The 57,671-nt window shown below is 49.5% G+C and carries 54 protein-coding genes and 2 tRNA genes (1 of these 56 only partly in view); 47 read left to right on the top strand and 9 right to left on the bottom strand.

Annotated features, from left to right (window positions below; translation table 11 throughout):
* The 5 genes from BMW43_RS03885 to BMW43_RS03865 all read left to right on the top strand — a co-directional run.
* Positions 1–852 carry the 3' portion of a class II fructose-bisphosphate aldolase gene (locus BMW43_RS03885; protein ID WP_091744094.1) on the top strand. The gene continues 54 nt to the left of window position 1, outside the view, so the window shows 852 of its 906 coding nt (coding positions 55–906); its start codon lies beyond the left edge, outside the window; it ends in the stop codon at positions 850–852.
* Positions 853–881: 29 nt separating this feature from the next.
* Positions 882–1,862 (top strand): sugar-binding transcriptional regulator, encoded by a 981-nt coding sequence (locus BMW43_RS03880; RefSeq protein WP_091744093.1) that lies wholly within the window; start codon positions 882–884, stop codon positions 1,860–1,862.
* A 199-nt stretch (positions 1,863–2,061) separates the two neighbouring features.
* Positions 2,062–2,910 (top strand): PRD domain-containing protein, encoded by an 849-nt coding sequence (locus tag BMW43_RS03875; RefSeq protein ID WP_091744092.1) that lies wholly within the window; start codon positions 2,062–2,064, stop codon positions 2,908–2,910.
* 194 nt (positions 2,911–3,104) lie between these two features.
* Complete coding sequence (ptsG, locus tag BMW43_RS03870) at positions 3,105–5,138, top strand: glucose-specific PTS transporter subunit IIBC (RefSeq protein WP_091744091.1); 2,034 nt, start codon at positions 3,105–3,107, stop codon at positions 5,136–5,138.
* 106 nt (positions 5,139–5,244) lie between these two features.
* Positions 5,245–7,026: a PTS transporter subunit EIIC gene (locus BMW43_RS03865; RefSeq protein ID WP_245732224.1), complete on the top strand. Its 1,782-nt coding sequence runs from the start codon at positions 5,245–5,247 to the stop codon at positions 7,024–7,026.
* Positions 7,027–7,062: 36 nt separating this feature from the next.
* Here BMW43_RS03865 and BMW43_RS03860 read toward each other — a convergent pair whose 3' ends face one another.
* The gene (locus BMW43_RS03860) at positions 7,063–7,995 is read right to left on the bottom strand and encodes a substrate-binding domain-containing protein (RefSeq protein ID WP_091744236.1); all 933 of its coding nucleotides are present in this window, start codon (positions 7,993–7,995) and stop codon (positions 7,063–7,065) included.
* 229 nt (positions 7,996–8,224) lie between these two features.
* Here BMW43_RS03860 and BMW43_RS03855 point away from each other — a divergent pair, with 229 nt between their 5' ends.
* Complete coding sequence (locus tag BMW43_RS03855; protein WP_091744089.1) at positions 8,225–8,428, top strand: TOBE domain-containing protein; 204 nt, start codon at positions 8,225–8,227, stop codon at positions 8,426–8,428.
* 98 nt (positions 8,429–8,526) lie between these two features.
* On the opposite strand, the gene BMW43_RS03850 is transcribed toward BMW43_RS03855, so the two are convergent.
* The 4 genes from BMW43_RS03850 to modA are packed head-to-tail and all read right to left on the bottom strand — an operon-like array spanning position 8,527 to position 11,936.
* Positions 8,527–9,669, bottom strand: coding sequence for a hypothetical protein (locus BMW43_RS03850; RefSeq protein ID WP_091744088.1), 1,143 nt, complete (start codon positions 9,667–9,669; stop codon positions 8,527–8,529).
* 37 nt (positions 9,670–9,706) lie between these two features.
* On the bottom strand, positions 9,707–10,420 hold the full coding sequence (locus tag BMW43_RS03845; protein WP_091744087.1) for an ATP-binding cassette domain-containing protein: 714 nt from the start codon (positions 10,418–10,420) through the stop codon (positions 9,707–9,709).
* A 31-nt stretch (positions 10,421–10,451) separates the two neighbouring features.
* Positions 10,452–11,114 carry a molybdate ABC transporter permease subunit gene (modB, locus tag BMW43_RS03840; protein WP_091744086.1) on the bottom strand — a complete coding sequence of 221 codons (663 nt, stop codon included), beginning with the start codon at positions 11,112–11,114 and terminating at the stop codon, positions 10,452–10,454.
* A 27-nt stretch (positions 11,115–11,141) separates the two neighbouring features.
* On the bottom strand, positions 11,142–11,936 hold the full coding sequence (modA, locus tag BMW43_RS03835; RefSeq protein WP_091744085.1) for a molybdate ABC transporter substrate-binding protein: 795 nt from the start codon (positions 11,934–11,936) through the stop codon (positions 11,142–11,144).
* Between the two features lie 560 nt (positions 11,937–12,496).
* Here modA and BMW43_RS03830 point away from each other — a divergent pair.
* The 21 genes from BMW43_RS03830 to hxlB all read left to right on the top strand — a co-directional run bounded on the left by BMW43_RS03830 (position 12,497) and on the right by hxlB (position 31,516).
* Positions 12,497–13,537 carry an HD-GYP domain-containing protein gene (locus tag BMW43_RS03830; RefSeq protein ID WP_091744084.1) on the top strand — a complete coding sequence of 347 codons (1,041 nt, stop codon included), beginning with the start codon at positions 12,497–12,499 and terminating at the stop codon, positions 13,535–13,537.
* Positions 13,538–13,725: 188 nt separating this feature from the next.
* Positions 13,726–16,689, top strand: a complete 2,964-nt coding sequence (locus BMW43_RS03825; RefSeq protein WP_091744083.1) for a sigma 54-interacting transcriptional regulator — start codon at positions 13,726–13,728, stop codon at positions 16,687–16,689.
* A 211-nt stretch (positions 16,690–16,900) separates the two neighbouring features.
* Positions 16,901–17,929, top strand: a complete 1,029-nt coding sequence (locus BMW43_RS03820; RefSeq protein ID WP_245732214.1) for a zinc-binding dehydrogenase — start codon at positions 16,901–16,903, stop codon at positions 17,927–17,929.
* A 280-nt stretch (positions 17,930–18,209) separates the two neighbouring features.
* Positions 18,210–18,698, top strand: coding sequence for a PTS sugar transporter subunit IIA (locus tag BMW43_RS03815; RefSeq protein WP_091744081.1), 489 nt, complete (start codon positions 18,210–18,212; stop codon positions 18,696–18,698).
* Between the two features lie 56 nt (positions 18,699–18,754).
* Positions 18,755–19,159 (top strand): hypothetical protein, encoded by a 405-nt coding sequence (locus BMW43_RS03810; RefSeq protein WP_091744080.1) that lies wholly within the window; start codon positions 18,755–18,757, stop codon positions 19,157–19,159.
* 29 nt (positions 19,160–19,188) lie between these two features.
* Positions 19,189–19,800 (top strand): KpsF/GutQ family sugar-phosphate isomerase, encoded by a 612-nt coding sequence (locus tag BMW43_RS03805; protein WP_177173454.1) that lies wholly within the window; start codon positions 19,189–19,191, stop codon positions 19,798–19,800.
* A 33-nt stretch (positions 19,801–19,833) separates the two neighbouring features.
* On the top strand, positions 19,834–20,583 hold the full coding sequence (locus tag BMW43_RS03800; RefSeq protein WP_091744078.1) for an SDR family NAD(P)-dependent oxidoreductase: 750 nt from the start codon (positions 19,834–19,836) through the stop codon (positions 20,581–20,583).
* Positions 20,584–20,632: 49 nt separating this feature from the next.
* A complete protein-coding gene (rpe, locus tag BMW43_RS03795; RefSeq protein WP_091744077.1) occupies positions 20,633–21,289 on the top strand; it encodes a ribulose-phosphate 3-epimerase in 657 nt (218 codons plus the stop codon).
* Between the two features lie 75 nt (positions 21,290–21,364).
* Positions 21,365–22,057, top strand: coding sequence for a ribulose-phosphate 3-epimerase (rpe, locus tag BMW43_RS03790; protein ID WP_091744076.1), 693 nt, complete (start codon positions 21,365–21,367; stop codon positions 22,055–22,057).
* Complete coding sequence (locus tag BMW43_RS03785) at positions 22,041–23,075, top strand: zinc-dependent alcohol dehydrogenase (RefSeq protein WP_177173453.1); 1,035 nt, start codon at positions 22,041–22,043, stop codon at positions 23,073–23,075. Before rpe (BMW43_RS03790) ends, BMW43_RS03785 begins: the two co-directional genes overlap by 17 nt.
* A gap of 165 nt (positions 23,076–23,240) precedes the next feature.
* Positions 23,241–23,534: a PTS sugar transporter subunit IIB gene (locus BMW43_RS03780; RefSeq protein ID WP_091744074.1), complete on the top strand. Its 294-nt coding sequence runs from the start codon at positions 23,241–23,243 to the stop codon at positions 23,532–23,534.
* A gap of 30 nt (positions 23,535–23,564) precedes the next feature.
* Entirely contained in the window at positions 23,565–24,842 is a 1,278-nt protein-coding gene (locus BMW43_RS03775) for a PTS galactitol transporter subunit IIC (RefSeq protein WP_091744073.1), read from the top strand.
* A gap of 82 nt (positions 24,843–24,924) precedes the next feature.
* Positions 24,925–25,974: an alcohol dehydrogenase catalytic domain-containing protein gene (locus tag BMW43_RS03770; RefSeq protein ID WP_091744072.1), complete on the top strand. Its 1,050-nt coding sequence runs from the start codon at positions 24,925–24,927 to the stop codon at positions 25,972–25,974.
* Between the two features lie 9 nt (positions 25,975–25,983).
* Positions 25,984–26,748 carry an SDR family NAD(P)-dependent oxidoreductase gene (locus BMW43_RS03765; RefSeq protein ID WP_091744071.1) on the top strand — a complete coding sequence of 255 codons (765 nt, stop codon included), beginning with the start codon at positions 25,984–25,986 and terminating at the stop codon, positions 26,746–26,748.
* A 39-nt stretch (positions 26,749–26,787) separates the two neighbouring features.
* Positions 26,788–27,462, top strand: a complete 675-nt coding sequence (gene deoC / locus BMW43_RS03760; RefSeq protein WP_091744070.1) for a deoxyribose-phosphate aldolase — start codon at positions 26,788–26,790, stop codon at positions 27,460–27,462.
* Positions 27,449–28,270: an SDR family NAD(P)-dependent oxidoreductase gene (locus BMW43_RS03755; protein ID WP_177173452.1), complete on the top strand. Its 822-nt coding sequence runs from the start codon at positions 27,449–27,451 to the stop codon at positions 28,268–28,270. Before deoC ends, BMW43_RS03755 begins: the two co-directional genes overlap by 14 nt.
* 59 nt (positions 28,271–28,329) lie before the next feature.
* Entirely contained in the window at positions 28,330–28,983 is a 654-nt protein-coding gene (locus BMW43_RS03750) for an HAD-IA family hydrolase (RefSeq protein WP_091744068.1), read from the top strand.
* Between the two features lie 55 nt (positions 28,984–29,038).
* A complete protein-coding gene (locus tag BMW43_RS03745) occupies positions 29,039–29,329 on the top strand; it encodes a PTS sugar transporter subunit IIB (RefSeq protein ID WP_091744067.1) in 291 nt (96 codons plus the stop codon).
* Positions 29,330–29,377: 48 nt separating this feature from the next.
* Positions 29,378–30,427 (top strand): galactitol-1-phosphate 5-dehydrogenase, encoded by a 1,050-nt coding sequence (locus BMW43_RS03740; RefSeq protein WP_091744234.1) that lies wholly within the window; start codon positions 29,378–29,380, stop codon positions 30,425–30,427.
* A 46-nt stretch (positions 30,428–30,473) separates the two neighbouring features.
* Complete coding sequence (rpiB, locus tag BMW43_RS03735; RefSeq protein WP_091744066.1) at positions 30,474–30,935, top strand: ribose 5-phosphate isomerase B; 462 nt, start codon at positions 30,474–30,476, stop codon at positions 30,933–30,935.
* Positions 30,936–30,958: 23 nt separating this feature from the next.
* On the top strand, positions 30,959–31,516 hold the full coding sequence (gene hxlB, locus BMW43_RS03730; protein ID WP_091744065.1) for a 6-phospho-3-hexuloisomerase: 558 nt from the start codon (positions 30,959–30,961) through the stop codon (positions 31,514–31,516).
* Positions 31,517–31,607: 91 nt separating this feature from the next.
* Here hxlB and BMW43_RS03725 read toward each other — a convergent pair whose 3' ends face one another.
* Positions 31,608–32,471 (bottom strand): hypothetical protein, encoded by an 864-nt coding sequence (locus tag BMW43_RS03725; RefSeq protein ID WP_143050560.1) that lies wholly within the window; start codon positions 32,469–32,471, stop codon positions 31,608–31,610.
* Positions 32,472–32,678: 207 nt separating this feature from the next.
* The gene (locus BMW43_RS03720; RefSeq protein ID WP_091744063.1) at positions 32,679–33,590 is read right to left on the bottom strand and encodes an RluA family pseudouridine synthase; all 912 of its coding nucleotides are present in this window, start codon (positions 33,588–33,590) and stop codon (positions 32,679–32,681) included.
* A gap of 298 nt (positions 33,591–33,888) precedes the next feature.
* Here BMW43_RS03720 and trhA point away from each other — a divergent pair, with 298 nt between their 5' ends.
* From trhA to BMW43_RS03695, 5 genes are all read left to right on the top strand, one after another.
* Positions 33,889–34,515 carry a PAQR family membrane homeostasis protein TrhA gene (gene trhA, locus BMW43_RS03715; RefSeq protein ID WP_091744062.1) on the top strand — a complete coding sequence of 209 codons (627 nt, stop codon included), beginning with the start codon at positions 33,889–33,891 and terminating at the stop codon, positions 34,513–34,515.
* A gap of 335 nt (positions 34,516–34,850) precedes the next feature.
* Positions 34,851–35,462, top strand: coding sequence for a TetR/AcrR family transcriptional regulator (locus tag BMW43_RS03710; protein ID WP_177173451.1), 612 nt, complete (start codon positions 34,851–34,853; stop codon positions 35,460–35,462).
* A 90-nt stretch (positions 35,463–35,552) separates the two neighbouring features.
* Complete coding sequence (locus tag BMW43_RS03705) at positions 35,553–36,704, top strand: efflux RND transporter periplasmic adaptor subunit (RefSeq protein WP_439331445.1); 1,152 nt, start codon at positions 35,553–35,555, stop codon at positions 36,702–36,704.
* A 13-nt stretch (positions 36,705–36,717) separates the two neighbouring features.
* Positions 36,718–39,870, top strand: coding sequence for an efflux RND transporter permease subunit (locus BMW43_RS03700; protein WP_091744059.1), 3,153 nt, complete (start codon positions 36,718–36,720; stop codon positions 39,868–39,870).
* Between the two features lie 90 nt (positions 39,871–39,960).
* A complete protein-coding gene (locus BMW43_RS03695) occupies positions 39,961–40,686 on the top strand; it encodes an HAD family hydrolase (protein ID WP_245732212.1) in 726 nt (241 codons plus the stop codon).
* Positions 40,687–40,779: 93 nt separating this feature from the next.
* Here BMW43_RS03695 and BMW43_RS03690 read toward each other — a convergent pair whose 3' ends face one another.
* Complete coding sequence (locus BMW43_RS03690; protein WP_091744057.1) at positions 40,780–41,907, bottom strand: ATP-grasp domain-containing protein; 1,128 nt, start codon at positions 41,905–41,907, stop codon at positions 40,780–40,782.
* Positions 41,908–42,351: 444 nt separating this feature from the next.
* Here BMW43_RS03690 and BMW43_RS03685 point away from each other — a divergent pair, with 444 nt between their 5' ends.
* The 6 genes from BMW43_RS03685 (at position 42,352) to BMW43_RS03660 (ending at position 50,666) form a co-directional block, all read left to right on the top strand.
* On the top strand, positions 42,352–43,581 hold the full coding sequence (locus BMW43_RS03685) for a L,D-transpeptidase (protein ID WP_091744056.1): 1,230 nt from the start codon (positions 42,352–42,354) through the stop codon (positions 43,579–43,581).
* 532 nt (positions 43,582–44,113) lie between these two features.
* On the top strand, positions 44,114–46,735 hold the full coding sequence (gene polA, locus BMW43_RS03680; RefSeq protein ID WP_091744055.1) for a DNA polymerase I: 2,622 nt from the start codon (positions 44,114–44,116) through the stop codon (positions 46,733–46,735).
* A gap of 34 nt (positions 46,736–46,769) precedes the next feature.
* Positions 46,770–47,597 carry a DNA-formamidopyrimidine glycosylase gene (mutM, locus tag BMW43_RS03675; RefSeq protein ID WP_091744054.1) on the top strand — a complete coding sequence of 276 codons (828 nt, stop codon included), beginning with the start codon at positions 46,770–46,772 and terminating at the stop codon, positions 47,595–47,597.
* 13 nt (positions 47,598–47,610) lie between these two features.
* Positions 47,611–48,219, top strand: coding sequence for a dephospho-CoA kinase (gene coaE, locus BMW43_RS03670; protein WP_091744053.1), 609 nt, complete (start codon positions 47,611–47,613; stop codon positions 48,217–48,219).
* 109 nt (positions 48,220–48,328) lie between these two features.
* On the top strand, positions 48,329–48,889 hold the full coding sequence (locus BMW43_RS03665) for a lytic transglycosylase domain-containing protein (RefSeq protein WP_439331444.1): 561 nt from the start codon (positions 48,329–48,331) through the stop codon (positions 48,887–48,889).
* A gap of 139 nt (positions 48,890–49,028) precedes the next feature.
* Positions 49,029–50,666 carry a peptide ABC transporter substrate-binding protein gene (locus BMW43_RS03660; protein WP_245732210.1) on the top strand — a complete coding sequence of 546 codons (1,638 nt, stop codon included), beginning with the start codon at positions 49,029–49,031 and terminating at the stop codon, positions 50,664–50,666.
* Between the two features lie 108 nt (positions 50,667–50,774).
* On the opposite strand, the gene BMW43_RS03655 is transcribed toward BMW43_RS03660, so the two are convergent.
* Positions 50,775–51,149 carry a hypothetical protein gene (locus BMW43_RS03655; RefSeq protein ID WP_091744050.1) on the bottom strand — a complete coding sequence of 125 codons (375 nt, stop codon included), beginning with the start codon at positions 51,147–51,149 and terminating at the stop codon, positions 50,775–50,777.
* A 208-nt stretch (positions 51,150–51,357) separates the two neighbouring features.
* Here BMW43_RS03655 and BMW43_RS03650 point away from each other — a divergent pair.
* The 9 genes from BMW43_RS03650 to BMW43_RS03610 all read left to right on the top strand — a co-directional run bounded on the left by BMW43_RS03650 (position 51,358) and on the right by BMW43_RS03610 (position 57,646).
* Positions 51,358–51,443 (top strand) — tRNA-Leu (locus BMW43_RS03650).
* A gap of 104 nt (positions 51,444–51,547) precedes the next feature.
* Positions 51,548–51,633: transfer RNA gene (locus tag BMW43_RS03645), tRNA-Leu, on the top strand.
* Positions 51,634–51,828: 195 nt separating this feature from the next.
* Positions 51,829–53,082, top strand: a complete 1,254-nt coding sequence (locus tag BMW43_RS03640) for an aspartate aminotransferase family protein (RefSeq protein WP_091744049.1) — start codon at positions 51,829–51,831, stop codon at positions 53,080–53,082.
* 11 nt (positions 53,083–53,093) lie between these two features.
* Positions 53,094–53,534 (top strand): type II toxin-antitoxin system RatA family toxin, encoded by a 441-nt coding sequence (locus BMW43_RS03635; protein ID WP_091744048.1) that lies wholly within the window; start codon positions 53,094–53,096, stop codon positions 53,532–53,534.
* A gap of 126 nt (positions 53,535–53,660) precedes the next feature.
* Complete coding sequence (locus BMW43_RS03630; RefSeq protein WP_091744047.1) at positions 53,661–54,527, top strand: zinc metalloprotease HtpX; 867 nt, start codon at positions 53,661–53,663, stop codon at positions 54,525–54,527.
* Between the two features lie 407 nt (positions 54,528–54,934).
* Positions 54,935–56,008 carry a M42 family metallopeptidase gene (locus tag BMW43_RS03625; RefSeq protein ID WP_245732209.1) on the top strand — a complete coding sequence of 358 codons (1,074 nt, stop codon included), beginning with the start codon at positions 54,935–54,937 and terminating at the stop codon, positions 56,006–56,008.
* A gap of 1 nt (position 56,009) precedes the next feature.
* Positions 56,010–56,549: a gamma carbonic anhydrase family protein gene (locus BMW43_RS03620; RefSeq protein ID WP_091744045.1), complete on the top strand. Its 540-nt coding sequence runs from the start codon at positions 56,010–56,012 to the stop codon at positions 56,547–56,549.
* Positions 56,550–56,712: 163 nt separating this feature from the next.
* Complete coding sequence (gene ndk / locus BMW43_RS03615; protein ID WP_091744044.1) at positions 56,713–57,129, top strand: nucleoside-diphosphate kinase; 417 nt, start codon at positions 56,713–56,715, stop codon at positions 57,127–57,129.
* Between the two features lie 13 nt (positions 57,130–57,142).
* Positions 57,143–57,646 carry a cob(I)yrinic acid a,c-diamide adenosyltransferase gene (locus BMW43_RS03610; protein ID WP_091744043.1) on the top strand — a complete coding sequence of 168 codons (504 nt, stop codon included), beginning with the start codon at positions 57,143–57,145 and terminating at the stop codon, positions 57,644–57,646.
* Positions 57,647–57,671: the final 25 nt, after the last annotated feature.

Genomic DNA, 57,671 nt, shown 5'->3' with positions numbered 1-57,671 from the left:
ATTGCCCAGCCTAATGCCTGGGATTCCCACAGCCTGCGGGCGATTATCCGGGCCAGTCAGGAGAGCCGCTGCCCGGTTATTCTTGGCTTGGCGGAAGTGCATTTCGGTTACTTAAGTCCGGAGGAAGTGGCCCACATGGTGTCCTTCTATGCCGGCAAGACCGATGTTCCGGTGGCGCTCCATCTGGATCACGGCGCCAGCTATAACGCTATTGTCCGGGCGATTCGGGCCGGGTTTACCTCGGTGATGATTGATGCCTCGCAACTGGCGTTTGAAGAAAATATCAAGGTTACGGCGGAGATTGTCAAAATGGCCCATGCCGTTGATGTGACGGTGGAAGCCGAACTGGGCCATGTCGGCGTTGGCCTCGAATACGAAAAGATTGATGCTGTGGCCAAGGATCTCTTTACCAAGCCGGGGCAGGCCCGGGAGTTTGTCACAAGAACAGGGGTTGACAGCCTGGCGGTTGCTATCGGTACTGCCCATGGCGAGTATAAGGGAGAACCGCGGCTCGATCTGGAGCGGCTGGTGGAAATTGCCAGTGCTGTCGAAGTACCCCTGGTGTTGCATGGTGGCTCCGGTACCGGTGACGAACGGCTGGAGTCGGCCATCCGCTGTGGCATCAGCAAGGTTAATATTTTCACCGATCTGACCAAGGCGGCTGCGGCTGAAACCCGCCTTGTCCCACCGTCTGTCAGCTATCCTGATGAAGGCATGCTGGGAGAAGAGGCTGTGATTGAGTGCCTGCAGCATTATTTTCGCGTATTCGGCTGTGTAAATCGCGCCGCTGATACCAGCTATGAACAGAAATTTACCATGTGCACTGATTTTGCCGCCGGCGGTTCGGCCTGATACCAGGAAATAGGGAGCTATAGAATTGTATGGATGAATGGGAAAAAGACCGGCTTTCGGTGAAAGTAGCCAGCATGTATTATGCGGACAATCTGACACAGGATGAAATCTCCCGTAAACTCGGCATTCACCGGACAACGATCAGCCGGCTGATTAAGACAGCCAGGCAGGAAGGGTTGATCACGATTACGGTCCGGGATGATCTGAAACCGTATTATGCCCTGGAAAACAAGCTGGAAACGTTGTTTGGTCTAAAAGAGGTGTATATCGTATCATCCCAGCGGGTCCAAGAGGATTCGGAACGGCAGGCGCTGGGTAAAACCTGTGCCGAACTGTTGGCCCGTATTGTCCAGGACGGTGATACCATCGGGATTAGCTGGGGCAGTACCATGAAAGAGGTGGCCAATGCTCTGAAACCGTCGCCCAACCAACGGCCGACGCAGAGCCAGATTGTGGCCCTGTGCGGTGGTCCGGGCAATCTGGAAAGCGACAATCATGTCAACTCGATTGTCGGGAAAGTGAGCCAGGCCTTTAAGGCCAAGCCGTATTACTTTTATGCACCGATTATTACTTCCAAGCGGGAAACCAAGGAGGCCATTCTGCAGGATGACAGTTGTGTAACAGTCACCAATCTGTGGCATAAGGTTCGGATTGCCGTCGTCGGCATTGGGGCTTTTTCCGAGTCCAGTTCGGTGCTGTCCACCGGGTATATTACGCCGCAGGAACAGGAAGCACTGGGGCGGGCCGGTGCCGCCGGCGACATCTGTTCGCGGTTCTATGACCTGGCAGGGCGGCGCATTCAGTTGGATTTGGCCGACCGGACGATCAGCATTGATCTGGATATTCTGAAAGGCCTGGATTACTCGATTGCGGTAGCCGGAGGAGCTCACAAGGTGCCGGCGATTCTGGGAGCGCTACGCGGGCGGTTTATCAATGTGCTGATTACCACGGAGGAGACGGCCCGGCTGCTGCTGGAAGCCGCCAACGAAACGGTGGAAACTGCGGAGTAAGCCGGATGTGGTGAGGCAATTTGAAAAAGAAAAGAATGCTACTTGCCAGACGGAAGCGGATATGCTATATTTATTCCTAGAGTAGATAACTGGCGTGTTACGGTAACGGCATTAGCCAGTAAGGATAAGCGGGGAAGGGAAACCTGACTCAGATTATTCTTACTGGCTATTCCCTTTTATAAGCAGGGAGGAGTCATCATTGTCTACGATACAGGGACCATTTTCGGTACAGCGGGTTTTGAGCAACAATGCGGTAATTGCCAATACTGTAAATGGTCAGGATGTCATTTTACTCGGTAAAGGGATGGGATTTGGCCGCAAGACTGGCGATTTACTGACCAATCCGAAATATGAGAAAATTTATGTGGTCCCGGCAGGAGTAGCGGAGCAGCAGGCACTCAATTTGATTGAACAGGTTGATCCGGCAGTGATCCGGATTACCGAAGAGATTATCGAACTGGCAAAACAGCGTCTTGGCCAGGCTTTGCATCCCCGGGTATATGTAGCTCTGACCGACCATATCAATTTTACCCTCATTCGTTTGGCCCAGGGGATGGAAATAAAAAATCCGTTCATTTCCGAGATTGAAGCACTGTATCCTGACGAATTCCAGGTGGCTCAGCAGGGGGCCGGGCTATTGGCTGAGAAGCTGCAGGTAATCATTCCCCGTGAGGAAATTGGTTTTATTGCCCTCCATCTGCATGCCGCCAGGCACAACCGTTCCGTCAGTGAAAGTTTGAAGTATTCCCAGATTATCAATAAGGTGCTGCAGCATATTGAGAAAAAGACCGGTTCCCTGCAGGAGCAGGGCAGCCTGAATTACACGAGGCTGCTGACTCATTTGCAAAGCTGTATTCACAGGCTGGTTACCTTAACAACCATTGAGAATCCTTTCGTGGAGCAATTGAAGCGGGATTTTGCCGAGTCCTACGAGTTGGCCTGCCAGGTCGGCGAGATGATCGGGCAAGAGTTGAAGCTTAAGGTGCCTGAGGCCGAAATCGGGTATCTGACCATCCATTTGGAGCGGCTCCGCAGTAAATTCGGCTGAAATAAGTGCATAAGGTACAACGTGTTACTGGTAAAGCAGGCATGAGTTGATAGCGAGGACCAAATAGTTGTCCTCACTACGGCTCATGCTTTTTTATTTTCCTTTAAGGAGGTGACTGTGCCGCATGGCAGGGCAAGTCTGTTACTGGCAGGTTATCCAACAATAATAGATAATGATTTGAGAGGAGAACTATTATGTTAAAAAAATCTTTCGGTGTTTTACAACAGGTAGGTAAATCGTTAATGCTGCCTGTAGCGTTGCTGCCAGCGGCAGGGTTGCTGCTGGCCTTCGGCAACGCATTTCAGAATCCGGCGGCCATTAGTCTGCTGCCGATGCTGGACAATCAGGTGATTCATGCGTTGGCCAAGGTTATGGAGCAGGCCGGCGGGGTTATTTTCGGCAATCTTTCCTTACTGTTTGCGGTAGGCGTGGCTGTCGGCCTGTCCGGCGGCGAGGGCGTTGCCGGGCTGGCGGCTATTGTCGGCTTCCTGATTATGAACGTGACCATGGGACTGGTGGCCGGCATTACGCCGGATATGATTGCCGGCAATCCGGCCTATAGCAGTGTACTAGGCATACCGACCCTGCAAACCGGTGTGTTTGGCGGTATTATTGTCGGTATCTTGGCGGCTCAGGCGTACAAACGGTTTTATACCATTGAATTACCTTCCTATCTTGGTTTTTTTGCCGGTAAGCGGTTTGTGCCCATTGTTACCGCAGCGGCGGCTCTGATCCTGGGTATTGTGATGACCTTTGTGTGGCCGCCAATTCAATTGGGCTTAACGCTGTTCTCTCGCAATATGATTGATTCCAACAAGACATTGGCAGCTTTTATTTTCGGCGTTATTGAGCGGGCTCTGATTCCTTTCGGCCTTCATCATATCTTCTACAATCCGTTCTGGTATCAATTCGGTGAATATGTCAGCAAGAGCGGGCAAATTGTAAACGGTGACCAGAGTATCTTCTTTGCTCAGTTAAAGGATGGCGTTGCTTTTACCGCCGGTACATTTATGACCGGTAAATTCCCTTTCATGATGTTTGGCCTGCCGGCAGCGGCGCTGGCCATTTATCATGAAGCCAAACCGGAAAAGAAAATCGCTGTGGCCGGTATTATGGCTTCGGCCGCGCTGACTTCCTTCCTGACAGGCATTACCGAACCGATTGAATTTTCTTTCCTGTTTGTGGCACCGGCTTTGTTCGGGATTCACACCCTGTTTGCCGGACTGTCCTTTATGCTGATGCATATTTTAAATGTAAAAATCGGTATGACCTTCTCCGGTGGTGTTATTGACTATTTGCTGTTTGGCGTCATCCCCAACCGCACTGACTGGTGGCTGGTTATCCCGGTAGGTCTGGTGTTCTCGGCTATTTATTATTTCGGTTTCCGTTTTGCCATCCGCACCTGGGATTTAAAAACTCCGGGGCGTGAAGATGACAGCGAGGCAGAAGCAGGCAATGAACAGGGAGCGTCGGGCAGCCTGGCGGCCGATGTGCTGGCTGCGTTGGGAGGCAAAGGTAATCTGACTCACCTGGATGCCTGCATTACCCGGCTGCGGGTCAGTGTAAAGGATATTGGTGCGGTAAAGAAAGACCGCTTAAAAGGACTTGGCGCTGCCGGTGTCATGGTCGTGGGCGACAATCTGCAGATTATCTTTGGACCTAAATCGGACATACTAAAAACACAGATTCAGGGTATCCTTTCCGGCAAGGAGGTAGCTGGCCAGGCACCGGCTGTACAGCAGGCAGCCGAAACGGCCGCCAGCACTGCTCCGGGTGTGATTGCTTCCTTCGTAGCTCCTTTGACCGGCAAGGTATTGCCGTTGACAGCAGTTCCCGATCAGGTATTTTCGCAAAAGATCGTAGGCGACGGCTTCGCCATTGAGCCGGTCAGCGGGGAAATTGCTTCGCCGGTTGACGGAACGGTGACCAGCATCCTGGACAGCAAGCATGCCGTGGGTATTACGGCGGACAGCGGGCTGGAATTGATTGTTCACTTTGGCATTGATACGGTGAATTTAAAAGGCGAAGGCTTTACTTCGTTGGTTAGTCAGGGCGACAGGGTGAAAGCCGGACAGCTCATCCTGAAAGCCGATCTGCCTGCTATTCAGGCTAAGGTACCTTCGGTCATTACGCCGGTGGTGTTTACCAACCTAGGTGAGGGTTCCATCGTGGTCGAAGCAGGGAAACAGGTGAAACGCGGCGAACGTATGCATGTAAAAATACAATAAGCCGAATTCATGCCATAAAGAATTTTTCAGCACAAGGGCATCAGAAGCTTTCTGATGCCCTTGTGTTCTGGTATGCCGCAATAGAGGAGAGGTTCCTTTGAAGAATATGTTCCAGTATTTGCAGCAAATTGGACGGTCTTTGATGCTGCCGGTGTCAGTTTTGCCGGCAGCCGGACTACTGTTGCGCTTTGGTGAGAAAGACTTGCTCCATATGCCTGCCGTTCGGGAGGCGGGAATGGCGGTATTTGCCAATCTGCCGCTCTTATTTGCGGTCGGGGTGGCGATTGGTTTTTCCGAAGGGCAGGCTGTTGCCGCTTTGGCGGCGGTTGTCGGCCATCTGATTTTTTTAGCGGTGCTCAAATCGGTCAATCCCGCCGTGGACATGGGCGTTTTTTCCGGTATTGCCATGGGGCTGATTGCTGCCGTTCTGTACCGGCGGTTTCACCGGATCAGGCTGCCGCAGGTACTGGGTTTTTTTGCCGGAAAGCGGTTTGTGCCGATTGTGACGGCGGTGGCGGGGGTGGTGATGGCGCTCTTACTGCAGATTGTCTGGCCCTTTATGCAAGCCGGCATTGATACTGTCGGCCATTGGGCCGTGAACTCCAGTGCCGGTCCGGCCCTGTTTGCCGCCGGCAAGCGGCTGCTCATTCCCATTGGTCTTCATCATGTCTATTATCCGGCGTTTCTCTATGAGTTCGGTCACTTCGTTACCAGCGACGGGACCTTGATCCGCGGTGACTTTAACCGCTATTTTGCCGGCGATCCCACGGCGGGCATTTTTATGGCCAGCGAATTCCCGATTATGATGTTTGGTTTACCGGCCGCCGCTTTGGCTATCTACTGTAATGCCCGGCCTGAGCGGCGCAAGGCGATTGGCGGCTTGATGGCCGGCGGTGCACTGACTTCTTTTTTGACAGGGATTACCGAGCCGATTGAGTTTACCTTTATTTTTGTGGCGCCGCCCTTATTTGTTTTTCATGTGCTCATGGCCGGTGTATCGGGGCTGTTGACCAGTTGGCTGGACATTCATCTGGGTTTTACTTTTTCAGCTTCTTTTATTGATTATCTGCTGTCCTATAAATATGGTCATCACCAGTTATGGCTGTGGCCGGTGGGGTTAAGTATTGGCCTTTTGTATTTTGCCGTATTTCATTTTTCCATCAATTACTTTCAGCTAAAGACGCCGGGGCGGGAAGAGGAGCCACTGCCTGAGCAGGAACTGGACGTACAGCAAACGGCGCGCCGGCTTTTACGGACCTTAGGCGGCAGAAATAATATTGCTGCGCTGGATGCCTGCATTTCCCGGTTGCGGGTAACGGTGCGGCGGCTCGAGGCCGTAAAGAAAGAGGAACTGGCTGGTTTGGGTGCTGTCGGGATTATGGATGTGGGGAATAATTTTCAATTTATTTTTGGTACCCAGTCGGACGGTATCCGGGAGGAGATGGCTGCCTTATGGGGCAGCATGGAAGAAGAACCGGTGGCGGAGCCTGCTTGCCCTGTTCTGCCGCCACAGGCAGGCAGCCGGGTTCATGCCCCTGTCAGTGGGCGGATTCTTTCCGGCAGTAGTGAGCGCATTGTAGCGATTTGTACGCAGGACCGCAGCGTGTTGTCTCCGGTAGACGGTAAAATAATACACAGCGAAGAGCCGGCTGCGTTGCTGTTGGATACCGGTGCTTTACAGCTAAACATCCGGGTGGAAGCTGGTCTCGCTGCTCCTGTCGTGACTGTGGGGCAGATTGTCAGCCAGGGACAGTCGATTCTTAACTTGGCAGCAGACGAAAGTATAGTAATCACTGGAGTGAACGGCGTTGACGGGAAAACGGTGGCTGTCACGCCGGCTGAAGAAGTAACCGCCGGTGAAGATGTAATCATGCAGGTGGATGGCTAACTGAGTAAAAGCCTGACTGTGCCAGTCAGGCTTTTTTTAGGTTTCGGCTATTATAGTGCCGGTTTGGGATATATCGTAGCCCCCCATACCGGCCAATTCATTATGGAAGCTTTTTGAACGTAAAATGGAAAGCAGTGTTTGGAATTGCGGCTTGACCATGTCTTCCTTGCGGATGACTAAATCATAGCGTTCCTTTTTTAAGGGGATAAAATCGACGGCAAGTACCTGAAGCGCCGCCTTTTCGATGCCCAGTCCGACATCGGCCTCTCCACGGCCTACACAACTGGCTACTGCCAAATGGCTCAACTCTTCATGGTTATAGCCGGCAATGGCGGCATGTTCGATGCCTGCCAGCCTAAGCTGTTCATCCAGCAGTACCCGGGCGCCGGCACCGTGCTCGCGGTTTACAAAACGGATACCTGTCCGGGCCAGGTCCTGCCAGGTATGGATTTGCTTCGGGTTGCCCTTGGTCACATAGAAGCCTTCCATACGGTGTACCAGATTGATAATCAGCGTACGGTGTCCTGGCAGCAGATGGCGGACATAAGGGAGATTGTAGCTGTCAGTATCACTATCCCAAAGATGAGCGGTAACCGCATTGGCCGTGCCACGGTAGAGCGACAGCAAGCCATCGACGCTGCCGATGTATTTCCGGAGAAACTGGATATGGGGCATTTCCCTTTCCAGGTGTTTGGTCAGGATGTCGAGAATAATATCCTGGCCGCAGAGAATTAGGCCGTCGTGAGCGGCAAAGGGGGCGTCGGGCGGATAGGGTTTTGCCGGTGCAGCGGCAGGCAGGCCTTTAGATTTATTAATATAAATCTCCAGATCCGGTGCCTCCACTCTAACCTTCCGGCCAATCCGGTAGGCGGTCAAATCGCCGCGTTTAATCATTTCGTACACGGTGAACCGTGATATTTTTAATATTTTTGCCACTTCTTCGGGGGTGTAAACCGTCGTTTCCGTCATGCTATCAACTCCATTCGATTGAAATAAACCGGCTTGCGGGTTTAGCCCGGTAGCTACTATAATATTACTATATTGGGAATTCTTTTTATCAGGAAACAGCTCCAACCGGCAGTGCATAGGCGGTGCTTAGCCGGGAGATACTTTCTCATAGGACCGCCAGGATACTCTACTAGTTTAGAGCATAGTGCTTTTCATATACTGTAAAAAAAGAGAAAAGGAGACGGGGTTTATGCAAATCAGCGGCAGAAACAAACTGCAGGCCACGGTGAAGGAAGTGGTGAGGGGAGAGGTGATGGCCAAGGTAGTTATGGATTATAAAGGAAATGAAATTGTGGCTGCCATTACGATGGATTCGATTAATGAGTTGGGCTTAAAGCCAGGCGATTCGGTGGCAGCTCTGGTAAAAGCCACCGATGTTATGGTTATAAAATGACAATTAGTTTTTATGGAGAAACGTACCGGAGCTTGGTTCCGGTACGTTTCTTTTATTTTACAATATGGAGGGTATTGTAAAAAGCAGGGTATTGAAATTTAGAAGGCTACGTCTACTTGCAGACGGTAGACATTGTCTTCAACTTGGGATTGTTTGGCAGCCGTACTGCCGTGACTTTGCGGATTATACTTCTCGTAGAAGAGACTGGCGGAAGTGTTTTTGGTTAGTTGCCGTTTGGCGGTAACGCCCCAGTAAGTATAGTCTCCGTACGCGATGCTTTTATAAGCGCTGGACAGGCCGTTATAGGAAGTTGTTCCTATGTAAGAGGAATAATCTAAAGCATATTGCTGGATATTGCGGTATTCCACGCTATATTGCATATCGCCCGGCTTTTTGGTGGCCGGTGTGCGGGCTATCAGTTTCCAGGCCTTATCATGGTCGTCGGCCAGACCCCAAATATACTCGGTACCGGTATACAGGTAGTTCTTAAACAATTTGGTATTGGCCGTTAAGGAATACCCGGTTTTAGTTCCGTTTTTTAATCCGGGATATTTAGTTAGATCGGTGCCGAATACGGAGGAATCGGTTGTGTACCACATGGCCCCCACATTTACTTTATCGATCGGAGTCGTAGCGGCGACGCCTTTCACGTTATAATTGGCGCCGTTGTCATTCCGGTCGTTGAGGTTGCCGTAAAAGGAAGTGAAATTCACCTTGCCCGATTTGTTTTGCAGTTTAACGCCCTGCAAGCCGGGATAGTTACGGGCCCGTCCGCCATCGGGGCGGTTGTCGGCAGCCGAGTAGCCCGCATCACCGATGTTGTGCCCGTCATCCATGCTGACCGCCAATCCTTCAAAGATAGTGAATTTCTGGCGCCCCATGGTAGCCGACCAGTCGGGTTGTTTGTAGGTCAGGCTGGCAATGTCAATTTGCACGTCGTCCGGTACAGTGGTGTACCCGGTTGTAGATTTTGGCCCTGTACTGAATAATGATTCACCTACCGTGATGCGGGTGTCAAAACGCCATTCGGGGCTGAATTTATAGCCGGCGTTTAAGCGTATACGGTACTTGCTGGCGTCAAAGTCATCCTTGTTAAAGTTGGCCTGCTTGTCGAAACGGAGCCGTACATCACCGCTGAAGGTCCAGGAGTCGCTGGCGGTATTGGCGGTAGCTGCAAAACCGGCGGCGGGGATGCCTGCCAAAGCAGATACAATTAGTCCTATTAATACATTTTTTCTCATAATGTCTCCTCCTCAATTACAGTGTAATCATTATTTATTAATAAAAGAATTGTAGGTTTGCAGCAGTGGAACCGGACGATGATCCATTGGCGTTGCGATGCCAGGATGGGGGCGGTTCGGGAACTTCATGTCCCTTTTGCAGGAACAAGACTTCGTTGCCCATGGCCAGGGCCTCTTCAGGCGAATGGGTAACCAAAATAAAGGGGATTTGCCAGATTTCCTGCAGCTTTTTCAGCTCGTCCTGCAATTCGTAACGGGTCTCGGCGTCCAGGGCGGATAAGGGTTCGTCCAACAAGAGAATTTCCGGCTCGGACATCAGAGCCCGGGCCAGGGCAACCCGCTGTTTTTCGCCGCCGGACAACTGATGAATGGTCCGGCCGGGCAGATGTTCGATTTTGAGCAAAGAAAGCAATTTCTGATAGAGGACATGGCTTTTGGGGGTAGGCTTTTTAACTCCGTACCAGATGTTGTTGCTGACATCCAGGTGGGGAAAGAGTGCCAGGTCCTGAAACATATAGGCCACGTTGCGGTGTCTGGGGGGTAAGAAGGTATGGGGCGCAGAACTGAAAAAGGTTTTATTGCGGAATACGATCTTCCCTTCGTCCGGCTTAAGCAATCCGGCAATGGAACGGAGAATCGTTGTTTTGCCACAGCCGGAAGGACCGAATAATACAAGAATTTTGTTTTCCATAGAAAACTGGATGCGCAGTGTGAAGTGCGATAATTTCTTAGTAATATCAACAGTAAGCATCAAAGTCATCCTCCCGGCAAAGCATTATTTCTTATTTCCCGAGCTTCCAGTGATTTAAGCCGAAGATTAAAGAGAAGGTGGCGGCACTGATGATTAGCACATACAAACCTGCTATGGTTAAATCATTGGATTCGGCGGCGAAGTAAATCGCCAGCGGGATGGTTTGGGTTTTCCCCGGAATATTTCCGGCAATCATAATGGTAGCGCCAAATTCGCCTAAGGTCCTGGCAAAGGAAAGCACCATGCCTGACAGCAGGCCCGGCCAGGCCAGAGGGACGGTAACCGTCCAGAAAACCCGCCATTCACTGGAGCCCAGTGTCCGGGCCGCATCCTCCAAAGTAGGGTCAATGCTTTCTAAAGCGCCTTTAGTACTCTGATACATCAGGGGAAAAGAAACAACTGTGCCAGCTAAAACGGCGGCAGCCGGCGTAAAAATAATCTGGGTATCAAAGTATCTGGTCAGCAGGATGCCGACGGGGCCCTGTTTGCCGATTAAAACCAACAGGACAAAGCCGGTAACGACAGGCGGCAAGACTAATGGCAGGGTAAACAGTGCTTCAATGGCTGCTTTACCCGGTATTTGCAAATTTTTCATAAGATAAGCGGCAGAAACGCCCGACAGGAATACAAATACCAGGGAAATGAACGCAACTTTGAGAGAAAGTAGTACGGGCTGCCATTCAACTAAGGCCATAGGTCATTCATCCTTCGCAGTGGTTTTCTATTGGCTCATAGTAAAACCGTATTTTTCGAAAACAGCCTTGCTCTCCGGCGTGGTCAGATAGGCAGTGAATGCTTCGGCAGCTTGCAATTGTTTGGTTCCTGCCAGAATGGCGATGGGGTAGATAATCGGCTTGTGGGAACCTTCCGGTGCCGTAGCGGCGACTTTTACTTTATCGCTGACTGCCGCATCGGTTTTATATACAATGCCGGCATCTACATTGCCTGTTTCCACATAGGTCAATACGGTGCGGACATCTTTGGCCAGAACCAGCTTATCCTGAAGTTGATCCCAAATACCCAGCTTTTTTAAGACTTCCTGGGCATATTGGCCGGCCGGAACAGTAGCTGTTTCACCGATGCTGATTTTGTGAACCTCCGGACCAACCAAGTCTTCATATTTGGCGAGAGAAAGTTTGGAATCTTTCGGAATAATCACAACCAGTTTATTTTCCACCAGATTTTTGCGGGTATCTTTATTGATCAGGTTTTTATCGGACAATTCATCCATTTGTTTTGGTGCGGCGGAGATGAAAACATCGGCGGGAGCTCCTTGCTCGATTTGCTTTTGAAGCGAACCGGATGCCCCCAGATTATAGGCCAGCTTGATGTTGGGATTTTTGGCGGCAAAATTTTTCTGAATTTCTTCCAGGGCGTCTTTCATACTGACGGCTGCCGACACGTTAAGCTCAACCGTCTTGGGTGGCTCGGGCGCTTTTTGGGTGTTGCCGCAGCCTGCCAGCAAGGCGGCCGTAAGCAACACGGTGAGACATACTAACCACAAACTTTTCTTCATACTTGTTCCTCCTTGTTTGTTTATTAGCCGGAAGTGGTTTCCGGATGTGTATTTGCAACACCGCAGGACGAGGCCGGGATCTTAATATGGTTTATGTTATGAAATGTTTGGTTATGTTAGTCTGCGGTGTGACAAAGCGGAAGAAATAAAAAAATCAACTGGCGCACAGAGTGCCAGTTGATACTTCTTCGTACCGTTTGTTTTAGTACCTTGTCCGTATCCGGGATATGAGTGTCCCGGATAGGCGTATATATTTTATATTGAGTATTATAATGTGTAATAAAGTAAAAATGCAATAGATTTTCGTGAGTTAATATTCTGTATATTTATTTTTGTTAGTTTATATTCGTTTAAGAATGGTGAGGCGATACCGAAATGTCCCTTGTTTTTTTAGACAGAGTCGATATTTGTATTTTTATGAAGTGGTTTAAAGGATTTTCCAAGAAAATGTAGTAGTTTGTAGGATGAAGAATTAGTGGCGATGGGCTTACAATGTTATGCTTATAAAGCAGGGTTTGGTTGTCTTTGATTCGGTGAAGCACAGGAGGAAGTGATAGGACATGGCCGGAGGACAAATAGTGGATGTGCAGGACCTGGCAGTGGGATCAGTATTGGCGGATGCCGTAATATCGCCAAAAGGCAAGGTGCTGCTGGGCAAGGGAGTCGAGCTAACAGGACGTCATATTCATTTGCTGCAGACCTGGAATATTTCGCATGTTTATATTGCGGGACAGGAAGAGCCTTGCGACGAGAGGGAAGAAGAGAAGGGACCACTTCCGTCCCGGCAGCAAATATTTGAGGAAGAGTATGGCTATGTATCCAATAATGTGCAGCAGGCTTTCGAGTTTATCCGCAAGCAAAAGCTGATCCCTGTTCCCGCTCTGAAAGATTCGGCTTATGATATTCACCGGTTATTGTTGAGTAACCGGTCAGTGATCACATGTTTGGTGGCGGCGCAGGAAAGTCCTATGACTGATTTTATTCTGCAGCATTCGATGAAGGTTGCTTTTTTAGCTAGCTTTATCGCCCGCCAATTGCGCTGGAACGACCAGGAAGTCCGTGATGTGGCGTTGGCCAGCCTGCTTCATCACGCAGGCAATATTATGGTGCAGGACGATGAAGTAGCCCACAATAAGGCCTATATCGCTGAAGCGGCAGCTATGTTGCGAAAGACTAAAGGCCTTTCCGGTGAGACTATTTTAGGAATTGTCCAGCACCGGGAGCATGTGGACGGCACCGGGTTTCCCACTGGGGTTGACGGTAACCGGATTCATCCCTATGCCAAGGTGATTGCCGTAGCCGATGCTTTTCATGCACGGGCTTGCCAAAACAAATTTGGAGCGCCATTTTCCAGTTTGGATTTTTTATCAAAAGAGATGTTTGGCAAATTGGACCCGGTGATTTGCAATGTGTTTATCAGTCGGTTTCAGGATGATTTACTGCAAAATAAAATTATTCTGGCTGATGGCAAGGAAGCGGAGATTGTGTATTTTCGTCCTAATGGTTCCAATATGCCTGTGGTGAGAACGGTGGATAATCAAATTATTGATCTGTCCCAACAGGGATTTTCCGCAATTCACCGGGTGGCGGTGTCCTTTTAGCGGGCGCTTTATGTTCCAGGATATGTGATAGCAGGGTCGGTGCGCAGGTACCGGCCTTTATTTTGTCTACCAGTTGCTGTCGCCATAATTTTATTTTATCCTTCTATTTTATTGGACTGGATAAATAGGTATAATGTAGTAGAAATGCGGAATAAATATGTAAACTTCTTGAACGAGGTGACTGCCATTTGAAAAAGAAGTTACTGGAAATTGTCAATGCTGAAGATAAAAAAAATCCATATACTGACGATCAAATAGCCGGAATATTGAAAATTCGCCGCGACGAAGTGACTTCACTGCGCAATGAGTTGCAGCTTCCTGATTCAAGAAAGCGCCGCGAACCCTATTTGCTGGAGGCCTTTCAGACCATTCTGGCGAAACGGGCGAAAATTTCCGACCGGGAACTGACGGCTGAATTGAATAAGGAAGGATTTATTGTGTCGCGCTTTACTGTAGGGCAGCTCCGGCGGGAACGGCTGCCTGATATGCCGGCGAAGGGAAGTGAAGCAAAACCGTCGGAGGCTGTCGGCGAGAGCGGGGAAAAACTGCCGGAGATTAACCGGCAGGCTGCGGCTACCTTCAGACAGGTGGTCGGCTGGTCGGGCACCCTGAAACCACAAATTCAACAGGCCAAGGCGGCGGTCCTGTATCCTCCCTTTGGCCTGCATACCCTGATTTTGGGGCCGACCGGCTCGGGGAAAAGCTATCTGGCAGAGGCTATGTACCGGTACGCCGTGGAATGCGAACGGATTTCCCGGAAAGCAAAATTCATCGCTTTTAACTGCGCCGATTATGCGGAAAATCCCCAGATGCTGTTATCCCAGTTATTTGGCTATGTCCGGGGGGCCTTTACCGGCGCGGACGGCGCGAAGGAAGGGTTGGTCGAACAGTCTGATGGCGGTGTACTGTTTCTGGATGAGGTCCATCGGCTGCCGCCGGAAGGGCAGGAGTTATTATTTCATTTGATCGATAAAGGCACGTTCCGGCGTATGGGGGAAACCGGAGAGCCCCGCAAGGTACAGGTGCTGGTCATTGCGGCGACTAGTGAAGAGGCCGAATCCTCTTTGCTGTTCACGTTCCGACGACGGATTCCCATGGTGATCGAACTGCCGCCTCTAGCCGAACGGACGGTGCTGGAACGGTATGAAATGGTGCGGGAGTTTTTAAGCAAGGAAGCCGATCGTATCGGAATGAAAATCAAAATTCCCCAACCGGTGCTGCACACATTGCTGCTTTATGACTGCCAGGGTAATGTCGGGCAGTTGCGCAGTGATATTCAGGTGGCTTGCGCCAGGGGCTTTCTTACTTGTCTGAGTGAACGACATAAGATGGTGGAGATTAATCTTTTGGATTTGCCGCTTCACGCGCGGCGCGGTTTGACCCATGTACACAGCCGGAATCAGGAAGTGGAAAACCTGGTACGCGGCGATCTGGTCGTCAAACCCGGCGACAAAGGGGAAAGTCTGCTACAAATGGATGATCTGTATGTGCTTCCCCGGGAAATATATGATTTTATTGAAACCAGCTATCAGGAACTGCAGGCCAAGGGGCTGAACCAAGAAGAAATCAACCGGATGATTGACAGTGAACTGGAAGCTCAGTTTCGTCAGTTTGCTCAGAAAGTCAATCATTATGATCACACCATGATCTCGCAAAACCTGGTCGATCTGGTGGGGCAGCCGATTGTTGATCTTGCGGAGACCATGGTCAAAGTGGCAGAAAATGAGTTGGGCAAGGTGGACAAGCAGCTTCTCTACTATTTGGCCATTCATATCGGGGCTACGCTGGAACGCTTGCAAAAAGGCAAGCCGGTGGTCAATCCACAGCTTGCCAAGGTTAAGAAACAGTATACTGAGGAATATGGCATAGCCCAAAAGATGCTGGCAGCCATAGCTGATAAGACAGAGTTTACTCTACCGGAGGATGAAATCGGGTTTATTGCCATGTATTTACGGGCTATGACCCATCGGGAGGAGAGCCGGCAGGGCCGGGTAGGAGTGCTGGTTATGTCCCATGGCAAAGTGGCTGCCGGAATGGTGGAAGTTGCCAATTGCCTGCTTGGTGTTCACCACGCCAGAGCCTTGGAGATGTCGCTGGATGAAAGGCCGGAAGCCGCCTTGCATAAAGCGGTGGAACTAGTTAAGCAGATTGATGAAGGTAAGGGAGTACTGCTGCTTGCCGACATGGGTTCATTAATTACCTTTGGTGAGCTGATCACCCAAAAAACCAACATTCCTACCTTTACCGTTCCCAGAGTGGATACTGTTATGGTTTTGGAGGCCGTAAGACGGGCCATGCTGCCGGATACGCAGCTTAGTGAAATCGCGGAGACTATCGATACCGACAAGGTCGGTCTGGGGCGGTTCATTGCCCAACCGGCTGATGCGGACAAGCAGCACAATAAGGCAATCCTTACCATCTGCATCACCGGGGAGGGAACAGCGAAAAAATTTAAGCAGCTTATCGAGAAAATGGTGCCTGAGCTATGTGACCAGGTGGAAATCATCACACTGGGAATTACCGGTAAAGAGGATATCCAGGAGCGAATTGAAAAGATACAACAGACCTATACGGTGGTTGCCATTGTAGGCAGCCTGCGGCCGAAGAACTCTGCCATACCTTTTGTCACGGTGGAGGAAATGTTGGACGGCCGTGCTGCGGCACGGCTGCGGGACATTGTGTTAGGCAGTGGTTTGGCTGTGACGGACGTGCGGTCGCCGCTGACGGATTTTGTTGACCCGGAACTGATTGTTGTTCGACCGGCCTATACCACCAAACAGGAGGTATTGGATTGCCTGGCCAATCTTTTGATTGAAAAGGGCTATGTAACTCCCGAATTTCTGCTGGACGTGTACAAAAGGGAGGTCATGGGGTATACCTTACTGGAAAGCAAGGCGGCCATTCCTCATGGTAGTCTGGAGAACGTGATCAAGCCCGGTATGGCTATCGCTATACTGAATGAACCGATATACTGGTCCGATGACGGTATGGCAGATATTGTTGCCATGCTGGCCATCACGGAGCAAGCCACTGAGGAAGTCACCTATGTTATCACCTTGTTGGAAGATGAACCCTTTTTAAGAAGTCTGGTTCGTTTACATACGACGGAGGAAATAAAAAACGCTTTTTTGGAAGTCAGGCTGCTACCTTAATTTTGCTGAAAGGCAACGTATTGCATACTATGTGCGGTGAAACCCGTCATCATAGTATGTTTTTTTTTTGCCGTGAAATTATGTCGCACTAGCGGTGAAATATGGCCAGCGCATAATCTGTCAAATGCCTGGCATGAATCTTGCAATCTAAGAAGGGTGAGCAGCCACTTGACAGTGGCGGTTATTTGAAACGGTAGATAAAGGAGTGTTTATGATGAAAGCAGCCATGTTTTACGGCCCGGAAAACGTAAAGGTGGAAGAAGTACCAGTGCCGGTAGCCGGACCAGGTGAATTGGTTATCAAAAATCAGGTAGCACTTACCTGCGGCACCGATGTCAAAACCTATGTGCGAGGGTATCCTCTGTTTAAACCGCCCTATGGTTTTGGTCATGAAGCGGCAGGAGTGGTGGCACAGGTCGGTGAAGGAGTTGTCGGCTTTCAGGTGGGAGACCGGGTGGTGGCCCACAATTCCGCTCCCTGCAATGTTTGTTTTTACTGTAAGCAGGGACAGCATTCCATGTGTGACCATATCACGTTTAACCAAGGGGCGTTTGCCGAATATGAGAAAATCCCGGTGGCCATCGTTAAGCAAAATGTGTTTCATATTCCTGACACGATGGATTTTGCCGATGCCGCGCTGGTAGAGCCTTTTTCCTGTGCGGTCTATGGTATTGATCAAATTGGTATTGAAGCCGGCGACACCGTCGTTGTCAACGGTGCCGGGCCAATTGGCCTGATGTTTGTCCGTCTGGCCCATTACCGCGGGGCCAGGGTAATTGCCACCGACCTTTCCGACGAACGTCTGGCACTAGCTGAAAATATGGGAGCTGCCGTTACCATCAATCCGGGACAGGCAGGCAATGCGGTGGAAATCGTTCGAAGCCACACGGAAAATCAGCGGGGGGTGGATGTGGCCATTGAAGCCGTCGGGCAGACGGAATTGTGGGAAAAAACCATAAACATGGCCCGCAAAGGTGGCAAAGTGTTACTCTTTGGCGGAACAAAAGCAGGAACCGCTGTTTCCATTGATGCCAACTTGCTGCATTATTCCCAATTGACCATTAAGGGAGTCTTTCACACGACACCCCGACATGTGCAGATTGCCTTCGATTTGATCAAAAACGGAATGATTACGGCCAGGGATTTTGTTGGCAACCGCTATCCGCTTGATGAAATTGAGAAGGCTATTTTGTCACATAAATCAGGGAAAGTAATAAAAAATTGCATTGTATTTGACTGATTTTGTCTGATTTGTGCACAACGATTGCCGCTATGTTGGAATAAAGTGTGGCAGAATTAGTTCCCGGACTGTGAAATATGGTGGGTGAAAACGTGAGCGATATAATGACTAAACCGGGACGGCCCAGAGAAATAAGGCCTCGCGAAATCTGCCACCAGGTTGGCACGCAACTTGCAATAATAGTGAGCAGCAGAAAGGTTTAGCAATAAACCATAACTGGTTATCTTGCCAGCTTGCATCTTGTAGAAAAGTACAACTAGCCGGTTAGGGAGGAAATGAAGTGAACAACGAAATTGCGGAACAAACAGGTTTTATTGGAACCACTCTGGAGGCTAAGACAAAGGAAGAGGCAATCAGCGCTTTAGCGGGACTGTTTCTGGAAAATGGTTTTGTAAAAGACAGCTATCCGGGAGCGGTGCTTGCCAGGGAACAGATCTTTCCCACGGGGCTGCCTACCGAAACATTTGGCGTAGCCATTCCTCATACTGACTCGGTTCATGTTATACGGCCCGGTATTGCCATTGGCGTATTGAAAGAACCTATTGAGTTCGGCATGATGGGCTATCCCGGTGAAGCTGTGCAGGTCAAACTATTGTTCATGCTTGCTATTAAAGATCCCAATATGCAGATACAATTGCTGCAGGATCTGATCGGATTGTTTTCGGTGGCCCCATTGATGAATCAATTGATTGTCTGTACCGAGTCGGAAAGAATTGTCGAATTGGTTCAATCCTATTTACAGGAGCTTAAAAAAGCAGTCAATAGTTGAAAAGTACAGTAGCCGGCAGAAAAATAAACGGAACAATCCGGTCAGGAGGGGTTTAGGTGAGTTTTATTGACGGCTATATGCGGTTTTTTCTAGGGATTCCGGGCCAGATGGCCTTTGAGTTTGCCAAACATTATGAGTATTTCATTTATGCCTTTGGTATGGTTTACGGACTGTTTATTACCGTAGCGGCCTATAATTACCGCGCCATATTGCCGCGGCGGAGCGAGCGGTTTATCAGGGAACGGATTCGTCACATTAAAGCAACCCAGCAGGATATAAACACCGAAGAATTGGCCCACCGCGTTGTGGGTGAATGGAAACAAATGATTGATGCCCTGCCGAAGTATATGTGCATCATGGGTAAACGGGACTATTGGGTGGTCTGGCCTGATGGGGAAAAATACGCTGAAAAGCTTAATGTTAATCATCTGTATGTGAAAGAACTATGCAGCCGCCTGTAATGCTTCACGGCAAAGGAGGAGACGGGAGAATGGAACAGACGGAGTTTGATTTGCTGGAATATGGGCGCAACGGTTTGCGGGAAGAAGCCAACGCTCTGTTGACAGCGGCAGCAAGAATTGATGAAGAGTTTAAAACGGCGGTTGATCTAGTGCATCACTGCCAGGGCAAGGTGATTTTAACCGGCGTAGGCAAATCAGGAATTGTTGCTCATAAAATTGCGGCCACCATGGCTTGTGCCGGTATCCCAGCCTTTTTTCTGCACGCGGCCGAATCGTTTCACGGTGACCTGGGCGCTGTGCAGCAGCAGGATGTAGTGATTTTTATCTCCAACAGTGGCAACAGTGATGAAATCAAAAGAGGATTGGTTCAGGCGTTGAAACGGATCGGTGTGAAACTAATCGCTTTTACCGCCAAGCCGGATTCCATCTTAGGTCAACACAGTGATGCTATATTGGATATTACCGTTGAAAAGGAAATTTGTCCGCTGGGACTTTCAGCAACTACTTCGACAACGCTGACTATGGCTATGGGAGATATTTTAGCCATGGCAGTTATGAAAAAGAAGGGAACTACCTTGGCCGATTTTGGCTTTTTACACCAAGGAGGAGCTCGCGGCAGTGAGCTAAAAGGCGAGGGATAAACCTATTCTCTTCTCTTAAGGAGGCTTTTCTATATGCTTACAAACAAGGTTGCTTTTATTACCGGAGCAGCACAGGGAATCGGGCGGCAAATCGCCGTAGATATGGCTCGCGAAGGAGCGAAGGTAATCATTGGCGATATTTTGCCTAAAGCCGGTGAAACCGTCGAATTCATTAAACAAAAGGGTGGTGAGGCTGCCTTTATCCCTCTGGATATAACCAAGTTTGATGATGTACAGAACGCAGTCAAGCAAATTATGGACTCATACGGTAAGCTTGATATCCTGGTTCCCAATGCCAGCATCGTAGCCCATAATAATCTTTTGGATATCAGTCCGGAGGAATGGAGCCGGGTAATTGCCATTAATTTAACAGGTACTTTTTATACGCTAAAGGCCGTATTGCCCCATATGGTGGCACAGGGAGCCGGTAAAATCATCATCATATCCTCCGGATCGGCTGCCACTGGCAGCGGCGGCGGGGCGCACTATGCGGCCAGCAAGGCCGGACAGAACGCCCTGGTGAGAAATTTGGCCCGTGATTTTGGTCCAAAGGGGATTACAGCCAATGCCATTGCACCCAGGGTCATACAGACAGAAATGCTGGATGCCTTATATCCGCAGGGAAGCCCGGCCCGGGAGAGCGTGATCAACCGCATTCCGGTGCGCCGAGTAGGTTTGCCGGAGGACATATCTGAGTTATGCGTGTTCCTGGCCTCCGATAAGGCCAGCTATATAAATGGTCAGATCATTTTGGTTGACGGAGGCCGGACGTACGCCTCGTAGCCCCACCCTGTTTGAATAATAACCAAATATAGTAGAAGAAGGAGATCATATGAGTGTTATCATACAACCCTCGCTGTTTGCCGCTGATATGGGATATTTGGCAGAGGAGCTAAAAGCTATAGAAGCCAGTGGCATTACCGAACTGCATGTCGATGTGATGGATGGCAGCTTTGTTCCCAACATTGCCTTTGGCCCTGATCAGGTTAGCATGCTCCGTCCGCTGACCAAGTTGAAATTTGATGTGCACATGATGGTGGTCAATCCGGACCGGTATATTCCTCGTTATGCGGAGGCAGGTGCTGAGGTCATCACCGTGCACGCCGAAGCCTGTGTCCATTTGCACAGAACGCTTCAATTAATCAAGAGCCTGGGTAAACAGGCAGGTGTAGCCCTTAATCCGGGGACGCCGCTTGATGTGTTGGATTATGTGTATGATTTGCTGGATCAGGTTTTGATTATGACAGTCAATCCCGGTTGTGGCGGGCAAAAGACCATTCTCGGATTAACCGAAAAAATAAAACGGTTGTCAGAAATAAAACAGGCCAACCAGTATGGGTTTGCGATTCAGATAGACGGCGGCATTAATAAGGACAATATTAACAAGCTTATTGAGGCTGGTGCGGAAAATATCGTAATTGGGGCGGCTGCTTTTCAAAGAGGAAAGACTAAAAGTACGCTGGAAGAATTTGTTGCTCTGGTTAAATAAAGCGGCTAACCAAAAACAGATTGGTTACAAGGCAAGGTAAGGCTGTAAAGGTGCCGAGAGACGGGAGGAATCACCATGATACAAATTGCCGCATCCATGATGTGTGCCGACCAGTTGGAGTTAAGAAAGGAATTGCAAAGGCTGGAAGAGGCAAAAGTCGATTTGCTGCACTGCGATGTAATGGACGGATTGTATGTTCCCAATATGGCCATGAGCCATTCTATGCTGGAGCAGATCAGGCAATTTACGAGTATTCCGCTGGACATCCATTTGATGATTGTTGAGCCGGAAAGATACCTAAACCAGTTTGCCGACCTGCAGCCAGGATATATTTCCATCCATGCCGAAGCGGCCACGCATTTGCACCGGGCCGTTCAGATGATAAAAAAACGGGGAATTAGGGCGGCTGTGGCCCTGAATCCGTCCACTCCGCTTTCCCACATCGAATATGTTTTAGCCGAGCTGGACATGGTGCTGATCATGACGGTTGACCCCGGTTATGCCGGACAAAAATTCATTCCCGCCATGATTGAAAAAATTAGAGAATTGAAAAAAATAAGCCTTAAAAAGAAACCCGACTTACTGATTCAGGTGGACGGGAATATTAACGGCCAGACCATCCCGCCGGCTGTGGCGGCAGGAGCGAACATTCTGGTAGGCGGCACGGCTTCCATCTTCAAGGGACCGGAAGCCGACTACACGAAGCTGGTGCAGGATATGCGGGTTTCGGCTATGTTGGGAGGACATGAATATGAAAGCGTTAGTTAAATTTGAGCAAGGACCTGGCAATTTGGAACTCAGAGAGGTGCCCACGCCGGAACCGGCTGCGGGTCAGGTGCGTATGAAAGTATTGCGGTCGGGTATTTGCCATACCGACCTGGACTATTACCATGTAGGCGGCGCACCGTTAAAACCGCCGGTTATTCTCGGCCACGAAGTAGCCGGTGTGGTGGATGCTGTAGGCGAAGGCGTTACCCAATTTAAACCCGGTGACCGCGTGCTGACACAGACAACCTACCGGGTTTGTGGAACCTGCCGGTTCTGCCGGAGAGGCCAGTTGAACCACTGTATCTCCCGTCAGGGGATAGGATCGGTAGCTAACGGTGGTTTTGCCGAATACTTGGTCAACCGGGAAGAAAGCATTATGAAACTCCCGGATTCGGTCAGCTTTGAAGAAGGCGCTGCGGTAGAACCACTGGCCTGCGGGGTACATGCCCTGATGGAGCGGACCAATGTGTGCGTCGATTCAGTTGTCGTCATCCTGGGGCCCGGCGCTATCGGTTTGTTAGCGGCTCAGGTCGCCAAGGCGCAAGGAGCCTTTGTGATCATGGCAGGTCTTACGCCTGACCAGGCACGGCTGGATCTGGCGCTTACCTTAGGCATTGACCGGACGGTGGACATTGCGAAAGAAGATCTGGAAACGGTGGTCAAAAGCTATACCGAAAACTATGGGGCCGACGTGGTGGTCGAAGCCACTGGAGCCAGGCCGGCTGTAGATATGAGCATGAAAATAACGGCCAAGGATGGGATTCTTATTCCCATGAGTTATTTCCCCCGTCCGATTGAAGTGGATTATTATCAGATCAAGCAGCGCGAACTGAACGTATTCGGTTCATCCAGCCAAATCCCCAGTTCCTGGGGTAAGGCGTTGAAGTTGATTGAAAACGGCAAGGTTAATGCCAAAGCGGTGATTTCTCATGTATTGCCCATGTCCGAATGGCAAGAAGCGTTTGCCATCGTGGAAAATAAGCAGGGCCTGAAAGTTATGCTAGACCCGACCAGGTGAATTTTCTTGGAGCACCTTTATCTTAGGTTACAAAAGAATATCTGCCGGTGTAGGAGACCGGCAGATACACTTCTTGTAATATACAATTTGGTCTTGAGAGGTGATGCGGGAAAGCCGGGTTTCAATTTGTGCAAAAAATAAAAAACGTTAAGGAGGAATGGGATTATGGCAATCAAAAAAATCTTGTGTGCCTGCGGTACCGGAATAGCAACTTCTACAGTTGTTGCCAACAAGGTAAGGCAATTGTGCAAGGAGAACGGAATTGACGCTTCAGTGGATACCTGCAAAGTAACCGAAGCGGCACAAAGAGCGATTAACATGAAAGCAGACTTAATTGTAGGTTCTACTCAGGTACCGGGAGATACACAAGGAATTCCCATTATAATCGGTATGGCTTTCCTCAGCGGCATGAAGCTGCCGGAAACTAAAGCGAAGATACTGGAAGTATTAAAGAAATAACTCCAAGATAATGAAAAGGGAGGAATCTTTGTGGATTTAGTGTTAGGATTTTTTAAATATGTAATTGATATGGGTACCGCCGTTGTTATGCCTCTCATTATTATAGTATTAGGTTTGGGTTTAGGTGTCAAGTTAAGCCAGGCTATTCGGGCCGGGATTACCGTCGGGATTGCTTTTACCGGTTTAAATATTGTTATCGGTTTGATGGTTAATAATATTTCTCCTGTTGCCAAGGCTTTGGTTGAAACCTACGGGTTTCAGCTTACCAGTATTGACATGGGCTGGCCGGTCGGTGCAACGCTGGCCTGGGGCACTATTGTTGTTCCCTTTGTTTTCGTAGCCATATTAGGCACTAACATTGTCATGCTGGCGATGAACTGGACGAAAACAATGGACGTGGATATTTGGAACTACTGGCATGCGTTATTTACTGCTTCCATCATTTACGGAACGACCAACAGTTTCTTTCTTGCTATTCTAAGCTCTATTCTTAATATGGCGCTGGTATTTAAACTGGCCGACTGGACGCAAAAGGACTGCGAGGAAGTACTCGGTCTGGAAGGCGTTTCGCTACCGCATATTCAAGCCACATCATGGGCGATTATCGACTATCCGATCAACTGGCTGCTTGACAAAATTCCTGGTGTTAAAAATATTCGCTGGACTACTGATACCGTACAGGAGAAACTGGGTATCTTGGGTGAACCTATGCTGATTGGTCTAATGATTGGTGTTTTACTGGCCGGTTTCGCCAAAATGCCTTTTAAGACAGTATTAGGTGTCGGTATTGCCGTAGCTGCCGTATTGGTATTGCTGCCTAAGATGATTTCTCTGTTGATGGAAGGCCTGATGGTTATTTCAGAAGCTACTTCCGAATTTATGAATAGAAGATTCCCGGGCCGTGAAGTGTATATCGGTTTGGATGCCGCTGTAGGTATCGGCCATCCTTTCGTAGTGGCTACAGCCTTAATCGCTATTCCGATTACTTTGCTTTTGGCCTTTATATTGCCGGGAAATACCACTTTGCCGATTGCCGACCTCTCCGTTCTGACTTTCTTCAATATTTTCTCCATTGTTCCAAGTAGAGGAAACCTGTTTAGAGGCATTATTTGTGCAACTGTCAATTCAACGATTATCCTGTATCTGGCATCGGCTGGTGCTCCGCTGATGACTAAACTGGGTGTGGCTGCCGGACTTAGCCTGCCGGAAGGTGCCGCTCAGATGACTTGTTTGGCTGTAGGCGCACAATGGTACACCTGGGTCACTTATTGGGGAGCTGTAGCTCTGCACACCATGTTCGGAATCTAACAACAAAATAATATGATAGCAGAGCTAATACGGCGGGATTCCTGCCGTATTAGCTGCTATCAGCATAGTGGAGGCGTGGACCGTGAAGGAAATAATGCGGGCGGCAGTGCTGCATGGACCAGGAAACCTCATGTATGAAGAAGTGGAAAAACCACAATGCGGTGATAAAGAGGTTCTTATTCGGGTGAAAGCTGTAGGCCTATGTGGCTCCGACATCCGATCCATCCGGTTTGGTCATCATAAATTGATGTATCCGCAAATTATTGGCCATGAAATTGCCGGAGAAGTAGTAGAGGTTGGCAGCCGGTTTACCGGATTCTTTAAGGTCGGAGACCGGTTATATATAGGTTCGCTGATTCCCTGTCATGAATGTGAGCCCTGCCGGCGAGGCTGGCAGGGGCTTTGTGAAAATCTGGTTGTTCCAGGGACGGATATTCCCGGGGGCTATGCCGAATATATGCTGCTTACGGAAAAGTTGCTGAAACATGGTACGAATGTAATTATGCCGGAAGATGCTGGTTATGAGGAAATGGTTCTAGTAGAGCCGCTGGCCTCTGTATATGCTTGTCAGAGGAAAGTGGATGTGAAGCTGGGTGATACGGTCGTTGTTATTGGCATGGGACCCGTGGGCTGCCTGCACGTGGAACTGGCAAAATTACGGGGTGCCAGTTGTATCATTGCTGTGGAGCAATCGGCGCAAAGACTGGCGATGGCTGAAGCATTCGGTGCCGATTATCTTATTAATTCCGCCGAGCGAGATCCGGTGGCGGAAGTTCGCAAGATTACTAAACAGCGGGGAGCCGACATCGTTATATCGGCGTGCCCGGCTGTCGAAGCCCAGCAGCAGGCGGTTTCTATGGCCGGAAAAATGGGCGTGGTGGTTTTTTTCGGCGGTGTACCGAAAGGTAAGATGACGCAATTGGATACAAATACCATCCATTATAACTTGTTAACTATATATGGGCACTATGGATATAATGATTCGGACTTGCAGCAAGCTTACTATCTGGTGGTTTCAGGAAAACTCAATGCTAAACGGTATATCACCCATACGATGCCGCTCAAGGATATTGAAAAAGCCATTGAAATGACCCAATCCGGAGAGGCGATTAAAATTGTGTTAGTTCCATAGGAGGATGCTATGATACTTCAAAATAAGGTGGCTCTGGTCACCGGAGGATCGCGAGGCATCGGTAAAGCCATTGTCGAGCGTTTGTTCCGGGAAGGTGCCAAAGTGGTGATTAATTGCGCCACCAGTGTGGCAGAGGCACAGAAAGTCGCGGATTCATTAGACGCAAGTGGTAACAGTACGGCCGTATTTCAGGCTAACGTGGCTGCACGGCAAGAGGTGCGGGACATGTTTGCCCAGATCATAGAGCGGTTTGGCCGGATTGATATTCTCATTAATTGCGCGGGATTGGGGATTTCCCGTGATTCTGCCCTGGCACTCAGTCAGGAGGACTGGGACCGCGGCGTTGATGTCAATTTTAAAGGCAGTGCCTATTGTGCGACGGAGGCCATCCAATGGATGAAAGAGCAAGGTGGCGGTGACATTGTCAATATTGCCACGTCGGCTATTTATGCTCCCCGGGGCGGCACTATTCCTTACAGTGCCGCCAAGGCGGCCGTTGTTAATATGAGCCGGGCGCTGGCCTGGGAATTCGGACCTTGTGGTATTAGAGTTAATGTGGTGGCGCCTGGACCGACAGAAACCGATATGGTAAAAATGTTTTTTACACCGGATAGGCTGGCTAAGACCATTCAGGAAGTCCCGCTGCGCAAAATCTGCCAGCCGGAAGACATTGCCGGTGCGGTATGTTTCCTATTGACGTCCGATGCTGCCATGATAACCGGACAGACACTGGTGGTTGACGGAGGCCGTTCCTTACGGCATTTGGAAAGCTAAACAGAAATTAATAACTTACAAATGGAAGGGGCGATGAGAATGTTAACTAAGCGTGAACTGGCTCAGATGATCGATCATTCACTGTTGAAGCCGGATGCATCCTATGAGGATGTGGCCCGGGCTTGCCAGGAATGCATTGATTTTAATTTTAAGACACTTTCTGTTCATTCCGGTTTGGTGAAACGGGCCGCTGATATTTTGGCGGGTACCGGTGTTGGTATTGATGCCACTGCCGGCTTCCCGCTGGGCGCCATGTCGACGAAAGCCAAAGTATTTGAAACAAGCGATGTGTTTAACAATGGTGCCACAGAAGTTGATATCGTGATCAATCTTGGTGCGTTAAAGGCCAAGGATTACGAACTGGTGCGCTACGATATCCAGGAAGTAGTAAAAGCTGCCGCCGGAAATATCGTGAAAGTGATTTTGGAGAATTATTACCTTACGCCGAAGGAAATTGCCGTTGCCTGTAAGCTATGCGAAGAGGCTGGCGCTCATTTTGTGAAAACCTCTACCGGTTTTGCTCCCAGTGGGGCCGTGTTGGCCGATGTGCGTCTGATGCGGCAGTCGGTCAGTCCGGCCGTAGCTGTAAAGGTGGCCGGTGGTGTGACTACACTGAAAGATATGTTGAATTTCCTGGAGGCCGGTGCCACTCGCTGCGGAACCAGCAAGAGTTTAAAAATTATGGCGGAGTATGAAGCTTATGAGAACAGATAAGCCGCTGTCAGGAAAAGTTGCTTTGGTGACCGGTGGGGCAAGAGGTCTGGGCAAAGCCTTTACTTTGCGTCTGGTAAAGCTGGGAGCAGCTGTCATGGTCAGCGACCGTGATTTGAGCGGCGGTGCCTATGCACAGGCTGAGCCGACCGTTGAGCAGGAACTGGACGCGCTGCAGGCCGGCTATGGTCTGTACCAGGGAGATCTTACCAAGGAAGATGAGGTTAAGGACTTATTTGCTGCGCTGGAGACCAGGTTTGGCCGTCTGGATATTTTGGTGAATAATATCGGCGGTACGGCAGGCCCGGCTACCGCTACCGAATGTACCAAGGATATCTGGGATAAGACGGTGGCGATGAATTTGACAACTACCTTTCTCTGCAGTAAATACGCCGCGATGCCGATGAAAAGGCAGCAGTCCGGCAAAATTATCAATATTGCTTCTGTCGAAGGCCTGGTGCCCTTATTTATTTATCACGCTCATTATCAGGCCGCCAAGGCCGGTGTCATTTCACTTACCCGATCGCTGGCGTTGGAACTGGCTTCTTATGGCATTACTGTTAATGCGGTGGCGCCAGGCTGCATTGGAACAGAGAAGTGGGTTAAGCATTATGAACCGCTCATTCCGGGTATTGTCAGCCAGATTCCCTTGGGACGGCTGGGTTCGCTGGAAGACTGCGCGAAGGTGATTGAGTTTTTGGCAACCGATTTGTCTGACTATATGACAGGCGAAGTTATCAAAATTGATGGAGGCATGACTAACTTAAATCCGTCGGTAGTAGGCAGGCCTACCTATGAGGTACGGCTGTAAACGGCTGTACGGTTAAGGAAAATAACCGGCAGGAAAAGGCCGGCAAAGCGAGAGTATTTATGAAAACTTTTGATCTAATTTTATTTGATCTCGATGGGACATTGCTGGATACCATGAAACTGATTACCACTTCCTATCAGATTACCATCAGGCATTTTACCGGCAAGACAGTGGAGGCGGCGCACATCAGCAAATTGGTGGGAACCTCGATTCATAATATTTTGAGCCATTTCGCAGTGGAGCCTACTGCTGAAACGATCGGATTTTATAAAAAAACTTCGGCAGCCATGCATGATGATATGGTGCTGATCTATCCGGGCGTGTCCGAAACGCTGCAGTTGTTAAAAGAAAAGCAGGTGAGTATCGGTCTGGTTACTTCCAAAATAAAGGATTTGGCGGCCATGGGGCTGGCGTTATTTTCCCTGGAACCTTTCTTTGATGTACTTGTTTGCATGGAGGATACGACCAAGCATAAGCCCGACCCGGAGCCGGTGCTGGAAGCCTGTCGCCGCCTGGCCGTTCGGGACCTGTCAAGGGTGCTCATGGTTGGCGACAGCCCCTTTGACATACGCTGTGCCAAGCGAGCCGGTGTAAAAACGGCAGTGGTGACCTGGTCGGACTTTTCGCCGGAGGAATTGGCAGCCGAAGAGCCTGATTATACGATTGCTTCCATGCAGCAGTTAATTGACCTTTTGGCGACTGGGGCTGATTGAATCGAATACAAGCCGATATTAATATATCAAGCTGAAAGCAAAAGGAGTTGTCGAGATGAAAGTATTGATTATCAGTGGGACGACAGATGCCAAAGCCGAAAAAATAAGCAAAGAACTAGTGGCAGGCTGCAAAAAAAGAGGGATGAATGAAGTCGAGGCTGTCGCGGTCAATCTGTTTACCAGTGATTTGAAGGAAATGGAAGAAAGACATAACCCTGATGTCATTGTACGTTTGACGCCGAAGAGCCTGGCAGCAGGGAAACCGGTCGTTGACGGTATGCCGCTGGTATATGCGTTTATGGGCCCCGACAAGGTCTACAACGAGTTAAAACAATATTACAAATAGCCGGTAAGTTTGCTTTAGATTGGCAATTGAAGAGGGGAGTTTGTGAAAATGAAGGCATTAAATTTATACGGACCTAGAGACTTGCGGTATGAAGAGACTGCCAAACCGGTATTGGAAGATAGTAAGGAAGTCATTATCAAAGTGAAAGTGGTAGGGATCTGCGGTTCCGATATTCACCGCTATGCCAAGTTGGGACCCTATATCGCAGGGATGACCTGGGGGCATGAGTTTTCCGGCGAAATTGTGGCAGTGGGCAGCGAAGTAGACAGCTTGAGGCCCGGTGACCGTGTGACTGCTTGTCCGGCCCTGTATTGCGGCCATTGCGAGTCCTGCCGGAAGGGCGAGTTTGCCCGTTGTGAGAAGCTGACTGTCATTGGCGCCAGACATCCGGGCGCTTTTGCCGAGTATGTAAAAGTGCCGGCGGAAAACTGCGTTAAACTGCCTGACAGTGTGCCTTATGATGCCGCCAGCATGATTGAACCGACCAGTGTGGCTATTCATGGGCTTTACAAAACCGGTATCGAGGCCGGTGACGATGTGGCCGTAATCGGTTGTGGCACTATTGGGCTATTAACCATTCAATGGGCTAAAATCTTTGGCGCTAGACATGTTTACGCCCTGGATATTGATGATGCCAAGCTGGAACTGGCTAAGCAACTGGGGGCTGATTTCGGGGTTAACACAAAGGATATAGAACCTCATGAAAAAATATTTGAAATGACCGGCAACCGCGGAGTAGATATTGCTGTGGAATCGGCCGGCAGCACGATTACCTCTGCGCAGGTATTCTCGCTGCCCCGTAAAGGCGGCAAGGTTGTATTCATGGGAATTCCTTACGGCGATGTGATGGTGAAGCGGTTCTATTTTGAACGGATTGTGCGCAATGAGCTGAGTGTCTATGGCTCCTGGAATGCCATTTCGGCTCCCTTTCCGGGGAAGGAATGGCAGACGACCGTCCATTTCCTGCAGGAAGGAAAAATCAAGGTAGAACCTATGATCACCCATCGGCTCAGCCTGGCGGAAGGTCCGGCAACATTTGAAAAGATTATCAACCGGCAAGGGAATTTCGGCAAGGTTTTATTCTATCCGGAGAAATAGGTTTGGTTTTTACTATAGAATATCCGTAAGCATCGGAGGGATTGTTATGAAAATTGCCATTGGCTCTGACCATGCTGGTTTTGAAATGAAAGAGAAACTAAAACAGTTTCTGGCCGACCGGAAGCTGGAAGTTCTGGACTGTGGACCGCAAGCTGGCGACAGTCCGGTGGAATATGTCCCTATTGCCAAGGCAGTGGCCCAAAAGACTGCAGCAGCAGAGGTGGCTGGCGGCATTTTGATTTGTGGCACAGGTATGGGCATGTCCATTGCCGCCAACAAAGTTCCGGGTATACGGGCCGGTCTATGCAATGAATTGTTTACCGCGAAATATGCCAAGAGCGATGTGAATATCAACGTACTGTGTATGGGCAGCCGGGTAATCAGCCAAAGAATGGCGGAAGAAATCACTGCATTGTGGCTGGATACCCCTTTTACCGGCGGCCGGTTTATTCCACGGTTAAAGCAACTCAGTGATCTGGAGGTCGAAAGGAGTCAGCCTTGTTGCTAATACTTTGACGGGAGCGATAAAGGATGGATGCAAATACCTATTCTGAAATAATTATCCGGGAAATTGGGCAGGTATTGGGACAGGTCAACACAACCGCATTAGAGGAACTGGCAACGGCCGTCAGGGCGGCCAACCGGGTTTTTGTAGCCGGTGCCGGCCGGTCGGGTCTGATGGCCAAAGCCTTTGCCATGCGCTTAATGCATATGGGCTTTACGGTCTATGTGGTGGGGGAAACGGTTACTCCTAGCCTGGCTGCCGGTGATTTACTGCTGTTGGCATCCGGTTCAGGTGAGACAGGCAGTCTGGTGACCATGGCGGACAAATGCAAGAAGCTACAGGCTAAACTGGCTGTGCTGACTGCTTCCCCTGGATCTACGATTGGACGCAGTGCCGATATTGTTGTGCAGGTGCCTGCCGTAACCAAAGAAGCGGCAGATATCCGGAGTATTACCGCTCAACCTATGGGGTCGTTGTTTGAGCAAAGTATTTTGCTGCTGATGGATGCTATTATTGTCCGGTTAATGGAACTGCAAGAAAAAACTTCCACAACCATGTTTTCCCGCCATGCCAATTTAGAATAAAAGGGCAGGCCAATATTATTGAAATCGAAATAAAACAGCAAACAGGCCTTCCTCAGCTATAAACTGGGGAAGGCCTGTTGTTTACGAACTGTCAGTCTAAAAAAATCCGGGTACAACCGGTTTGGTTGATTAGTTGCAGTCTGTCACGGTACCGGTCAAAATCTCCGATGGCATTATAAGAATGAAGCCAGTGGGAAAAGGCTGTGTCCAGCAGCGTTAGCGGCGTGTCATATAGGCGCAGTCCCTCAAAAAAGCCGGGCAGAATGAACTTGCGGAAGGCTTGAATCGTACCGGAAGGCTGGCTTAATTTTTCTAACCGCATGCAAGTGGACGCTGCGGATGGTTGGGACGTTTGTTCGGCAGCATGATAGAGCACTAGTGGTGCTGTGCAATGTCTTGCCTGATAGAAGGGAAGAACTTTTTTGTGGAACCACTGCAAGCCTGCCGGCAGGGATCGATCAGGGCTAAAAAGGCCGAAGGTATAACCGTTAAATAAATCCATAAACAAATGAATGTATTGCAGGGTTTTAAGTTTGCTGATCATGCGTCGGGTGCAGATGCACTCATAAACCAACTTTTCGCCCGGTGCCGTGGCTGACAGATCCCGGTCGCAAAAGGCGGGATTGACTCGCTCGATAAACCGGATTTGCTGTATATCTAGGGTATCCGGATTTTCTATGTACAACTGGATAAGTGCCTGGCATAAAGCGACTTTGGACGCTATGCCCAGCTTTTGCTTGACTTGCAGCAACTGCTGCATGGTCAGCGAGAGACCCTGGCGGGTGAAGAAGTCCAGCAGCCGGAAATCGTTCCAAAAGGGATTGGTCAAACAGGTCTTAAGGATAAAATCCTCACTTGACGGTTGTGGCTGGGGTAGCGGTTCTTTTATGTGCAAACGGTAGGTCAGAGTGGTTTTAGGCAGTGGAGTGGGAAGCGTGGTAAATTTATCTTCCAAGCAAATAAGTTCCAAGGGACTTATGAATGATTTCGCCTTAGACATTAGTATAGGGCTGTGGTTTGGCATGATAGACACCCCCAAAAAAATAAAAACGGCACGAACATGATAGTAGATCATGGACGGCCGCATTGCCTCTTGTTTATTATACAAATAACTGATGTATTTATTATATAACTAGTTTGAGTTGATTTCAATTAGTTTTTGTTAAGTTTTATTGGTTTGTGTTAGGTCGCAGTGGTCAAGCAGTTGCCGAAAATCGGTGGGGAGCGGCGCCTGCACGGTAATTCGCCGGTTGTCGCCCAGTGTACTGAATGTGACTGAAACGGCGTGAAGCGCTTGACGGGGCATAAATGGTGAGGGTTTTCCGTACATGGCGTCGCCTATGACGGGGTGCCCCAGATGCGCTAAGTGCAGGCGGATTTGGTGGGTGCGCCCTGTTTCCAGTTCCAATTCCAATAAAGTGGCGATGGAAAATTGCTGAAGCGTTCGGTAGTGGGTAATAGCCGATTCTCCCTGGTCACTGACAATACGGCGGTTGGGACGGTGCGGATGGACAGCGATGCCGGCCGTTATGATTCCCTGGGGAGGCTGTACCAGGCCCGTGACACAGGCCTGGTACAGCCGGCTGATTTGCCTGGCCTTTAGCTGCTCTTCCAGTTTAAACTGGCTTTGGGCGTCCTTGGCAAAGAGGATGCAGCCCGACGTATCGCGGTCGAGGCGGTGAATGGGGCGAAGCGTATAGAGCAGGCCCTGCTGCTGCCAGTGATAGGCCAGATGGTTGGCCAAGGTACCGCGGGTTGTATGTCCGGCAGGATGAACAAGCTGGTAAGGCGGTTTATTCAGTACCAACAGGTACTCATCTTCATATAAAATGTCGATGCCACCTGCTTCGGGTTGCACACCGTAGGAGGCATCTTCCAGCACGGCAACCTGCAGCAGGTCACCGGTTTTAAGGTTTTTTTGCAAAAAAACGCTTCGTTTATTTAAGAGAATTCCTTTTTTTCTAGTTAGTTTCTGAATTTTTCTGCCAGAGTAACCAAGAATTTCTTTTAAATAGGCTTCGACAGGCAGCCCGGCATGCTGTTCTTCGATTTTGTAACTTGTAAATGTCTTCATATGCCGTATTCTTCCTTATATTTAATGTAGTGGTCCGCCAACTTGGAAAGTAAAATTTAAATTTGTGGGGGATTGTTTCATAAGACAAGGCGGCGCACCTATCGAATATAGGTAAGCCGACGACAGGGAAGCTTTGAGAAATATTATACTTTCAGAGTTAGTGAACACTAGCATCATACCGTACTTTGCACCGGGAAACAAGTAATGTGGAAAAAAATGGCGGGTATCAATGCACCTGATTGTGATATAATGCAAGTATGGCTTATTTTTACACAACGTGCAGCTAGGAGGGATATATATGGAAGAAATCGTCAATGCGATTACACATGGTATTGGCGCTGTACTGGCGTTGGCCGGGTTGGTAGTGCTGGCAGTCGGCGCCTGCACGCAGGGCAGTGTCTGGCACATCGTAAGCTTTAGCATTTACGGCACTTCGTTGGTGCTGCTGTATTTGGCTTCGACACTGTATCATAGTTTTACCAATGAACGGGTCAAACATATCTTCAAAATTTTTGACCATTCGGCCATATACCTCTTGATTGCCGGCACCTATACGCCGTTTGCCTTTGTTCCGTTGCACGGTACACTCGGCTGGATCATTTTCGGTGTTGTGTGGACGCTGGCTATTGTTGGTATTGTGTTCAAGGTTTTTTTCGTTAAACGGTTTAACCGGCTTTCCACTTTGTGCTATATCCTGATGGGCTGGTTTGCTGTTGTTATGATTAAACCGCTGATTATGACCTTGCCGGCAGCCGGACTGTACTGGCTGATTGCCGGCGGCGTGCTGTATACGGTAGGGGCTATTTTCTATCTGGCCCGTAAAATGCCCTATAGTCACGCGGTTTGGCATTTCTTTGTCATTGCTGGCAGCGCGGCGCACTTCAACAGTATTTTTTCTTATGTGCTTCCCCTTTCTGTATCTTGATAAATTGGGGTACATAGTACTATGCATCACTTAACCAGATAGCTAATCTTGCAGTCTTTTTTCACCCTGTTCGTTGTATTGCCTTATATAGTCCGGTATGCGTACTTCCTCTGTTCACAGGGCAAAAAATCCTTACAATCTTACTTATTTATTGATTTAAGTGGCGCAGAATACTAGACAGTTATGACAAGCATTGAGGCCGGTCTTCCGGTTCAATGCTTTTTCTTTTGCCTGATTTTAGTAGACAAAACATTTCCCCGTGTACTATAATTAAGTGTAAGTTTTAAATAGTCATTTAAAACGAATGTTTAACAAGTGAGGTGACAAGATATTACGTGGTGGATTGTATTGATAAACCAACTATAAATAAAATTGTTGAGTCAGCAGTTGCTCTGTTCTCTCTGAAAGGATACGCCCGTGTATCCGTTAAGGAAATCGCCGAAGCAGCGGGTGTGAACATTGCTTTAATTTCTTATTATTTTGGCGGAAAAGAAAAGCTATATTCTTATGTAATGGAGCAGCAGCTTACGCTTTTTGGCAGGCAGTTGGAGGTCATCCGGCAGGAACAGCAAGACCCTTTAGAAAAGATAAGGTGCTTTATTCAAACGGCGATTGAGGTACATAAGAAATTTCCTTATCTTAACCGGTTGCTGTATCGAGAATTGCTTAGCCCGACCAATTGTTTTGATGAAATTGTCAAGGGCGAGGCGGAGCGGTTTCATAATTTTTTGGGCGAGTGTATCCGGGAAGCCATCGCCCAGGGAAGGTTTCGGCCTGACCTTGATATTTACTGTGCTACAGTGACATTATTTAGCATGATACATTTTACCCTTTTTACCCAATGCTTGCCCGACACTGTTTTAACTGCAAAAGATGATCGAGAGGAATATTATCTGCTGCAGTCTTTGGAAATTTATTTACATGGGGTTCAATGTCCCGGAGCATGAGGAATGGAAAATAATATCCGTAATCTAACTATAATATAATAGTCATATATTAACATGTGTAAGAATGGCGAAATAGGAGGGGAAGTATTGATTAGTACAGGTTTAAAGAAAATGAGTTATCTGGGAGTTTTCTTGCTGTGCGGCGCCGTACTGGCAGCCGGTTGCAGCAAACAGACCGCCCAAATACCACAGCAGGCTGTGGAAGTTCAGGCGATACAAGTTGCTCAGCAGGATACGCCGGTCACCTATGAATATGTAGGTCAGGTGCAGGCTAAAAATGAGGTAAAACTTCAATCCAAAGTTTCCGGCAATATTGTGGCTAAGATGGTTAATGGCGGAGCCATGGTGAAGAAGGGGCAGCCGCTCTTTCAAATAGACCGCCGGCAGTATGAATCGTCCCTGCTTTCCGCCAAAGCTCAGTTGGCCCAGTCGGAAGCCACGCTGGCCAATTCCCGTCTGGATGTCAGCCGCTATAAGAGACTGGCCGCTCAGGACGCCATCGCTCAGCAGACGCTGGATACCCAGGTTTCCGTAGAACAGCAAAATATGGCAGCCGTAGAGGCTAACCAGGCGCAAGTGCAGTTGGCGCAGGAAAATCTGGCGGATACGCTCATTGTCTCGCCCATTGACGGCCGTATGGATGTCAATGATTTAAGCGTGGGCAGCTATGTCACGGCCGGCTCGACCGTGATGGCTACTATTTCGTCGATTGATCCGGTCTTTGTACAATTCAGCATGAATGAAAACGAATATCTCCAGTTGGCGAATAACAACGGTGGATTGCCTAACTCCTGGGGAAATAGCCTTAAACTGGTCCTTAGTAACGGCACCGAATATTCGGCGACCGGCCAGGTGGAGCAGGTGGACCGGGGCATTAATCAAAATACCGGAACCATTACCATCAAGGCTTCTTTTGCCAATGCTCAGCAATTGCTGGTGCCGGGGATGTTTGCCCGGGTGATTGCCGCCGGTGAAGTACATAAAGGAGCTTTGCTGGTACCGCAGCGGGCCGTGCAGGAATTGTTAGGCAAAAACTTTATCACCGTTGTAGGGGAAGGCGATAAAGCCGAATCGCGGGCTGTGACGATGGGAGCCAAAGTAGGCAATCTGTGGATAGTCGAAGCAGGTCTGCAGCCGGGAGACCGTGTTGTTGTCGAAGGCACCAATAAAGTTCAGCCAGGCGCGGCGTTAGCGGTCACCATGGTCGGATTGGATCAGTTTATGAATCCGGCGAAACAATAGGGGGTGTTAAAACATGGCTAAGTTTTTTATTGAACGCCCCGTTTTTGCCATCGTGCTGTCTATTTTGATCACGCTAATCGGTAGTATTGCCGCTTTTAACTTGCCGATTGCGCAGTATCCGCAGATTGCGCCGCCTACCGTTCGGGTTGGTGCCACCTACCAGGGAGCCAATGCGGACGTGGTGGAACAAACTGTGGCGCAAACCATTGAGGAACAGGTAAACGGTGTTGAGGACATGGTTTCTATGAACTCAACCAGTACCGATGCGGGGTCATATACCTTAAACGTACAGTTTGAAACAGAAAAGAATGCTGATATTGCTACGGTACAGACTCAAAACCGGGTGTCCCAGGCCGATGCATCCATCCCGGATACCGTACGTCAATCCGGCGTGACAACAAAAAAATCAACTCAGGATATGGCCTTTATTTTCACATTGTGGTCACCGAATAACAGTTATGACTCGAATTTCTTAAAGAGTTACGGTACCATCTATCTGGAAGATGATATTAAACGTATTAAAGGTGTCGGCAATATTATGGAATTTGGTGCCGACTACGCTATGCGGGTATGGGTAAAACCGGATAAGCTGGCTCAGCTTGGATTGACGGTAGGTGACGTGCAAAATGCCATTGAGGCGCAGAATATTCAGGCGCCAGCCGGTAACATCGGCACCATGCCGACATCGCAGGGGCAGGAAAAACAATACACCGCTAAAGTAAAGGGCCGTCTCAGTACGCCGGAGGAATTCGGCGATATTATCATCCGGGCCGAGTCGGACGGATCTTTTGTCCGGATTAAAGATGTCGCCCGGGTGGAACTGGGCAGTCAAAACTATAATTTCAGTTCTAAAATGAACGGGAAAACCGCCGTGGGCTTTGCCATTCAGCTCAGTAATGACGCCAATGCCTTAGAAACAATCAGTAATGTGCGCAAAGTGCTGGAGGATGCTTCCAAGCGATTCCCACCTGATTTACAATACAGTGTTATGATTGATAACACCAAGTTTGTCCGGGAGTCGATGGTCGAGGTGACCAAAACCTTCGCCGAAGCGTTGATGCTGGTGTTGCTGGTCGTGTTCATCTTCCTGCAGAACTGGCGGGCCACGCTGATACCGATGCTGGCTATTCCCGTATCGTTGATTGGTACGTTCGGGGCGTTTGTGGCTCTGGGCTTTTCCATCAATACACTGACCTTGTTCGCTATGGTACTGGCCATAGGGTTAGTTGTTGACGATGCCATCGTGGTTATCGAAGCGGTGGAACATCATATGCGTTATTCCGGTTTAACACCGCGGGACGCTACCAAACGGGCAATGAACGAGGTGTCGGGGCCGGTTGTGGCCATTGCATTCGTACTGGCTTCCGTGTTTATTCCGGTTGCGTTTTTTGGCGGCACTATGGGGATTTTGTATAAGCAGTTTGCTTTGACTATTGCCGTTTCCATGGGCCTTTCGGCCTTGGTGGCGTTGTCGTTGACGCCGGCGCTGTGCGCTATGTTGCTTAAACCCTACGATCCTGATGAACATAAGGGTCTTTTGGGCCGCTTCTTTGACCGCTTTAACGACTGGTTCGAAAGAACGATTGAACGGTATGGCCACGGATTGGGCAAAATCATTCCCAAGGCCAGTGTATGCCTGGCGTCGCTCCTGGTATTGCTCATTCTGACCGGCTTTTTACTAAAAATGGTTCCTTCCGCGTTTGTACCGGAAGAGGACCAAGGGTTCTTCCTTACTACACTGACCCTGCCGGAAGCGGCCAGTGCCAACCGGACCGGTGACGCAATTGGTAAATTGGCGGAGGCCGTAGCGCAGCAGCCCGGTGTTAAGGATACTATGGCCATTGTTGGCTACGACATGTTAAGTGGCGGGATTAAATCCAACGCGGCTACTATGTTTGTAGGACTTGAACCATGGGATGAACGGACCAATCCGCAGACTTCTGTGAATTCGCAGATTGGGCAGGTGTTCCAAAACAGTGCTCATTTACCCGAAGGACAGGTTATTGCTCTTAATCCGCCTTCGTTGCCCGGTCTGGGTATTGCCGGTGGTTTTACCATGATGTTGCTTGACCGTAGTGGTGGTACGATTGAGGATTTTGACCGTATTTCCCAGGAGTTTTTAGCAGCAGCCCGTAAACGGCCGGAAATCGGTAAGGTATACACTACCTTCCAGATGAATACACCTGGTTTTGAATTTGAAGTAGACCGGGAAAAGGTAGAAAAGCTGGGCGTTTCCCTGGACGATGTATTTACAACGCTGCAAACTTATTTTGGTGGCGTCCAGGTCAATGACTTCAATAAATTCGGCCGAACGTTCAAAGTCATGTTGCAGGCCGATGTGGATTATCGTTCTCAGGTGGATGCCACTCGTTTCTTTTTCCTCAAAGGTTCCAATAATACAATGGTGCCATTAAATACGCTGCTTAAGCCAAAACCGATGAATGCGACGACGCTGATCAGTCGCTATAACGGTTCCCGTTCCATTCAGATCAACGGTATGCCGGCTAATGGCTACAGTTCCGGCCAGGCGATCACTGCGCTGGAGGAAGTAGCCGCACAAGCATTGCCAACCGGTTATACTTATGAATGGTCAGGCCAGAGCCGGGAAGAAAAAATTTCCGGCAGCCGGGCGCCGATTGTATTTGGCTTTGCCATACTGTTTGTTTTCCTTTGTTTAGCGGCGCTATACGAAAGCTGGAGTGTGCCGTTTGCCGTACTGTTATCGGTGCCGACAGGTATCTTTGGCGCTTTTCTCTTCCAGTATGCCCGGCATTTGGAGAACAGTGTATATATGCAGATTGGTCTGGTCATGCTGATTGGGCTGGCGGCCAAGAATGCCATTTTGATTGTTGAGTTTGCCAAGGTCCGGGTTGATAACGGTATGAACCCGGTTCAGGCGGCGATCGAGGCGGCTAAAATCAGACTACGGCCTATTTTGATGACTTCCTTGGCCTTCATCATCGGTTGCCTGCCGCTGGCTATTGCCACCGGTGCCGGCGCCGCAGCCAGGAACTCCATGGGGACGGCGGTTGTCGGCGGCATGCTGATGGCAACCTCAATAGGTATCTTTCTGATTCCTGTTTTGTTTGTTGTCGTGGAAAAATTGACAATAAAGATTAAGCAATGGAGAAAAGGTAAGGATACTACCGTATCCGTTTCTAAATAAACAAAAGCAATAGCTGCCTGCTTGCGGGCAGCTATTGCTTTTGTTATGATTAGACAGAGAGCAGGGGGAAAGGATACGAGGAGGATGACAGTGCATTGTATAAAAGAAAAGAAAAATAGCGGAGAAAAGAGAGAATTCAAAGCTGTTATCTTTGACCTGGACGGAACCTTGATTGACAGTGAGCCCAACTATTTTGAAGCGTTTAAAAGGATACTGGAAGAGCATGGCGTGACCGATTATACAGCCAAGATGAACCGGCAGTATTACGGCATGGGGGTAAAAGAAGTTCTCGAAGCGTTTAAGGAGAAATATCATATTCAGGCATCCATTGATGCAATAGTTGCAAAGAGCAATAAGTATTATCTGGATTTTGCCAGACGGAATACGATCGTGTTTCCAGAAATGTTCAAGCTGGTAAAAAAGTTGAAGGCCAGTTGTTATCCATTGGCTCTGGCCTCGGGCTCGTCACTGGAAATTATTGAAGATATACTGGCTGCGGCCCGGCTTGGTGACTATTTTGATCTTATTATTTCTTCCGAGAAGGTTGGTAAATCCAAACCTGAGCCGGATGTGTTCTTGGAGACAGCTAGACGGTTGGCGGTGGAGCCGGCGCATTGTCTGGTGCTGGAAGACTCGCCGTATGGCGTTATGGCTGCCCAGCGGGCCGGCATGTCCTGCATCGCAGTTCCGTCAGGCAATCTTTCGGCCTTGCATGATTGCTTTTTTAAAGCCGATTTGCTGCTCGAAAACGGCATGAGCGACTTTTCTGCTGACAAAGCGTTTGAATGGATACAATCGGATGGTCTTGCCGTTTAATGCAAAACAGGCGATAAAAAACAAGCCACTATATCCGAGAGGGACAGTGGCCTGTTTTTTTATGTGTCGCTGGTGAAACGAAACGATGGCGATTTATTCGGCTTGCAAAAACTCAATAAAAGCAAGCAGCTCTTCCTGGCTTTCCGAACGGGCCAGAAAAACGGAACTGCCGGATTGATGCTCCGTGCCGCACTGAGGAAAAGTGGCGACAAGCAATTGGTCATAGGCGGCGCGGACCTCTTCTTCTTTATGGGCATAGTTTTTGCCAGCACTTCTGGCGATATAGGCGCAGTGGAATTTTCGTGTAATGTCGCTGCCAAACTGATCGCCCTGCACCACATTGCCCCACTCCTGATAGATATTGATGTCATTGGCGAAGTTGAAGATGTCCGGCATAAAGCCATTGGCTGGAAATAGCAGTAACTCTTCGACGAAGAGCTTGTTCTTCTCGTTCCGGCTAAACCGGATATGAAAGAAGCGGCCGGCAACATTGGCGGCGGCAAGCAATTTAGCGGCAGCCTTTTCCAGGTCTTCCGGGATGTCACGCAATGAATAAAAGGCTGACTGGCCGGCCGATACATGGACTGCAGTAAACACAGGAGTACCCGACCCATCCAGCAGGCCGTCAAATGAGTAATAGGTTTTTTCCGTATAAGGGGCCAGAACATAGGTTGCATAGTTCGGCAGCTTGTCCAGCCAGGCGTTTAACTCCTCTTCATTTTGCAGAACACCGCAGGGGTCCTGCGAAATAAACGAATCAGGCTTGGCTATGACCGGGTAACCGGTTTTTTTCGCATATTCGACGGCTTCCTCGCGGGTCAGCAGCGCATCACTAACCAACGTGTTGACGCGGGCCTTCCGGCAGAGTTTTTTCATGCCCGTATAGCTGGCATGAAGGTCCAGTGCATCCAGATTGATCCCCGGCACATGGAAATCGGTGCGTAGCGCCGCTTCGGTAAAGAAAAGACGGGGATTGGTGTTTTCAATCCGGTTGATCTTCCCATATCTGTGGGTGAAATAGCCGGCAGCCCGCAGCACCTCGTCGTAGTTAGCCAGATTGTCTACCTTATAGTATTCAGTCAGTGCTCCGGTAAGGGATTGCGACAATTGATCATAGGCCGTATCCCCGATACCCAGGACGTGAACCCCTAAATTTCGCAGATAAAGACAAAATTGGTATACGTTATGTGAAAAATCCGGCGATAAGATAATAATATTCATAAAAACAATAGCCTCCCTGTAAAAGTTTGGAAATTATTCCATTTTAGAAAAGGGATTCTACATGAATGACCAAAATCCTTTAATTTTGTAAAAAAATTAGGGAACTGCTGATTTAATGAGCCTCCCGCCGGGACGCGCAGGGCGAATAAATTGGTAGTTCTTTCGTCTTACCATACTATTTAAGAGCCCAAGGCGTGTTTTTAAGCTATCCGAAAAGTTCCTAGCGATGCTTTTTGTACCATGTTTGGTTAAAATTTTTTGAAATAAAGACATTATTCCCTGCAAAAGTTTCCTCGTCCGGCGCAAAAGTTACTTTCATGGACCATTCCTGTTAGGTGGAAAGCACGTCTTGGCAAGCGAGGGCGGGGAGATTTTTGTCATAGGCCCGGCGCCTTCTTCATACTAGTTTATTGTTTGGGAAATTTACATGAAGAAGGGATAGGTGTGTTCAGCTTGCAAAAGATGAGGCCGGTCCTGTGGCTGGTAGTCCTATGGTTAGTGATATTCTACGCCGGCAGTGAATGCCGGGGCCAGTCCGGCGAAGCGGCGATTATCATTAACATTCCCAGCCGGACCCTGGAACTGTATGAGGGAGAAAATCTGGCCAGGGAGTACCGGATTGCTGTGGGAAAAGAGTCAACTCCGACACCGCTCGGGGACTTTTCCATTACCGATAAGGAAGTTAATCCGGTTTGGATACCGACCAACGGCGACCCTGCCGTTCCTTCGGGACCGCATAATCCTCTGGGATATCGCTGGCTGGGCTTGTACGGAACCTATGGCATACATGGCACCAATGCGCCTTGGTCGATTGGCGGCAGTATTTCCAACGGCTGCATCAGAATGTACGAAAGTGATGCGGAAGAGCTGTTTGACCGGGTAAAACTGGGTACGCCGGTTGCTATTACCTACGAGCGGTTAAAAATAAGACTTGATGGTGGCGGAGCGTTTATTGGAATTTATCCGGATGTATACCATAGGAATCCGCTAAGTGCAGCAGAGGTATGCGCTAAACTAGGGGATCTGGGAATCAGCGGTTTGGTTGATGAGAATCTGGTGGTCAGGGCGCTGCAAAATAATGAAGAATGGAAGCTGCAGTTAGGGAAAATATACGGTATGCATGTCAATGGTAAAACGCTGCGGGAAAAGGCGATCGAACTGGACGGAGCTGTATATATTCCGGTCTGGCCGGTGGCCAGCGCCGTGAAAACTGATATCCGCTGGGATGGGCAGGCCGGGCTGATTCAGGCGGGACAGCAAACGGTCAAAGGATTGGTCAGAGGAAATGTGCTGTATGCGTTGCCGGAGGACATCCGGCTGCTGTTCGGCGGTCGCCAATGGCTGGCACAGGGAGAATGGTATTATAACACCTTCAGTTTGGTGGTGAACGGTGTGATGATCACCAATGAGCTGGAGGTGGTAGATGGGGTGTTGGCGGTGCCGTTGACCTCTTTGCTTGAGGGACTGGGACTTCAAGCCGGCTATCAACGAGAGGGTGACCGTTTTTTGTATCGGGGCAATGCGTTGCCCGTTACACCGCTTTATGGTCGGCCTTATATTCCAATTGATAAGATCAGTCAGGTTTTGCCGGTGTATGTGTACTGGGATCAGCCGACAGGTACGGTGGAAGTGACAGCTTATCAGCCTGGTACTGCGACAGCTCTGGCTCAATGAAAGGCACTCAGCCAGCTAAGGATATTAAGGATATTATGGAAGAATTCTTGCTGTCGTTTCACTTTGTCTGTTGACGGAGCGGGTACAGTGCTGTATAATTTTGGGTAGTAATGACTCCTGCTGGTATTTTACTGGCAGGAGTTTTTTACCATGAGTACTCTGTCTCTCAAGGCGGGTTTTCAAACTAGCTGAAACGCTCCCTGACGGTGCTTTTTGTGCCATACTTCGTTAACATTTTTTGAAATAGGGATTACTATTCCTGCAAAATGTTGCCTCGTCTGGTGTAAAAATCACTTGCCATGGATCATCCCGTTAGTCTAAAAACACGACCCAGTGTAGTGACGCATTCATATTCAGCTAAAGTAGGCAGGATGAATTTTCAGATGCGAAGCGGAGGAGTAAGGCGTAGTGGGTTCTACGCCGATTGACGACAACGATGCAGATGGAAATTCAGACAAGTAATTTAATGAAATGTGAATGTACCACTACACTAAGGGAGAAGCTAAACTATTAATATTGTGAGGGGATACCGATGTCTCCAGAGTTTATGATTATTGACGGAAGCAGCCTGATTCACCGTGCTTTTTATGCCTTACCCCCGCTTTCCAACGCAGCGGGACAATATACAAACGCCGTATACGGCTTTACCACCATGCTGCTTAAGCTGTTGGCAGACTTAAAACCGGATGCCATCGCTGTTGCTTTTGATAAAGGTAGAATCACCTTCCGCAACGAAACCTATGCGGAGTACAAAGGTCACCGCAAGGCCACACCTGGCGAACTGTCCGAACAGTTTCCTCTGGTAAAAGAGGTATTGGCGGCTTTGGGAATTCAAGTGCTGGAAGAAGCCGGCTATGAGGCAGATGACATCATCGGGACCTTAAGCGTTCAGGCCGTACAGGCCGGCTGCCAGGTTACCATTGTGACCGGTGACCGGGATGCGCTGCAATTGATCGGTCCCTATAGCAGGGTTTTGCTGACGAAAAAAGGTATTTCCGATATGGAGAATGTTACGGAAGAGACTTTTCGGGAAAAATACGGTATTGCCTCGAGCCAGTTTATTGATGTTAAAGGGCTGATGGGGGATACATCGGATAATATTCCCGGCGTTCCCGGAATTGGTGAAAAGACGGCGCTCAAGCTAGTCAGTGAGTTTGGGTCGGTGGAAAACCTCTTGGCCAATATCGAACGAGTGGCGGGGAAAAAGTTGCAGGAAAACTTGCGGACCTATCGTGACATGGCAATTATGTCCAAAAAGCTGGCGACCATTGTCTGTGATATGCCGCTGGCTTTTTCCCTGGACCAATACGGCTATGCGCCTGATACAGAGAAGCTGAAAGAGCTATTTGCTCACTTTGAGTTCAAAAGTCTGCTGCAGCGTTTACCGGCGATGTTTGGCAGTGCTGCCGGTGAACCGGCAGCGGAGCCGGTCCGCATTGAGACCCGGCGCATCGAGACACAGGAGGCGGCGCAAGAACTGGCGGCGGCTATCCGCTGCAAAGGGCGGCTGGTATTTTATCCGGTTACGGAAGGCGTTCTGCCGGCGATATCGTTCAATGGCCTGGCCTTGTGGGACGGTAAAGAAGCTGTTTACATCCCAGCCGGCAGTGACGGCTGGTCCTGTGTGGCGGAGCTGCTCAATGATGATCGGCTGGAAAAAACCACCTATGACGCTAAAGTTACCTATAATGCCTGTTACGGCGCAGATCTTGCCTGCAGTGAGATTCAGACCGATATTTTGCTGATGGCTTATCTGCTTGATCCTACAGCGGTGGAATATCCGTTGAATAAGCTGGTGGAAACCTATTTGTCCGGCTATGCTTCATTGCACCCGGATCAGTACAAGGACAGGACGGCGGCAGCGCTCTGGTCGGTTGAGGCTATTGCCCGACTGCAGCCGGTGCTGTATGCCGCCCTGCAGGACGCCAAGCTGGAGACCTTGTACCGGGAGATTGAACTGCCTTTGGTATGGGTGCTGTCTTCCATGGAAAACTACGGCATTACCGTGGATCGTGCCTCGTTGCTCGGCATGTCGGAAGGGCTTTCTGTACGGATCGAGGGATTATTAACGGAAATCTACCAACTGGCCGGGGAGCCGTTCAATGTTAATTCCACTAAACAACTGGGCGTTCTGCTATTTGAAAAGCTAAACCTGCCGGTTATTAAAAAGACGAAAACCGGCTATTCCACCGATGCTGAAGTGTTGGAAAAGTTGGCCGGCTACCATCCGCTGATCGGTATTCTTCTGGAGTACCGGATGTTGATCAAATTAAAGTCGACCTATCTGGACGGACTGCTGCCCCTGATTCATCCGGTTACCCGGCGGATTCATACTACCTTTAACCAGACGGTGACCGCCACCGGCCGCTTAAGCAGTTCCGAACCCAATTTGCAGAATATACCTATCCGTTCGGAAGCGGGAAGAAAAATCAGGGAACTGTTTGTGCCCGGTGAGGGTTACGATTATATTATGTCCGCCGACTATTCGCAGATTGAACTGCGTATTCTGGCCCATATGTCGAAAGATAACGGACTGATTGAAGCATTTAATCACGAACAGGACATCCATACCCGGACAGCCGCGGAGGTTTTCGGGGTTTCCATGAGTGAGGTTACGGCTGAAATGCGCTCGCGGGCCAAGGCGGTCAATTTCGGCATTGTATATGGCATCAGCGATTATGGCCTGTCACGCGATATCGGGGTCAGCCGCAAGGAAGCCGGCCAATATATTGAAAGCTATTTTGCCCGCTATCACGGTGTAAAGGAGTTCATCGATGTGATTATCCGTTTCGCTCGGCAAAACGGTTATGTCACCACCATGTTCGACCGGCGGCGCTATTTGCCGGAAATCAACAGCAGCAACTTTAATCAACGTTCTTTTGCTGAACGGACAGCGATGAATACGCCTATTCAGGGAACAGCGGCGGATATTATTAAAAAGGCTATGATTGATGTGTATCAGGAGCTCAAAAAAGCTAACTTCACTTCGCGTATATTACTGCAGGTGCATGACGAACTGCTCTTAGAAGTAGTGGAACAAGAGGTTGAACCGGTGAGCCGCCTGGTCAAACAGGCTATGGAGCAAGCCGTGACCCTGCTGGTGCCTATGACGGTGGAGGTTAAAACCGGCAAGACCTGGGCGGCGGCTAAATAACGCGGTGAAGAATGATGCAACGGAGGGTATGGACATGCCTGAGTTACCGGAAGTCGAGACAATTCGCCGGCATTTGGCGGATAAAGTAACTGAACGTGTAATAAAAGAGGTCGATCTTTTGCTGCCTCGTTTGATCAAATGGCCCAGTCCGGGGGAATTTCAGGCCATCTTGACGGGAAAACGCATTAAAAAACTGGGGCGGCGCGGCAAATACTTGCTGTTTTATCTGGAGGACGACTTTGTTCTGGTTATCCACTTGCGGATGACCGGACGCCTTTACTTTATACAGGCTGGTGCGGAACGGGACAAGTACACTCGTATCTTATTCACGTTTGATAACCAGGATACGCTGCAATATGCCGATACCCGCACGCTCGGCACGCTGTACTTAATGAAGGAAAGAGAGCTGTGGCGGATTTCCGGGTTGCAGCATATGGGGCCGGAACCCCTGACCGCCGAGTTTACCGAGGCGTATTTCAGTGACCGGCTTAAAAAGCGGCAGGGTAAGATCAAGCCGCTGCTTCTTGATCAGACGTTGGTCAGTGGTCTAGGTAATATTTATGCTGATGAAAGTCTGGCTCTGGCCGGAATTCATCCGGAAAAAAGTGCGGCCCAATTGTCGGAAAGAGAATGCAAGGTGTTATACGCGGCAGTGAATCAGGTCATCGCCGAAGGCATCGCCGATGGCGGAACCAGCTTCCGGGATTACCGCGACGGTAACGGGCAGCGCGGGGAGCACCAAAAGCACCTGCGGGTTTACGGTCGTCACAATGAGCCCTGCTGTGTTTGTGGCACACCGATCAGCAAGATTGTAGTTGCCGGCCGGGGCACGCACTATTGCTCCCGTTGCCAGATCAAGTAGGAGGGGGGACGCCATGTATTGCGTTGGTTTAACAGGCGGCATCGCCAGCGGCAAGAGCACCGTCAGTGCTTTGCTGTCCCAAATGGGCGCCCGTCTTATTGATGCTGATGTGGTTGCCCGCAACGCGGTTGCTACGGGCAGTCCGGCCTGGCGGGCTATTGTGGACCGTTTTGGTCAGGAGATTCTGCTGGAAGACGATTCGCTCAACCGGGGAATGCTTGGTGGGAAAATTTTTGCCGAGCCGGCTTTGCGGAACTGGCTGAACGCGCTTACTCATCCGGCCATTAGGCAGGAGATATTCCGGCAGATGCAACTGGCAAGGGAAGAAGGCTGCCGGCTGCTCGTGCTGGATATCCCGTTATTGATTGAAGCCGGCTGGTGTGAATTTGTCGATGAAGTGTGGGTAGTCTATGTTCGGCCGGACGTACAGCTCAACCGGCTTATGAAGAGGAATACACTATCCCGGGAACAGGCGCTGCAGAGGATTCAGTCGCAGATGAGCCTGGCGGAAAAGGTCGGTTATGCCGATCTGGTTATTGATAATAACGCCGGCCTTGAAGAACTGGAAAAACAGGTAAGCGATGCCTGGCGCAGATTGCAAAATAAGGCAACTGCTATATAAGAAATGGAACATGTTTTTTTAGCTTGCTACATAGTTTGTAAAAAAGCTAAGGAACCGCTCAATAAATCAGCAGTTCCTACAAAGTAACGGAGTGATGGTTTTGCGTATAATGGCCTGGATGAAAGTCCTGGTAATTGGCGCGCTTGTAATGGCCGCAGGCGGGTATGCCTTGTATAACAGCGACTGGTTTCAGAAAAAATTTATTTATCCTTTTCCTTATCAGGACATTGTGTATAAGTACGCACTGAAAAACAATGTGGACCCTTTTTTGGTAGCTGCCGTGATTCGCAGCGAAAGTAAGTTTTTTGCAAAGGCACGATCCCATAAGGGGGCTATGGGACTTATGCAGATGATGCCGGAAACGGCAGACTGGGTTGCCCAGCAGATTGAAGACCAGGATTTTAGCGTAACCCAGTTAGAACAGCCGGAGGTAAGCATCCGGCTAGGGACCTGGTATCTGGCTTCTCTGCAAAAGGAATTCGGTAATAACGAATATCTCATGCTGGCTGCCTATAACGGCGGGCGGGGCAATGTGAAGCAATGGATGGCGGAACAGCAATGGCCGCCGGATTTTAACCGAATTGAGGCAATCCCCTTCCGGGAAACCCGGGAATATGTAAAAAAAACCCTGGACAGTAAGGCTCGCTATCAGGCTCTGTACAAAGACTGAGGCTAGTCACCAATCTTGAAAGCAGAAATTGCTGGCGGTCAAAATTTCGTCATCATCTTTCAGTTTCAAAGTTGGCGGAGTACAGGGGCCTTTTGTCCAGTATTATAATGATTAGGTTATATTATCTAGTAGGAATGGGGTGGGCTGTTTGCGACGGGGCAAGTGGATTTTGCTGGCTTTAATCGCCGTACTGGCGATAACCGGCTGCGGACGTTTTTCGCCGTCGGCCGATAAAAAACCGGAGGAAAGTAAAAAAGAGCTTAGACAGGGAGGACAACTGGTTTACGGGAGTCTGCAGGAGCCAAGCATGCTTAATCCTCTGCTATCGGATCTTTTATCGGTATCCGAGGTCAGCAGCTTGCTGTTTAACGGGCTGCTTCGTGCCAATGATAAGGGTGAGTGGATGCCGGACCTGGCCTTGGATGTTCCCACACTGCAAAACGGCGGAGTCAGCCGTGACGGTCTTACCGTAACGTATCGGCTGCGGCCCGGTGTGACCTGGCATGACGGAGTGGCCTTTACCGCCCAGGACGTAAAATTTACCTGGCAGCTAATTATGAACCCCAAAGCCAATGTTATATCTCGCGAAGGTTATGACAAAATCGCTTCCATCGACACCCCGGACGCTACTACGGTAGTTGTCCGTTTCCGTGAGTTTTACGCTCCTTACCTGACTTTGTTTTCCGTTATTTTGCCGAAGCATATTCTGGAAAACGTCCCGGATATCAACAAGGCTGCCTTTAATCGATCGCCGATCGGAACCGGGCCGTTCAAATTGAAGGAATGGCGCATGGCTGAAGCGATTATTCTGGAAGCCAATCCGCAATTTTTCCGGGGTAAGCCCGTACTGGACAGTATTGAATATAAAGTGGTGCCGGAAATGAACTTGCTGTTGACGCAACTGAAAGCGGGGGAAATTGATATTGCTTCCAATTTGGATTTGTCCCAGCTTGATCAGGCAAGATCACTGGATAATGTCAATGTGGTGACAACGCCCAACTCGATTTGGGAACATGTGGACTTTAACCTGGACAAGCCGTTGTTTCAGGAGGTGCAGGTGCGTCAGGCCATCGTTGACGGCGTTGACCGCCAGGCTATTGTCGCTACGGTGCTGAAAAATGCCGCGGTGCCGGCCGCCGGCGATCAGCCGCCGGTTTCCTGGGCCTATAATCCGTCAGTGACGGCGGCCGGCCGGGATGTTAACGCGGCCAAGGGCTTGCTGAACCAGGCCGGCTGGGTGGCAGGGCCGGATGGAATTTATGCTAAAAATGGCGTAAGACTGTCCTTTTCCCTGGCGTATCCCCAGAATGATAAAACCAGGGAAGCTGTGGCCCAATTGATTGTACAGCAGTTAAAAGAAGTGGGAATAGAAGCTCGCCCGCTGGCGGTGGAAAAAGAGACCTTTTTTAACGACACGTTAAAAAACAGGCGTTTTGATATGGCGCTGTATGCTTGGGCTGCCGGCAGTGATCCCGATAATAGCGACCTGTGGAATTCCAGGAATATACCGGGCTGGAACAACGGCTACGCCGGTAGAAACTATCCGGGATGGCGGAATCCGGAAGTAGATGGGCTGACTGAACAGGCGGTCAGGACGCCGGATTTGGAAACCCGAAAGCAAGCGTATTTCCGCATTCAGGAGATCATCAATCAGGAATGTCCGGTTTTGCCGCTGTATTTTCACACCCAACTGGCTGCGGTGAAAAAAAATATAGCAAACTATAAACCCGGTCCGGCGGGAGCGTTGTGGAACGCCTGGCAGTGGGGATTCCGGTAATGACAAAAGACTGTCGGAAGGCAAAATGCCTGGCTGACAGTCTTTTTACATCATTGGTCATATGGGGAATCATTATCAGATGTCCGCTGGAAGTAGCCGGACCGTTGCTTATAACTGGGCAATTAATGTTTTACTGGTCGATTTGGTTTGATCCTGCTCCGGGCTTAGCCGTTGTTTTTGTAAAGCAAGAGCGGTCGCGCTCAATTCAACAATATAAGCCGGGGAATCCTGGTAGCTGGTGTCGGTGTTGATTGAATTTTGCGCTATGTCTCCCGTCTGGGCAGTTTGTACCTGGTTTGTTGAAGACTGCTGTAAAGCTGTGTTGCTCAACTCTACGATATAAGCGGGCGTCGCGGACGCATCGTCGGTCGAGGTATCGGCAGCCGGCTGGTTCAGGCTGTTATTTATACGCTGCAATTGTTCGGCAGATAGTTTTGGTTTATCCAAGCCTGAGGACTGATTCCGTAAAATGGAAATAGCCACGGTGATCGCCTCCTTTAATTTTAGTATCCTACGAAAGATCAGGAATGTCAAGCATTGTCCCGCGTCAAAGGGCTTTGGAAAGAAACTTAGATGATTTTTTAAAAAAAATCAAATTTCCTCTTGCAAAGCTATGTTATGTATGCTAGAATATCAAATGTAGCTAACAACTGAACAAACAGTTCAGAAGAGCTGCAGTGAACAGATAGATGCGGTCGTGGCGGAACGGCAGACGCGCTAGCCTCAGGAGCTAGTGGGGGCAACCTCGTGGTGGTTCAAATCCACTCGACCGCACCATATAAGCAGTAAACTATGTTGTTCTGAGCCGATAGGCGAAGTAAGAACATGAGTGAATCGCTTAGTTCTGAGCGGTAGCGAAGAACGTCCTATCCATAAGTTGCGCGGTAGTGGCGGAACGGCAGACGCACCAGCTTGAGGGGCTGGCGGGGGCAACTCCGTGCTGGTTCAAATCCAGTCTACCGCACCATTTAGTAAAAACCGGCTGGAAAGCCTTTTTTTGTTTCTGGTGGTTATCATATGGCTTACGTAAGGATGCTTTATAGTTTTCTATAAGGTATCCTTTTTGTTTTTTCTGGAGGCTGACAGGAAAAATATGCATAAAAAGTGGACATTCTATGTATAAATAGGAATATATACCATATAAGGCAAGCGGGAGGTCATTATGGATACGGATACTGTGGTCAGCCAAACTATCGAGCATTACGAGCAATTTGTTAATCCAGCTTTGGCCAGGCTGTTTCGCTTTATGGGGCTGAATGCTGTGGAATGGGAAGCGCAAGGCTATAGTATAACCGATAGCAACGGTAAAGAATATATTGATTGTCTTGGCGGCTACGGGGTGTTCAGTTTAGGGCACCGCCATCCACGGGTAGTGGCTGCCGTGAAGCGCCAACTGGACAGAATGCCTTTATCAGGCAAGGTGTTGTTCAATAAAGAGATGGCCGACCTGGCTGCTTTGTTGGCTTCCATTACACCGGGGGATCTGCAGTTTAGTTTTTTCGGCAACAGTGGTGCCGAGGCCGTGGAAGGGGCTTTAAAGCTGGCGCGGCTGCATACGGGACGAGTCAAGGTGGTATCGACGGTTAACGCTTTTCATGGCAAGACCTTCGGCGCTTTAAGTGCTACTGGGCGGGCAGTATTTTGCGAGCCCTTTCGGCCGTTGCTGGAAGGCTTTGTCCATGTGCCTTACGGTGATGTGGCTGCGATGGAGCAGGCGGTAGACAAGGTGACGGCGGCTGTGATTGTCGAACCTGTTCAGGGAGAAGGCGGGATTATCGTACCGTCACCCGATTATCTGCGCGCGATCCGGACTTTATGTGATGCTCACCAGGCCGTGATGATTTGTGACGAGGTGCAGACAGGGCTGGGCCGGACCGGTAAAATGTTCGCAGTGGAACACGCGGGCGTCGTACCGGATATTCTGACACTGGCCAAAGCCTTGGGAGGCGGGGTGATGCCCATCGGAGCGTTTATTGCCAGGCCACCGCTTTGGGAAAAACTGATTGCCAGTCCCTTTTTACATACTTCCACCTTTGGTGGCAATCCTCTGGCCTGCGTTGCCGGACAGGAGACCATCCGGGTGTTACAGGAAGAAGGGTTGGCTGAACAGGCGGCTGTGGCTGGAACCTATTTTCTTCGCCGTCTGACCGATTTGCAGCACCAGTATCCTGCCGTCATTAAAGAGGTCCGGGGTATCGGGCTTATGCTTGGTCTGGAGCTGGCTCAGGAAGGGCTGGGCGGAGTGGTCATGGCGGAATTGATTTCCCGGGGAATTTTGGTTGCCTATACTCTCAACAACCCGAAGGTCATCCGTCTGGAGCCACCGCTGAACCTGCCGCTGCCGGTGATTGACCAGGTGATTGAAGCGCTTGCAGCAGCACTGGCTGCCGCTGCGGATTTGTTAGATGAACTATAGGAGGATTTGGCATGCCTTATGTCGAAGTTTCTTTGCCGGTCCAATGTGAACCGGTCGTGGCATATCCTTTTATTAAGGATATGGAAAAGTATCCCGAATTCATGCCCGATCTGGTCAGTGTTACGGTTGTGGAGCGCACGGCTGGCAGTACCGTAAGTGACTGGGTGTCCAATGTGGACGGGCGTATCATTAAATGGCGCGAACTGGATCTTTTTGACGATGCTGCCATGCATATTGTCTATAAACAGCTTGCAGGGGATTTGAAAAAGTTCGAAGGCGAATGGCGGCTGTTGCCGCTGGTGGACGGAACCGAGATCAGATTGACGGTTGATTTTGATTTCGGAATTCCCATGATAGCCGGACTGCTTAATCCCATTTTGAAAAAGAAAGTCCGTGACAACAGTATGAATATGTTGCGCTGCATTAAGGAAAAAATAGAAAAGAACGTATAATTTGACTATTGTTAATTTTCGCTAAAATACATATAATGATAATGCGTGCAAAATATGGGGAGGTGATGGCCAAAAATATCTGGCAAAGGTAGCAGGTCCTTTATTACAATCCCTGGAGGTTTTGATATGAACAACGTTAGGACAACCGTTCTGCTTGCCGGTTTAACGGGGCTGCTGCTGGCGATAGGAAGCCTGTGCGGTGGCAGTGAAGGCATGACGGTTATGTTTGTCATATCCATGGTTATCAATTTTGTTACGTATTGGTTCGGTGACCGAATTGTGCTCGGCATGTATGGGGCACAGGAGGTTACCGCCAAAGAATCTCCTGATTTAATCCGCATAGTCGCCGCGCTGGCTCAAAAGGCCAAACTGCCTATGCCGAAAGTATATATTATCCAGACCGATGCGCCCAATGCCTTTGCTACCGGACGCAATCCGCACCAAGCGGCGGTTGCCGTCACCACAGGAATGTTGAAAGTGGTGGACCCGGTGGAATTGGAAGGGGTCATCGCTCATGAACTGGCCCATATCAGGAACCGGGATACTCTGGTCAGTTCGATCGTTGCCAGTTTGGCTGGCATGATCACTGCCATTGCCCATATTGCCCAATGGGCGGTTTTTTGGGGAGCAGGACGCAATGGTGAAGAAGGCAGTCTGCTTGGCCGGGCCATGGAAGGCCTGATTCTCATCATACTGACACCATTAGCCGCTACTTTGCTACAGCTTGGTGTTTCACGATCACGGGAATATCTGGCCGACGAAACCGGTGCCTCCATAGCGGGAAATCCGCTGGCGCTGGCTCGGGCACTGGAAAAGCTGGAATATCATGCCGCCAGTAAGCTTATGCCGGAGGCGACTCCCTCGACCTCCCATATGTTTATTGTCAGCCCTTTTAGTTCCGGCTCCCGAGGGTTGCTAGCCAATCTATTCAGTACCCATCCCAGTACAAAAGACCGGATCGCGCGGCTCCAAGAGCTGGCTGAGCGCATATAAATTGTTTTTAAAGAACTCCACTGAACGGCTTCGGTGGAGTTCTTATTAGTGTCTCAACTGGCGAGAACCTAATGTGTATCGCCGGCCTTTTTTTGTGCTACACTCCATAACCCCACCGGTTCCCTAGTGCGGAGCGATACCTTTTGACAATGAATCCCATCTCCCACTATAATGATGGTGTGGCGACGAATAGAAAGCCTGGTTTGCCGCACACTAAGATTTAGGAGAACACTGATTTATTCACAGCATACATTACGACAGAGGCTTTTTCGCCTGACTGTGGCGAAAAAACCTTGCAAAGGCGCTGCTAATTTTGCGGCTGTTTTTTTCTGGCCGGCAGAACAATTTCTTGTCGTGCCGGTGTGTTCATTAAATCAGCAGTTTTCTAGAAGACAGGAGGGATGGCGTTGAATACCGAAACATTAACCTGGTTAAAACAGCTCGCCGAGGTGCCCGGTGCTTCCGGCTTTGAGGGACGAGTAAAAAAATTGCTGGCAGACCGCCTGCGGGGTTGTACTGAAATAACGCATGATAAAATCGGCAGCATTATCTTCAAGCAGCAGGGAACAGCCGGTGCTCCCAAGATTATGCTGGCCAGCCATATGGATGAAATCGGATTTATGATCAAACATATTACCAAAGAAGGTTTCTTGAAGTTTACCACCCTGGGTGGCTGGTGGGAGCAGGTCATGCTGGGACAGCGGGTTACTGTGCTGACGGCTAAAGGCGATCTGCCCGGTGTGATTGGCAGTAAGCCGCCCCATATATTAACGCCGGAAGAAAGAAAAAAAATCGTGCCGAAAAAGGATATGTATATTGATATCGGCGCGGCCGATGAAGAAGAGGCTAGGCGGCTGGGCGTCCGTCCTGGCGATGCCGTTGTGCCTTACAGTGAATTTACCGTCATGGCCAATCCGCAATTTTTGCTGGCCAAGGCCTGGGATAACCGGGTGGGATGTGCCATTATGAGTGATGTTTTGCTGGCCTTGCAGGGGGAATCGCATCCGAATACGGTGTACGGTGTCGGCACGGTGCAGGAGGAAGTGGGACTGCGGGGTGCCAAGACTAGTTCCGGTGTCATTGATCCCGATCTTGCTTTGGCAATTGACACCTGTGTGGCGGGCGATACGCCGGGCGTAACCAGTGATCAGGCCTCCAGCAAGCTGGGCAAGGGAGTAGCCATAAGTATTTATGACGCCAGTATGATTCCTCATACCAAGCTGCGAGACTTTGTCATTGAAACGGCCGAACAAAATCAGATTCCCTACCAGCTTGAATTCACTGAGGGCGGCGGGACCGATGCCGGACGGATTCATATCCATGGTCAGGGTGTTCCCAGTCTCGTGTTGAGCATACCCACCCGCTACCTTCACAGCCATAACAGTGTGATTCACAGCGGAGATTATGAAGCGGCAGTGCGCCTGCTGGTGGCTGTGCTAAAACGGCTGGATGAAACACAGTATAAGGAAATGGTGATGTGAATTGAGGCAGAAAGCGTTAATCGCCTATCAAGGCCGGGCGCCACAGGTGCCTGATAATGTGTTTGTTGCACCGGGAGCCTATATAATTGGTGATGTAACTCTTGGCGAATATGCGAATATCTGGTATAATACTGTTCTCCGCGGTGATATTCATCCCATCAAAGTTGGCCGCTATACCAACATTCAGGATAACTCTACCGTTCATGTCATGCACGACTTTCCTGCCGTGATCGGTGATTTTGTGACGGTCGGGCATAATGCGGTCATTCATGGCTGTACGGTCGGTGACAATTGTTTGATCGGCATGGGCGCTATCCTGTTAAGTTACTGTGAAATTGGCGAAAACTGTATCATCGGAGCCGGTGCTTTGGTCACCGAGCATAAGAAAATTCCACCTAACTCTTTGGTAATGGGTTCACCTGGCCGGGTGGTGCGTACTCTGACGGAAGAAGAGATTGCCGCCATTCACCAGTCTGCACTTAATTATACGCAAGAAGCTAGGGTGTATTTGGAGGCTAACGGAATGGTTCATGGCGAGTGATCTTTGCGCCAGGCAAGGTAAATTTTTGTAGAAATAGGGGCTCCTATTTCAAAAAAATCTAACGAAGCATGGCGTAAAAAGCACCGTCAGGAGCCGTTTCGGATAGTCTTTAAACACGCCCTGCCAATTATTTGTAGTCAAATTTGTAGGAGGGACTCACTGAATGCTAGAAAATACATTGGTCTTATTAAAACCTGATGCGGTAAAGCGCTCCATCAGTGGTGAAATTATCGCCCGCTTTGAACGGCGGGGGCTTACCGTTGCCGCCATGAAATTGATGAAAGTTTCCCGGGAACAGGCAAAAAAGCATTATGATGAACACCGGGAAAAGCCTTTCTTCGGTGAACTGGTTGATTTTATCACCTCCAGCCCGGTCGTAGCGATGGTCATTCGGGGTGAAAACGCTGTAAAGATGGTCCGTTCCATGATGGGAGCCACTAATCCTTTAGATTCGGCACCGGGAACCATTCGGGGCGATTACGCAACCGAAATGTCCAAAAATGTCATTCATGGCTCGGACAGCCCGGCCAGTGCCGAACGGGAAATGAATATCTTTTTCACGAAGGATGAAATTTTTTAGAGGTGAAGTTGCCATGAAGGTATATACGAAAACTGGCGACCAGGGTAAGACAGGCCTTTTGACCGGAGAACGGGTCGACAAAGATAGCCTGCGGGTCGAGGCTTACGGTTCGGTGGATGAAATCACTTCAGCCTTAGGGCTTGCCAGGGCCACTTGCCGGAACCGGCAGGTATGCGAAACCATTCATGAACTGCAAAAGTTGCTGATGCTGGTCATGGCCGATCTGGCAAGTACTGGGGAGGCTGCTTATATTACAGCGGAAAAGATCATTCATTTGGAAGAAATCATTGACCGGTTTGACGGGCTGTTGCCGCCGCTCACTCATTTCATCATTCCCGGCGACACAGCGGGTGCTGCCGCGTTGGACCTGGCCCGCACGACCACCCGCCGGGCCGAACGAAATGTGCTGCGTCTAGCCAAGGAAGAGCCGGTGAATGCGTCGTTAGCCATTGTCTTGAACCGCTTGTCGGACTTATGCTTTGTTCTTGCCAGGGCGGAAGCGGAGCTGCTTGCCTAAATCGTTGACGGCTTGGTTGTCACAA

Origin of the sequence: Propionispora vibrioides, assembly GCF_900110485.1 — a bacterium.
GTDB classification, from domain to species: Bacteria; Bacillota; Negativicutes; order Propionisporales; family Propionisporaceae; genus Propionispora; species Propionispora vibrioides.
This window is presented reverse-complemented; position numbering and strand designations above follow the sequence as displayed.

Coding starts and splice junctions, on each gene's coding strand:
- BMW43_RS03750 (WP_091744068.1), top strand. CDS start 28,330: ATGAAAACTTTTGATCTAATTTTATTTGATCTCGATGGGACATTGCTG.
- BMW43_RS03630 (WP_091744047.1), top strand. CDS start 53,661: ATGAACAACGTTAGGACAACCGTTCTGCTTGCCGGTTTAACGGGGCTG.
- polA (WP_091744055.1), top strand. CDS start 44,114: ATGTCTCCAGAGTTTATGATTATTGACGGAAGCAGCCTGATTCACCGT.
- BMW43_RS03765 (WP_091744071.1), top strand. CDS start 25,984: ATGATACTTCAAAATAAGGTGGCTCTGGTCACCGGAGGATCGCGAGGC.
- BMW43_RS03665 (WP_439331444.1), top strand. CDS start 48,329: ATGGCCTGGATGAAAGTCCTGGTAATTGGCGCGCTTGTAATGGCCGCA.
- BMW43_RS03845 (WP_091744087.1), bottom strand. CDS start 10,420: ATGCTTACTGTTGATATTACTAAGAAATTATCGCACTTCACACTGCGC.
- BMW43_RS03850 (WP_091744088.1), bottom strand. CDS start 9,669: ATGAGAAAAAATGTATTAATAGGACTAATTGTATCTGCTTTGGCAGGC.
- rpe (WP_091744077.1), top strand. CDS start 20,633: ATGAGTGTTATCATACAACCCTCGCTGTTTGCCGCTGATATGGGATAT.
- BMW43_RS03805 (WP_177173454.1), top strand. CDS start 19,189: ATGGAACAGACGGAGTTTGATTTGCTGGAATATGGGCGCAACGGTTTG.
- BMW43_RS03720 (WP_091744063.1), bottom strand. CDS start 33,590: ATGAAGACATTTACAAGTTACAAAATCGAAGAACAGCATGCCGGGCTG.
- ndk (WP_091744044.1), top strand. CDS start 56,713: ATGCTAGAAAATACATTGGTCTTATTAAAACCTGATGCGGTAAAGCGC.
- BMW43_RS03865 (WP_245732224.1), top strand. CDS start 5,245: ATGTTCCAGTATTTGCAGCAAATTGGACGGTCTTTGATGCTGCCGGTG.
- BMW43_RS03700 (WP_091744059.1), top strand. CDS start 36,718: ATGGCTAAGTTTTTTATTGAACGCCCCGTTTTTGCCATCGTGCTGTCT.
- coaE (WP_091744053.1), top strand. CDS start 47,611: ATGTATTGCGTTGGTTTAACAGGCGGCATCGCCAGCGGCAAGAGCACC.
- rpiB (WP_091744066.1), top strand. CDS start 30,474: ATGAAAATTGCCATTGGCTCTGACCATGCTGGTTTTGAAATGAAAGAG.
- hxlB (WP_091744065.1), top strand. CDS start 30,959: ATGGATGCAAATACCTATTCTGAAATAATTATCCGGGAAATTGGGCAG.
- trhA (WP_091744062.1), top strand. CDS start 33,889: ATGGAAGAAATCGTCAATGCGATTACACATGGTATTGGCGCTGTACTG.
- BMW43_RS03830 (WP_091744084.1), top strand. CDS start 12,497: ATGGCCGGAGGACAAATAGTGGATGTGCAGGACCTGGCAGTGGGATCA.
- BMW43_RS03880 (WP_091744093.1), top strand. CDS start 882: ATGGATGAATGGGAAAAAGACCGGCTTTCGGTGAAAGTAGCCAGCATG.
- BMW43_RS03640 (WP_091744049.1), top strand. CDS start 51,829: ATGGATACGGATACTGTGGTCAGCCAAACTATCGAGCATTACGAGCAA.
- rpe (WP_091744076.1), top strand. CDS start 21,365: ATGATACAAATTGCCGCATCCATGATGTGTGCCGACCAGTTGGAGTTA.
- BMW43_RS03745 (WP_091744067.1), top strand. CDS start 29,039: ATGAAAGTATTGATTATCAGTGGGACGACAGATGCCAAAGCCGAAAAA.
- deoC (WP_091744070.1), top strand. CDS start 26,788: ATGTTAACTAAGCGTGAACTGGCTCAGATGATCGATCATTCACTGTTG.
- modB (WP_091744086.1), bottom strand. CDS start 11,114: ATGGCCTTAGTTGAATGGCAGCCCGTACTACTTTCTCTCAAAGTTGCG.
- BMW43_RS03820 (WP_245732214.1), top strand. CDS start 16,901: ATGATGAAAGCAGCCATGTTTTACGGCCCGGAAAACGTAAAGGTGGAA.
- BMW43_RS03740 (WP_091744234.1), top strand. CDS start 29,378: ATGAAGGCATTAAATTTATACGGACCTAGAGACTTGCGGTATGAAGAG.
- BMW43_RS03780 (WP_091744074.1), top strand. CDS start 23,241: ATGGCAATCAAAAAAATCTTGTGTGCCTGCGGTACCGGAATAGCAACT.
- BMW43_RS03800 (WP_091744078.1), top strand. CDS start 19,834: ATGCTTACAAACAAGGTTGCTTTTATTACCGGAGCAGCACAGGGAATC.
- mutM (WP_091744054.1), top strand. CDS start 46,770: ATGCCTGAGTTACCGGAAGTCGAGACAATTCGCCGGCATTTGGCGGAT.
- BMW43_RS03635 (WP_091744048.1), top strand. CDS start 53,094: ATGCCTTATGTCGAAGTTTCTTTGCCGGTCCAATGTGAACCGGTCGTG.
- BMW43_RS03610 (WP_091744043.1), top strand. CDS start 57,143: ATGAAGGTATATACGAAAACTGGCGACCAGGGTAAGACAGGCCTTTTG.
- BMW43_RS03785 (WP_177173453.1), top strand. CDS start 22,041: ATGAAAGCGTTAGTTAAATTTGAGCAAGGACCTGGCAATTTGGAACTC.
- modA (WP_091744085.1), bottom strand. CDS start 11,936: ATGAAGAAAAGTTTGTGGTTAGTATGTCTCACCGTGTTGCTTACGGCC.
- BMW43_RS03690 (WP_091744057.1), bottom strand. CDS start 41,907: ATGAATATTATTATCTTATCGCCGGATTTTTCACATAACGTATACCAA.
- BMW43_RS03755 (WP_177173452.1), top strand. CDS start 27,449: ATGAGAACAGATAAGCCGCTGTCAGGAAAAGTTGCTTTGGTGACCGGT.
- ptsG (WP_091744091.1), top strand. CDS start 3,105: ATGTTAAAAAAATCTTTCGGTGTTTTACAACAGGTAGGTAAATCGTTA.
- BMW43_RS03855 (WP_091744089.1), top strand. CDS start 8,225: ATGCAAATCAGCGGCAGAAACAAACTGCAGGCCACGGTGAAGGAAGTG.
- BMW43_RS03860 (WP_091744236.1), bottom strand. CDS start 7,995: ATGACGGAAACGACGGTTTACACCCCCGAAGAAGTGGCAAAAATATTA.